The sequence below is a fragment of the Pseudomonadota bacterium genome (genome assembly GCA_037200975.1).
Taxonomy (GTDB): Bacteria; Pseudomonadota; Gammaproteobacteria; order Steroidobacterales; family Steroidobacteraceae; genus CADEED01.
In genome coordinates this window covers 4,107,918-4,165,588 of record JBBCGI010000001.1, presented here as the reverse complement: position 1 = coordinate 4,165,588, position 57,671 = coordinate 4,107,918, and the positions used below count along the sequence as shown (strand labels likewise).

Genomic DNA, 57,671 nt, shown 5'->3' with positions numbered 1-57,671 from the left:
GAACGTGCGTTCCACGCCTTCGCCGTGCGAGATCTTGCGCACCGTGAAAGAGGAGTTGAGGCCGCGATTGCTCTTGGCGATCACGATGCCTTCGTAAGCCTGTGCACGCTCGCGATCGCCTTCCTTCACCTTGACCTGCACCACGACGGTGTCACCAGGATTGAAGTCCGGCAGCTTGCGCGTCATGCGCGCCTTTTCGAGTTCTTGAATGATGTTAGCCATGTCGTTCACCTTCGCGTTCAGCGAGAAATTCATCGAGGAGTTTCGCCGCATCAGCCGGCAATCCGCCCCGCGCAATCAAATCGGGCCGGCGCATCCAGGTGCGCGCGACCGCCTGCTTCAAACGCCAGCGCTGGATATCAGCGTGGTTGCCGCCCTGCAGAACCTGCGGCACCGTCCGGCCCTCGAACTCCACCGGCCGCGTGTAATGCGGCCAATCGAGCAACCCCTGGTCGAAAGACTCCTCGACGTTCGAACGCTCGTCCCCGAGCACTCCCGGCAGCAGTCTCGCCACCGCGTCGATGATCACGAGCGCCGGGAATTCGCCACCGGACAACACGTAATCGCCTACCGACACTTCTCTATCTATACGCGATTCGATGACTCGTTCGTCGAGACCTTCGTATCGCCCCGCCACCAGGACCAGGCCCGGCAGCTTCGAAAACTCTTCCGCCAGGCGCTGCGTGAAAGGCACGCCCTGCGCCGACATATAGATGCGCGGCGAAACTGCCGGCGCCCGCCCCGCCGCGGCATCGATTGCCGCCGACATCGGCTCGGGCTTCAGAACCATTCCCGGGCCGCCGCCATAAGGCCGGTCGTCCACGGTGCGATGCACGTCGCGCGTATGTACCCGTGGGTCTTCGCAACCGACCCGAATCAACTGCCGCTCGACCGCGCGCCCGAGCACGCCCATCTTCAGCGACTGCTGGATGAGCTCCGGAAACAATGTCACGACTTCGATGTGCATGAGTCGTGTCAGAAATCCTCGGGCCAATCCACGACCACCGCGCGAGCGACTTTGTCGACACTGCGCAGGTGCTCGCGCGTCACCGGTACCAGGTACTCGCGCACACCCTTGATGATCATCACCGCGTTGCCCGGCGTGTCGATGAAATGATCGACCACCCCCAGCAACACTCCTTCGACATTCTTCACCTCGAACCCGACCAGGTCGTCGCGATAGTGTTCGCGCCCCTCGGCCGGCGGCAGCAGCTCGCGCTCCACCAGGACCATCTGCCCGGTGAGCCGGGCGGCGCCGTCGCGTTCGTCGACACCTTCCAGATGCACGATCCAGCCATTACCCTGGGGTCGCACTTCCAGCACTTTCACTTCGCCGCGGGATTGCAGGTGCCAGACGCGCCACTCGAACAACCGTTGCGGCGGCTCCGTGAAGGATTGCACCCGCAACCAGCCGCGCACCCCGTGCGCCGCTCCCAATCTGCCTACTTCAATGCGCTGGGGGTCGCTCAAACAAGCACCCTCCAACTAACAAGCTGCGATCAGGCGTTCGCTTTGCGGAACGTGGTGACCAGCTGCTTCACGCGGTCGGACTGCTGCGCGCCCTTGGACAACCAGTATTCGATGCGCGCGATGTCGAGCTTGAGCTTGGTCTCGGACTTCACCGCTTTCGGGTTGAAGAAACCGACCTGCTCCAGGCTCTTGCCACCCTGGCGCTTGCGGCTGTCGGTCACCACGACGTGATAGAACGGCGTGTTAGTGGCACCGCGGCGGGTCAGACGAATTGTCACCATGTCATTAAACCTTCGAGTTACGTAGCCCCGGGTCGGAAAAGCCCCACCCGGCCGGCCAAAAAAGAGCGCGGATTCTACGCAAATCAGTACCTTGGGGGTAGTCCTGTTTGGGGCCTGGCCTCAATTTCGTCCCGCGCCAGCGGAACCCCGGTGCAAGCCGTTGAAAACCGGCTCAGACCTCGATTCCAGCCCGTTCCCGGCGCCACTCAGCGGCCAGGGAAGCCCGGCGGCATCCCGCCGCCCTTCATGGCCTGCATCATGCGTTTCATTCGCCCCCCGGACATGCTTTTCATCATTTTCTGCATATCCAGGAACTGCTTCATGAGGCGATTGACGTCCTGGACCTGCACTCCCGCCCCGGTGGCGATGCGACGGCGGCGGGAGCCGTCGAGCAGCCCCGGATTGCGGCGCTCCTTCCGGGTCATGGAATTGATGATGGCGATCTGGCGCCGCACGTCCTTGTCGCCCTGATCCGGCGGCATCGCGGCGCCTTTCATGGCCGCCGACGGCAATTTGTCCATCAGCGCGCCGACACCGCCCATCTTTTGCAATTGCTCGAGCTGGCTCTTGAGATCCACGAGGTCGAAGCCCTTGCCCTTCGCCACCTTCTTGGCGAGCTTCTGGGCTTCCTCCACGTCGACTTGGCGTGTGACCTGCTCCACCAGCGCGACCACGTCGCCCATGCCGAGGATGCGGCCGGCCATACGCTCCGCATCGAATGGCTCGAGCGCATCGAGCTTCTCGCCCATGCCCACCATGACGATGGGTTTGCCGGTGACTTCGCGTACCGACAACGCGGCGCCGCCGCGCGCATCGCCATCGGCCTTGGTAAGGATGACGCCAGTAAGATCGAGCGCGGCCCCAAAGGCCCGCGCGGAATTCACCGCGTCCTGCCCGGCCATCGCGTCGATGACGAACAGGCGCTCGTGTGTTTCCACCGCGCGCTCGATCTCCTTCACCTCTTCCATCAATTCCGCATCGACGTGCAAACGGCCGGCGGTGTCGACGATCAACACGTCATACACACCCTTGCGCGCGGCATCGAGCGAGTCGCGTGCGATGTCGGCGGGCTTGTGTTTGACGTCGGTCGGGAAGAAGCCCGCGCCCACCTGCTCCGACAACCGCTGCAGCTGCAGCACCGCGGCCGGGCGGCGGATGTCCGTGCTGACTAACAAGACGCGTTTTTTCTGTTCGATCAACCAGCGCGCGAGTTTGCCGGCGGTGGTGGTCTTGCCGGCGCCTTGCAGGCCGGCTAACAACACCACGACCGGCGGCTGCGCGCGCAGTTCGAATCTCTGGCGCTCGCCACCCATCAACGCAACCAGCTCCTTGTGCAGGATGCCGACAAAGGCCTGGCCGGGGGTGAGGCTGCCCGTGACTTCGGCGCCCAGCGCCTTCTGCTTGACGCGCTCGATGAAGGTCTTGACCACCGGCAGCGCGACGTCGGCCTCGAGCAGGGCCATGCGCACTTCGCGCAGGGACTCGCCGACGTTTTCCTCGGTGATGCGGCCGCGCCCGCGCAGCGTGTCGACGGTGCGCGAAAGGCGTGCAGTCAGGTTTTCGAAAAGTGCCATAGGGGCGGGATTATAGAAGCCCTATGCTATGGGGCATATGCAAAACGCACCGTCCTACATCCTCGGCATCGCGTTAGTCGTGCTGCTGCTGCTCATCGCGTTTTCCTCGGGCACCGAAGTCGCGATGTTGTCCGCCAACCGGTACAAGATCCGCGCCGCCGCCAAGGCCGGCAAACGCACCGCCAAGGCGCTCGACGCGTTATTGGCGAAGCCCGACAACTGGCTGGGCGCGAACCTCGTGCTGCTCGCCCTGGCCAGCGTCGCCGCCTCTTCCATCGCCACGTTGTTAGCGCAGCGCACCCACTACGAACACGCGATCCCCGTGACGATGGGCGTGTTGTCGGTGTTCATGATCGTGTTCTGCGAGCTCGCGCCCAAGATCTACGCCTCGCTCAAGCCCGATCCGGTGGCGATGTCGTCCACCTACATCTACAAGCTGCTGGTGTTCGTCATGACGCCGATCAGCTGGTTCACCAACAAGGCGGCGTACGGGTTCCTGCGCATCTTCGGCGTGAAGCCCACGCGTGCCGATGGCAGCACCATGTCGGCGGAAGAACTGCGCTCGGTGGTCGCCGAGGCGGGCCCGATGATTCCCACGCGCCACCGGCAGATGTTGCTCTCGATCCTCGATCTGGAACACATCACCGTGAACGACATCATGATCCCGCGCCAGGACATCGCGTCGATCAACGTCGACGACAACTGGGAAGACATCCTCGATCAGCTGCGACAGACGCCGCACACGCGCCTGCCTTGCTACGAGGGCGAGCTCGACAATCTCATCGGCATCGTTCACATGAAACGTGTCGCGCAGGAGCTGGCGCGCGACACCCTCACCCGCGAGCGGCTCATCGAACTCGCCCAGGCGCGCGAGCCGTACTTCGTGCCCGAAGGCACCGCGCTCACCGTGCAGCTCAACCAGTTCCAGCGCAACCGGCGCCGCATGGCGTTCGTGGTCGACGAATACGGCGACATCCAGGGCTTCGTCACGCTCGAGGACATCCTGGAAGAGATCGTCGGCGAATTCACCACCGATCCGGCGACCGTCACACACAAACACGTGCATCGCGAAGGCCCGGGCGTGTTCATCGTCAATGCCAGCGCCACGATCCGCGCGCTCAACCGCTCGCTCGGCTGGCAGCTGCCCACCGACGGCCCGAAGACGCTGAACGGGCTGCTGGTCGAACAGCTCGAAACGCTGCCCGAAGCCGGCGCACACGTGACCGTGGGCGAATACGAGTTCGAAGTGCTGCAGATCGGCGAGAACACGATCCGCACGGTGCGCGCGCAGAGATCGGCGTCTGCCGCGGCCGCGGACTAACCGAGCGCTGCCTGTAGCGCCGCGTCGATGCGGGACAACTCGCGGACCGCCAAGCCCTCGATGGGCACGCGCGGGGCGTTCTCCCTGGCGATCAACGCGGTGGTGAAACCCTGCTTGGCGGCTTCGCGCAATCGCTCCTCTCCGTAGGCGACCGGGCGCAGTTCACCCGTGAGACCGATCTCGCCAAACGCGACGATCGACTGCGCGATGGGTTTGCCGGCCAGGCTCGACGCCAGCGCCAGCACGACCGGCAGATCGCAGGCGGTCTCGGTGACCTCGAGCCCGCCCACCAGGTTCACGAACACGTCGTGTTCCTGCAGTGACACGCCACCGTGGCGGTTCATCACGGCTAACAACATGGCGACGCGCTGCGCATCCAGGCCCTGCGCGACGCGCCGCGGCGAACCGAAGCGCATGCGATCGACCAGCGCCTGCAACTCCACCAGCAGCGGCCGGCGGCCGTCACGCGTCACGGTCACGATGCTGCCCGGCGCGGGCGCGCCCGAGCGCGCCAGGAATATCGCCGAGGGGTTGCGGACCTCGCGCAGCCCCTGCTCGTCCATGTGGAAGAACGCCAGTTCGCCCACCGAACCGAACCGGTTCTTGGTGGCGCGCACGTTGCGAAAACGGCTCGAGGCATCGCTCTCGAAGTACAAGACCGTGTCGACCAGGTGCTCGAGCACTCGCGGACCCGCGATCGCGCCGTCCTTGGTCACGTGACCCACGATGACCACGCTGGTACCGGTGCTCTTGGCGAAACGCACCAGCTGCGCCGTGCATTCCTTGAGCTGGGTGATCGCGCCGGCCGCCGTACCGAGCGATGCAATCTGCACGGTCTGGATGGAATCGACGATCAGCACGCGGGTCTGCTCGTCGCGCGCCCGGGCCATGACGCCTTCGAGATCGGTGTCCGCGATCACCCGCAGGTTCGAAGCCCCGACCGAGAGCCGCCGGGCGCGCAGACCGATCTGACCCACCGATTCTTCGGCGGACAGGTACAGCGTCGGGGTGGAGCGGGCCACATGGTTGGCGAGCTGCAGCAGCAGCGTGGACTTGCCGATGCCGGGTTCGCCACCTAGCAAGGTCACCGAACCCGGGATCAAGCCTCCGCCGAGCACCCGGTCGAGCTCGCCCATGCCGGTCGAAAGGCGCGGCAGATCAAGTGTTTCCAGCTCCCGCGGCGGCGCGGCCGGCGCGTTCGAGGCGGGCGTGGCGCCCGCCGGCCGCCGCGCGACGGCGCGCTGTTCCAGGGTGTTCCACTGCCCGCACTGGGGGCATTGCCCCTGCCATTTCAGGGTTTCGGCGCCGCATTCGGCGCAGACGAAAACGATCGCCGGCTTGGCCATTTTTCAGCAAATCCCTCTTTTCACCGGTCCGGAAAGCGTGACGAAGTTCATGGGGCTGACAGACTTTGGGCCGGCGGAGCACCTAGTGTGCAGTAGTCCGGTGCACCACGACCCGCTGTGGCTTAGCATTGCGGTCCTAGGTCGTTGATTTTCGTCGCTCACCGCTGGATGAAGTGTGACTTATTGCACCGGCACACGCCCGTGCTGCTGGTAGGTTATGGCATTCGCGGGGAAGCGGACGGAAGCAATGCTGCCGTTGAGGACTCATTTTGGTGTTGACGCCTTGTGAACGAAGAACACGCTGAACATCGATGCGTCCGTGGGGTTCGCCCGTGACTTTGAAGGGCAAGCTCACCTTTGTTGGCCAGACCGACACGGGACGCGTCCGCGAACACAACGAGGACACCATCGCATCCGACGTCGAAGTCGGCTTGCTGGTCCTTGCTGATGGCATGGGCGGCTACAACGCCGGTGAAGTTGCCAGCGGCATCGCGGTCAAGACCATCACGAACCTGGTCCGGGAAGGATTGGCGCGCGAGGATCTCGGCTCGATCGACCGCAGCACCGGCCTCACCCGCCCGTCCATCGTGCTGCGAGACGCCATCACTCGCGCAAACAAGATCATCTATCAGACCGCGCGTTCGCAGGCCGAATGCGAAGGCATGGGCACGACCGTGGTCGCCGCCCTGTTCTACGACAACAAGATCTCCATCGCGCACGTGGGTGACTCGCGCCTGTATCGCCAGCGCGGCAGCGCCATCGCCCAGGTGACCATGGACCACTCACTACTTCAGGAACTGGTGGATCGCGGCTTCTACTCACCCGAAGAAGCGCAGCGCGCCGCCAACAAGAACTACGTGACCCGCGCGCTGGGAGTCGAACCCCAGGTGGACGTCGAGGTGCAGGAACACCCGGTGGACAAGGGCGATATCTTCATCCTGTGCTCGGACGGTTTGTCCGACATGGTCGAAGATGAAGACATCCGTTTAACTATAAGCACCTTTGGTGCTAACCTAGATACGGTTGCTAAGCAGTTGATTCAGTTAGCCAACGAGAACGGCGGTCGCGACAACGTCTCGGTGGTGCTCGCGCAGGCGAACGAAGCGTTCCCGGCGAGTCGCGGAGTGATGGACAAACTTCTTGGCTGGTTCAGTTAAGGGACGAAAACAATGGCACGTCTGGTCTTAAGCCTGGATAACCAGGTCCTCGCCGAATACAACATGAACAAGGAGCGGTACACCATTGGCCGGCTCCCCGACAATGACATCCGCATCGACAATTCGGCGGTGTCGGGTCATCACTCGCTGATCATCAACATCCTCAACGATTCATTCCTCGAGGATCTGAACAGCACCAACGGCACGTACGTGAACGGCAAGCTCATCAAGAAGCATGCGATGCAGCACGGCGACGTCGTGACGGTGGGCCACCACCAGCTGCGCTTCGTCGAAGACGACGAGGCCCAGGACGAATTCGAAAAGACGATGGTCATCCAGCCGTCGTCGCGCCCCGCGGCCGAGAAGATGCAGGCGGCCAAGGACCGGGCGGAAAAAGTTTCCGCGGATGTGTCCGCCAGCGGCGTGCGCAAGAGTCTCGACGGCAAGACGCCGGTCAAGAAGGCCAAGCTGCAGGTTCTCTCGGGCTCCTTCGCGGGCCGCGAGCTGGAGCTGAACAAGGCGCTGACGACGCTCGGCCGGCCGGGTATCCAGGTCGCCGCGATCACGCGCCGGCAGGATGGCTTCTTCATCGTGCACGTCGACAGCGATACGCCTAACAATTATCCGCTGGTCAACGGCACCGCCATCGGCAGCCAGGCTCGCAAGCTCACGGACAACGACGTGATCCAGCTGGCGGGCGTGAAGATGGGCTTCTTCGAAGCCTAGGGTCAGCGCAGAAACAAAGAAGGGCCGGGTTCGCGAGAACCCGGCCCTTTTGTTTGCCCCACGTTGTGCGGGCTACTTCTTCTTCACCGCGTACAGCGTCACGGTGCCGCTGATCTCGTTGGCCACCGCCACGAGCGGCTGGCCGTTCGGGCTTTCGCGGGCGGGGATGAAGTGCACACCTTCGGGTCCCAGGTCGCCGGTGCCAGCGTCGAAATCCCGGTTGTTGAGAAAGTCGACGAAGAAGGTCTCCGACGGGTCGGTCACGTCGTACATCATGAGCCCGCCAGTGCGCTCGAGGCCGATGAACGCATAGGTGCGACCGTCGATCTCGCCCAACGCCACTCCTTCCGGCTCCGGTCCCTTGTTGTCGGAACGGTCGTCGAAGTTGGTGTTGTCGTTGCTGGCATTGAAGTGCGCCGCGTCATCGAACGCCGTGATGCGCTCGAACCCCGCGCCGCTGTCGTAGACCTGCTCGCCCGACGTGGACCAGATCGAGAATGAACGGCCGCCGAGCGTGTACAGGCGGTCGTAATCTCCATCACCATCGACATCACCCAGCGCCTTGGTCACGGTGTGGCGGCCCAGATTGGCGTTCTGCTTGAGCACGGCGCCATTCGGGAATGCCACCGGGTCCAGCGCGAGCGCGCTGACCCGCGACTCTTCGGCAAAACCCGGCCAGTCGCGTGCGTCGCCTTCGTTGGCGGTGACCAGGTAGGTACGTCCGCGAGCCTGGTAGGCCGCGATGGCGTCGGGTTGATACATGCCGAGCAGCGGCCAGTCGCGGATGCTGATCTTCGAATCGCGGTCCGAGGCGTCGAGGCCCGGTACATCGATGAGTCCGAGCGTCACGGGCTCCGGGTTGTAACCGGGCGCGAGCTTGAACAGGCCCGTGGCATTGTCCACCTGGATCTGCGCGACTCCGAAGTCGTTGTCGTTGATCACGGCAATGCGTCCATCGTCCAGGATGGTCAGACCCTCCACTTTCTGCACCGAGGCGTAGCCGGCCGCGGCGAGGTCCACGTGCAGCGTCTTGACGACGCCGCGCACGCCCACGGTGGCGAGTTCATCCACCGTCATCTGGTCCAGCGAGAGGTTGACCGTCGCGCCGTTGCGCACCACTGGGTAGATAGTGTCCAGCGCGGTGATGTCGGTGGCCGTGCCGAGCGTGAACGAATACACCTTCTTGGTGATGGCCGGCAGCTCGATGGCGGGCACGTTGTCGTCGTCCCGCTCCACCACCAGGAATTCACCGCTGCCCGACACCGTGGCGTCGCCGATCTTGTCCGCGCGCGTGTCGGTGGCATTCAGCGGCACGGGATTGTCCATCTCGTAGAGGAACTGGCGCGTGGCCAGCGTCTCGGGATCGAACTCCACCACACGCACGTTGCGCATGGCGTTCAACGCACCGTTGGTGAGAGCAACCGGGTTGCGGACCGGGCTCTGCACGAACGCGTACAACTTGCCGTCGAGCTCCGCCAGCGCCTCGACGCCGCGATTCTGGCGCCGCTGCGCGATGACGGCCGGCAGCGCTTCGATGCCGAACTCCCCGGCCACTCCCGGCGCGGGCACCGGCTTGCCGGCGGCGGCATGGGTGCCCACCGGGATGTACCGCTGCAGCAGGACGCCCTTCTTGTCGAAGTGGTAGATAGCCGGGCGGTACTCGTCGCCGAGCCAGAAGCTGCCATCGTCGCCGACCACGATCGCCTCGAAGTCGCCGCCCAGCGGATCGAGCGGCAGCACCTTGCCGAACAGATCCACCGGCACTTCATCGTTGTAGGCCTGGTTGGCGTCGCCCGAAAGCGCGGTGTTCGGCAGACCCGTCAGCGGCCTGCCATCGGGACGCTTGAATTCGATCTGCTCGGTGAGATCGAAACGGCCGTTCGAAGGATCCAGCGTGAAGCGCACGATGCGCGGGTGGTACTGCGGCAGCACGAAGGGGCGCAGGATGCCCGTGGGCTCGGCATTCGGGCCGCGGTCCGTGTGCGTGATGAACTTCAGTTTTCCGTCACGCGTGGTGCCTTCGTACGCCAGACCCGAGAAGCCGCCCAACGTCATCTTCTGGCCAGCGGCGGTCCTGCCGATGGACGGCAGGTTGTCCCACTCGTAGGTGGCGCTCACCGCGGGCGTCGCGCTGTAGTCTTTGTAGCCCAGCGGCAGCAGCTGCAGCACCTTTGCCTTGTCGATATCGATCACCGCGATGGCGTTGTTTTCCTGCAGGGTCACGTAGGCCTTGCGGGAGTCCGCCGAGGCCGCGATGTATTCAGGTTCGAAGTCCTGTGCGGCGGTGGCGCCCGGCCCATAGATCCGGATGCCTTTGGAACGCAATGCAGCTTCCTGCCCGTTGAACTGCGTGAAGCCCACGGTGCGCACGCTGCCGTTGCCGAATTTTTTCCATTCGTTGCGGTTGTGAGGCACGCGCACGATGCTGACAGTGCCTTCCGGATCCGTGAAACCCGCGCCGTAACCACTGGGCTCGGCTTCATTGGCCACGAGCACATTGCGCCCATCGGGCGTGAACGTGAGCATGTCGGGCAACGAGCCGACCTTGGCCGAACCGAGGGACTGTCCGTCGGTCGTGTAGAAGGCAACGAGACCGGGATCCGTCTTCACCACGGCCTGGATCGCAATAGCCAGGACACCGTCGTACACGTCCACGCTGTTGGGTGAACCCAAGGCGGACAGGTCGAGCCGCTTCAGCAGCGTCGGAGCTGCGGGGTTGCGCAGGCTCAGGATGTCGACGCTCGAAGCCGTCGCGTTGATGAGGAACAGACGGCGAGAATCTTTATCGTAGGCGACGATTTCCGCCGCGCCCGCGCCGAGGCCGGTCGAATACGAGCCCAGCACGTCGAGCTCGAAGGAGGCACGGCGCTGGTGCCGGAGCTTCCAGTGGTGAAAATAACCGCCGTGGTACGAAGACCCGTGGCGGCTATCGTGCGCCGCCGCGGGAGCGGCAGCGCAGATGACTGTCAATGCGGCAACAGTTGCCGCAACGAAGCGGCCGGAAACTCTCGTCATGATTTCTCCGTTCAGGATTTACCGGCGCGACGCCGGTGTTTGTTTGCCGCGATTAACCCAAGCGGCCGTTGCATTCGTGTGACAAGGCACACGTGCTGGAGCGCAGCGTTATTTTCGTGCCGCGGTTCGCAGCGACTGATCGCGGCTACGAAGGATCCGCGTTCCCGCTGGCCGCCCGCGACTTACTGTTCGAATCGTCCCGTAGTTTCACGGTCGCGCGCGTAACGCCGCGCGAGCGGAAATGGCGGTAGCCAGGATTCGCGCCGCACGATCCAGTTTTCGTAAGTCGGCTTCAGCCGGTCGGGGGCATCCAGCGATCCCAGGCTCACTTCGATTTCATCCGCCGTGCGCGCAAAGACAGAAGAGCCGCAGCGGGGACAGAAAAACCGCCCGGCGTAATCACGCGTTTCACCTTCGATCGTCACCGCGTCCTGCGGAAAGATCGCGGAGGCGTGAAACAGCGCGCCATGGTGCTTGCGGCAATCGAGGCAATGGCAGAGGCCGACCCGGTAGGGAGCCCCCGTCGCCACGATACGCACATCGCCGCACAGGCAACCGCCGGTGAATCGGTCCATTGCGCCTCCTCCGATGCAACGCTAGGTGAGCTCGAGCGGCACGCGCTGACTCACGCCGCACAGTAGTTCGTACGGAATGGTATCCGCATGGATGGCGATTTCCTCGACCGGCAGCCCCGCCCCCCAGACCACCGCGCGATTGCCCGCGGCGATTTTGCCCGCGCCGGTCACATCCACCGCGATCATGTCCATCGAGACGCGCCCGACGAGTGGATAACGCGCGGCGCCGATCAGCACGGGCGTGCCATTGTTCAAATGACGCGGCAGCCCGTCGCCATAACCGGCCGCGAGGATGGCGATGGCGCTGTCACGCTCGGCGCGCCAGGCGCCCGCGTAACCGACCGTCTCGCCGCGTTTCACCTCGCGCACCGTCAGTACCGTGGTCTCGAGCGTCATCACCGGCTTCAGGCCATGTTTCTCGGCGGTCTCACCGGCGAACGGCGATACGCCGTAGAGCGCAAGCCCCGGGCGCACCCAGTCGCCGTGCGCGCGTGGCCAGCCGAGCGTGCCGGCGGAATTGCCGATGCTGGTGGCGAGGCGCTGCTTTCCCGTGAGCTCGGCTTGTTCGAGCGTGCGCTCGAACGTGGCGAGTTGTTCGCCGGTCATGGATACGTCGCGCTCGTCGGCGCGCGCGAGATGCGTCATGACGCGCAACTCGAGCGCGGGCACGGTGAGCGCCCGCAGGCGCGTCAGCGCCGGCTCAAACGCCTCGGGCCGGAACCCCAGGCGATTCATGCCGGTATCCATCTTGATCCAGACGATGAATCGCTCGAGACCGCGATGCGCCTCCAACAGCTTGATCTGCAGCGGGTCATGTACGACCAGTTCGAAGCCATGGTGCGCGGCTTCGGCGAGTTGCTCGGCGCTGAACACGCCTTCGAGAAGGACGACAGGCGCGCGCACGCCGGCGCTGCGCAGCGCGATGCCCTCTTCGAGACGCGCCACCGCGAAACAATCCGCATCCGCCAATGCAAGGGCTGTCGAGACAAGGCCGTGGCCGTATGCATTGGCTTTCACGACCGCCATGACCTTCGCACCGGGCGCATACGCGCGAATCGTGCCGAGGTTGTGTCGCAGAGCCGCGCTGTCGATCAGCGCGCGGATCAGGCGGATCAACGCATGATTCCTTCGCCGTACGCGGGGTCGGCATAATTTTCGAAGCGGCTGAATTGACCGCGGAAAGTCAGACGGATATCGCCCGTCTCACCATTACGGTGCTTGGCGAGGTCGATGTCGGCAACGCCTTTCTTCGGCGTCTCCTTGTTGTAGACTTCTTCGCGGTAGATGAGCAGGATCATGTCTGCATCCTGCTCGATTGCCCCCGAATTGTGCGTAACGATCCCATCAGCTAACCAGTTCGCGTGTCCAGGTACGGTCAGATCGAAGGTCTCGACTTCACCGCCAGCTTCCACGGCAACGACCCGATCCCAGAACAATGGCGCTTCGGCCCAAGCCTTGAGTTCCGGCGCATCGAGTAGTTCGGCGTACTCGGCGATCACTTCTCTCGAAGGCGCAAACTTGAAGTGCGCGCTTCCGCCATACCGCGTGCCGCGTAATGCGGCCATGGCTCGCTGACTGATGCCGCCGGATTTCATGCGTTGCCGAACCGCGCCGAATATTTCTTTTGGCAGGGTGTCCACATTGGTGTTGGCCGATATGCCGGCCAACAGCGTCCTGAGGTGCGCTATCGGTGCTGCACGTGGGCCGAATCCGCCGACCCGTTCGACAAACAACTTTTGATCCCCCGATCCAGAGACATCGACGCTAAAAACGGGCCTGCCCAGCGGAGCATGCGTAACACGGGTGCGCGCAACGATGCCCAGGCGCAGCAGCAAAGCGGAAACATCTCCAGCCAATCCTTCGCTGCAAGTCGCGAAATACACGCGCGGCGATCCGCGCTGAGTCGACGGGCGTAATGAGACGCTTCCATCAGTCGCCCAGAGATGACGCAGCAAGAGTGCGATCTGCGAATTGCCCAGTTGGAAAACTGCGGATGGAAGACGCTTCTCGTGCGAACGCTGGCCGAAAAGGCCCAATTCCTTGAGCCACGCACCGACGCCACTGGCGTGCCAGCGGTTGCCATTGCCGGCAATCACCAGTTGATGCCAGTTTCCGCGACCAATATGCCGCGAGACTCGACTGCCAAATTGCCGAGCGCTCTCCGCGACGGCCGAACTGTTGAGTTCGGAACCGGTGGTGTATCGAAGGGGTTGATGCTTGAGATAACTACCGTCGCCGACGAGGTGCCCTAGCAGTACGAGCCAGTGCTCCGGCCATTCAATCGGAGACGCGACGTCCGGAACTGAACGAGCCAACGCCACCCTGTCTCCTGCACCGCAATCTCCGAGCGCCTTCCATCCGGTCCCGGTCAGCACGCGATGATCACGAGTGGCACGAATCCGGCGGCCACTGGCCAGCTTCAGGTCGAACACCGGCTTCATGCCGGTTGACCAGACGATTTCCGCCCGGGCAGGAGCGGGTTTCTGTTGTTCGTCCAACGCCCAGACTTCGGGTTGTTGCCCGACAAGCGAGGCGATAGGGACGCGGCGGCCATCGGTCAGGCAAACCAGCGTATCGCCCGCCACGCACTCGCGAAGATCCGACATCACCGGCCGCTTGTTCTCGCGCTGCTCGACACCGCGATTCAGCTGCGACAATGCGATCACCGGGCAATGAATCTCCTTGGCCAGCGCCTTCAGGCCACGCGAAATTTCCGATATCTCCGTCGCGCGGTTTTCCTTCGTGCCGGGCACCGACATGAGCTGTAGATAGTCCACGACGATCAGATCGAGCCCATGCTCGCGCTTGATGCGCCGCGCACGCGCGCGCAACTCCGTCGGCGTGAGCGCCGGCGTGTCGTCGATGAAGATCTTCGCGTCCTGCAGCTGCTTGGTCGCCCCGGTGATCCGCGGCCAGTCGTCCTCGGACAGCTTGCCGCTGCGGATATTGCCCAGGTGCACGCTGCCCACCGACGACAGCAGGCGTGTCAGCAGCTGTTCCGCGGGCATTTCGAGCGAGAAGATGGCGACTGACGCGCGCACGCCTTCTTTCAGTGCCGCGTGTTCGGCGATATTGATGGCCAGCGTCGTCTTACCCATCGAGGGGCGCCCGGCGATGATCAGCAGATCGCCGCCGCGCAGGCCGCCCGTCTTGGAATCGAAATCGATGAAGCCGGTCGGCAGGCCGCGTGGCTTGTTGGGGTTGTTGTACAGATCGTCGATCTGATCGATCAACGCCGGCAAGGCGGCTTTGGCGCTTACGTATCCCTTGCCGCGGCTCGAGCCTTCCGCGATCGCGAAGATGCGGCGCTCGGCCCTATCGACGAGATCGCGCGCGCTCTCGCCTTCTTCGCTCCACACCGAGCTCGCGATCTCACCGCCCGCGCTGACCAGGTCGCGCAGAAGCGAGCGCTCCTTGACGATCTCCGCATACGCGCGAGCATTCGCCGCGCCCGGCGTATCGCGCGTCAGCGTGCCGAGGTAGGCAAGGCCACCCGCGTCGTTGAGAACACCGAGCCGCTGCAAGTGTTCGGACACGGTAACCGGATCGCAGGGCTGCGCCTCGCTCGCCAACGCCGCGATGCTTTCGAATATGAGTTTGTGATCCGGGCGGAAAAAATGATCCGCGACGACGATGTCGCCGACGTTGTCCCAGGCGGTCCGATCGAGCATGAGCCCACCGAGCACCGCCTGTTCGGCTTCGACGGAATGGGGCGGCGCGCGCAGATCGCCCGCGCCTGAAGATTCACGACGGAACTTGGGTGTGCTGGACATTGGGTACCCCGTAAGACGGGGAATAGTTTCCCCTCTCGCGCGACCGTCGCCTAGATCAATTTCGCTTTGGCGGGCTCAAAAAGAAACGGCACCCGCAGGTGCCGTCTCGCAAGCGCTTGAAAGTGCTCTTAGTCTTCGGCAGTGATCACCACCGGCAGCTGCACGTCGATGTCCGTGTGCAGATGCAGTGTGATCGTGTGATCGCCAACCGTGCGCAGCGGCCCCGTCGGCAGACGCACTTCCGAACGCGCGACCTTGTGTCCAGCCTTCGTGGCAGCCTCGGCGATGTCCGCCGTGCCGATCGAACCGAACAGTTTGCCCTCGGTGCCGGCCTTCGCCGAGATCTGCAGCTTGAAGTCCTTGAACGCGGCCTGGCGGCTCTCGGCGTCCTGGAACTGCTCGCGTGCAACCTTCTCGAGCTCGGCGCGGCGCGCCTCGAACTTCTTGACGTTGTCCGGAGTCGCCAGCGTGGCCTTGCCCTTCGGCAGCAGGAAGTTGCGACCGTAACCCGACTTCACCTTGACGCGATCGCCGATGGTGCCGAGGTTGGCGACTTTCGTTAAAAGAATGACGTCCATGATGGCCTCAATGCTGGTCGGTGTACGGCAGCAGCGCGAGGTACCGCGCACGCTTGATCGCCGACGAGAGCTGGCGCTGGTAGAACGCTTTCGTGCCGGTGATGCGGCTCGGAACGATCTTGCCCGTCTCGGTGATGTACTGCTTGAGCGTGCCCAAGTCCTTGTAGTCGATCTGCTTCACGCCCTCGGCGGTGAAACGGCAGAACTTGCGACGGCGCGAGAACGAACGGTTGCCACCGCCGCCTGCACCACCGCCACCCGGACCACTACGACGCGGTTTATCGTCTTTCATTACGCGTTTACTCCCATGTCGTCGTCATCCGAAGCGAACGGCGAATCGTCGCGACGATCGCGGCGCGGTCCGCCTTCCTTCTCTTCCTGCGCAGCCTTCGCCATCGGCGAGGGCTCGACCACGGCTTCGTCCATGTTCACGACCAGGTGACGCAGCACCGCATCGGAGAAACGGAACGCGCCGGTCAGTTCGCCCAGCGTCTTCTGATCGCATTCCACGTTCAGCAGCACGTAGTGCGCCTTGTGGACCTTGGAGATCGGGAAAGTGAGCTGGCGACGGCCCCAGTCTTCGTGACGATGCACGGTGCCGCCATTCGCGGCGATCATGCCGCGGTAGCGCTCGACCATGGCCGGGACTTGTTCGCTCTGGTCCGGATGGACCAGGAACACGATTTCGTAATGCCTCATGAATGCTCCTTGTGGATGTGAGCTACCCGCCTGAGGGTGGCGGTGTAGCAAGGAGAACCGGTCGAAAGCCTTCGCAGGCCTCTCCCGGCTCAAAACGGGCGCGAAGAATACTCAAGGGGCGGTGCATTGGCAAGCCACGGTGGGCCGGCCGGGACTGGCGATTCAATAACTTACGTGATCAACCCGAAGCCTTCGCCTGCTTCCTGGGTGCCAGACGCTGGCGTAGCGCCTCGTACAGCAGCATCCCCGAGGCGACGGAGACATTCAGGCTCTCGACCGCGCCCTGCTGGGGCAGCCGGACCGTCAGGTCGCAGGTGTCGCGCGTGAGCTGGCGCAGACCGGTGCCCTCGGCGCCCATGACCAGCGCGATGGGGCCTGCCAGATCGGTCTCATGGGCGAGCTTGGGCGCATCGGCATCCGCGCCCACGATCCACAGACCGGCGTCCTTGAGCAGCCGCAGCGTGCGCGCGAGATTCGTGACTACGGCGATCGGCGTGGTTTCAGCCGCGCCGGCCGCCACCTTGCGCACCGTCGCGGTCATCTGCACCGCGCGATCCTTGGGGATCACCACGGCCAACGCGCCGCAGGCGTCCGCGGTGCGCAGGCAGGCGCCGAGATTGTGCGGGTCCTGCACGCCATCGAGCACCAGCACGAGCGGCGCCTTGCCCTCCGCCGCCACCAGCGCGGCTAACAACTCTTCCTCGCGCCAGGGCGGCAGCGGCGCCACCTCGGCGAACACGCCCTGGTGCGTGGCATCGCCGAACAGCTGCTTGAACACCTCGGGCTTGACCCGCTTGACCGTCTTGCCCGCATCGCCCGCGAGCTTGAGGATCTCGGACACGCGCGGATCGGTGCGCTGCTCGGCGACGGTCACCGAACTCACGCGCTCGGCGTGCCGCGTCAGCAAGGCACGCACCGCGTGCAATCCATACACCTTCTCGCTCAACGTCTATCTCCCGCGCTGGCCGCGCCGCTGCGAGCCGCGCGGTGGCGCCTTGTTAGGCGATTTGCCGGGGGCGGACCGGTGCGGCGACTTCTGCGGCTTGCGGCCCTCGTCCGCCTCGACTTCCACCAGCGCGAGATCGACCAGGCCTTCGATCGGATTCACGCTCGTGACGATGACGTGTACCCGCGCGCCCAGCGCCAGGCGGCGCTTGTGGGCGCGCCCGACCCAGGCGCGTCCGCCCGGCTCCATGATGTATTCGTCATCGCGCAGGTTGTCGATATGCAGCAGGCCGTCGGTGCCGATGGCCGTCAGTTGGACGAACGCACCGAACTCGACGACGGTCGTGATCAACCCTTCGAAGGTCTGCCCGATGCGATCGCGCAGGTATACGCACTTGAGCCAGGCGTTCACGTAGCGATCCGACTCGTCGGCGCGTTTCTCGAGCAGCGTGAGATCGGCGCCGGCCAGCGCCAGCGCGCCGCCTTCATACCGCTGCCCGAAGGGATCGGCATCCGACAACAACGCGCGCAGGCAGCGATGCACCACGAGATCCGGATAACGGCGGATCGGCGAAGTGAAGTGCGCGTACTGCGTGAGCGCCAGCCCGAAGTGGCCGATGTTCACCGGCTGGTAGATAGCCTGCTGCATCGTGCGGATGACCAGCGATTCGATGAACGGCCGGCGCTCGTCGTGCGCGAGGCGCTCGGTGATCGCGCGGAAATCGCGCGGCCGCACGTCCTCGGGCAGCTCGGCAGCCACGCCGAGCGCGGTCAGTGTTTCGAGCAACACGTCGATCTTCTTCTCTTCCGGCTTGCCGTGCACGCGGTACAACGTACCGATGCGCCGCGTCTCGAGCTCGTGCGCCACCGCGACGTTGGCGAGGATCATGCATTCCTCGATGAGCTTGTGCGCCTCGTTGCGTTCGTACATGTAGACGCGCTGGATGCGTCCAGCCGGGTCGATGTCGAATTCCGCTTCGGGGGCATCGAACTCGAGCGCGCCGCGTTTGTGCCGCGCCTTGAGCAGCGCGTGGTACACGTCGACCAATGGCAACAGCCGGTTCATCAAACTACCCGGCTGGGAACGCGCCTCCGAGGCGTCCTTGATGAGCGCCTCGAACGCCTGGGTGTAGGTCAGACGCGCCGCCGAACGCATCACCGCCGGATAAAACTTCGATTCCAGCAGGATGCCGGTCTTCGAAATGATCATGTCGGCGGCGAAACACAGCCGGTCGACGTTGGGCTGCAGCGAACAGAGCCGGTTCGACAAGGCGAACGGCAGCATCGGAATGACTCGCGAGGGGAAGTACACGCTGGTGCCGCGCTCACGAGCGCTGGCGTCGAGCGCCGTGCCGCGCCGCACGTAGTAGCTGACATCGGCGATCGCGACGATGATGCGGAAACCTTTCGGATGCGCTTCGGCGTACACCGCGTCGTCGAAATCCTTGGCATCCTCGCCGTCGATGGTGACCAGCGGCAGGGTGCGCAGGTCCACGCGCCGCGCGGATTCGGCCGGGTCGACCTCGGCGCCATACGCTTCGGCTTCGCGCACCGCTTCCGGAGAAAACTCCTGCGGCAGATTGAAGCGTGCGATCGCCGCTTCGCAGGCAAGCTCCACCGGTTTGTCGGGATCGAGCCGCTTGACGATGCGCGCCTGCGGCGAGGCGCCCTGCCCCGCGTAGCGCGTGACCGCCGCGATCACCCAGTCGCCATGGCGTGCGTCGGCCAGTTCCTCGGGCGCCACGAAGCAGCGCATGCCGATGCGACGGTCGGCCGAGGTGACGAATGCCGAACGGCCGTGCACTTCGAGCGTGCCGACGAACGACTTGGTGGCGTGTTCGATGATCTTCTCGAGCCTGCCGGAGTAGCGGCCGTCGCGGCCGCGTTCGACGGACACACGCACGCGATCGCCGTGCATGACCCCGGCCATCTGCGGCGGCGGCAGGAAGACGGACTCTTCCATCCCTTCGACGCGCACGAAGCCGAAGCCGGCGCGGTTGGCGCTCACCGTGCCTTCGGCCGTACTTCCGTGACTGGCGGACGTTTGGGATCCGGCGCGTTGCGCGGGGGGACCCGCGCGTCGCGGGTCGTCTTTCTGGTGGCGGGAGTTTTCAGACTGCCCGCGCGATTTGTCATTACGACGTTTCAATGCTTATTTTCCATTTGAGATGAGGCGCCCTCGTTCATGCGACGGGCCTCGATTGACAGCTTACAAAGCGGTGCGTACCTTTCGCCGCTCTTCGCACCCTGCCCGGGTGGCGGAATTGGTAGACGCACTAGTTTCAGGTACTAGCGAGTAACATCGTGGAGGTTCGAGTCCTCTCCCGGGCACCAATAAAAACAATGGCTTAGGGTTCTTTTGGACTCTGGCTTCGGGGATGGGTGAGGGATTCTACCCACTCTTCTTCTATATGCGTGACTGACTGCGGGCCGGCCGGGAAGGCCGCTCGACGGCAGTCGCCGGATTTTCGGCAGCCAGCAGGCCAGTCCGGCGCCGGATGACGCTGAGACCGCCGACCCGGCGCGGAAGTTCCCAGGCGCCAATCGGCGCACACCTCGCCCCCACCGGTTATCTAACTACTTCAACGTGCGCTGTAGGCTCTGGCCGACGCGGCGCGCACGTCGATGGCGCAATCGCATGCCGGGCGCTACGCTCGCGTCGACTCGACCTCCTTCCACGGTCCGAGGAGTCATTCATGCGACACGGTATGCGTCCGATCGATTCTCGCCGCGTGACATCCACGCTCGTGACGGCTCTGGCTATTTTCCTGGCTACGGGCGCGGCGCTGCCGACCGCGGCGCGGGCGGACAATTACGCACCGCCGCCGAACCAGGCCGACGCCGCGCTGCTTGCGCGCATGACTCTCGGTGAGAAGGTCAACCAGCTCATGTTGCTCAGCAAGGGCACGATGACCGGGCCGGACTCCGCCGGGCGGCCTAACAAGTCTGCCGAAGAACTGGCGCGTGAAGGCATCGGTTTCCAGATGTCGGGTTTCGAATCGGCGGCCGAGGTGAATCGCATCCAGCGCATCGCGATGCAGGAGTCGCGTCTCAGGATTCCCGTGGTGTTCGCCACCGACATCATTCACGGCTACTGGACCGTGTTTCCCGTGCCGCTGGGATTGGCCGCGACCTTCGACCCCGCCGACGCGAACGTGGTCGCGAAGATCTCCGGGCTAGAAGGCTACTCACACGGCCAGCGCTGGACCTTCGCGCCGATGGTCGATCACCCGGCCGATCCGCGCTGGGGTCGCGTCGTCGAAACCTTCGGCGAATCGCCGCTGGTGAGCAGCGACTACGCGGTCGCGACGATCCGCGGTTTTCACGGTTCGCTGGCCGGTCTGCCCGGATCTCCCGCGCCCGCCGACTTCGGCGTTGCGAGTTGCCTCAAGCACTATCTCGGCTACGGCGCGGTCCAGGGCGGCAAGGACTACGCCTACGTGGATCTCACCGAACGCACGCTGCGCGAATTCCATCTGCCACCTTATGCCGCAGGCATTGCCGCGGGCGCGCCCAGCGTCATGCCCGCCTTCACCACCGGGCCCGGCGGCGTGCCCATGTCGGCTAACAAACATATGTTGATCGACGTGCTGCGCAAGGAACTCGGCTTCGAAGGATTGCTGGTGTCCGACTACGCCGCTATTACCGAGATGCTCAAACACGGCACCGCGCGCGACGACTACGACGCCGCGATCCAGGCGATGAACAACGGCACGATGACCGTCGACATGGAAGACGGCGTGTATTACGCGCAGCTGGCGAAGGCGGTTCAGGCGGGCGCGGTCAGCCTGCAATCGCTCGATCGTGAAGTGCTGCGCGCGCTGGCGTTCAAGCGCCGCCTGGGCCTGTTCGAAAAACCTTATGTGCCCGAGGACCTGGAGAAGCGGGTCCGCCTGACGCGCGAACATCGCGCTGCCGCGCGCGAAATCGCGCGCAAGTCCATCGTGCTGCTCAAGAACGACGGAAACCTGCTGCCGCTGAGCGGCGGACGGATCCTGGTCACCGGCCCGCTGGCCGACGCGCCAGCCGACTTGTTAGGCCCGTGGCACGCGCGCGGCCGCGCGGAAGACGTCGTAAGCGTGCTCGCGGGAATCCGCGAACGCGCCGCCGCAGGCAAGCCGGCGAGCCAGGTCGCGTACGAGCCGGGAGTCGGCCTCGAAAGCGCAGGCAAGGCAGGCACGGGAGACGACGCGAAGATCGCCTCGGCCGTCGCCGCTGCGCGCAACAACGATCTCGTCATCGCCGTCGTCGGCGAACGCGAATCCATGAGCGGCGAGGCGAAGAATCGGGCCCGTCTCGACCTGCCCGGAAACCAACAAAAGCTCGTGGATGCCCTGCTCGCGACCGGCAAACCCGTGGTCGTCGTGCTGCTCACCGGCCGGCCACTGGCCGTGACTTCGTTAGTGGAAAATGCAGGTGCGCTGGTGCACGCATTTTTTCCCGGCGTCGAAGGCGGTCACGCGCTCGCCGATGTGTTGTTCGGCGATTACAACCCGGGCGGCAAGGAACCCATCACCTCGCCACGCAGCGTCGGCCAGCTGCCGATTCATCACTACGACCCGCCCAATGGCCGCCCTAACATCCCCGAGCGCGGCGACTACAAGGCGCACTGGCTCGACGAATTCGATGAACCGCTGTTCCCGTTCGGCTTCGGCCTGAGTTACACAAGCTTCACGTTCAGCGGACTCGAGATGCCGCAGAGTATCGGCCGCGACGACACGTTCACCGTCCGCGTGCGGCTCACCAACACCGGCAAACGCGATGGTGACGAGGTGGCGCAGCTCTATGTGCGCCCGCGCGTCGCGAGCGCTGTGACCGGGAAACGGCTGCTCGCGTATCGGCGCGTGCACCTCGCCGCGGGCAAGAGCGAAATCGTCGAGTTTTCGCAGCCCGCGACTTCGCTCGCGGTGCTCGATTCGCGGAATCGCTGGACGCTCGAGCCGGGCGTATTCGAAGTCGTGCTCGGCGCGAGTTCGGCGGCGGAAATCTCCGGAACATTCACAGTCGAAGACACCGCCAAAGTCGCCGCACGCACTGCGGCAATCCACTAACCACTCGCGTGTAAGACGAATCCCTCACTGAATACGTATGCGTCCGACATTACAAACTCGTAAACATCGAGCTTCACTACGGCGTTGGGTGTAACAATTCACCAACACTAAGCACGTCGCGCCTGGGAATTTGCGATCGCAGCGGTTTCGGCCACGCGACGCCGGCGTGCAGCAAACTTACGAGGGTTCACGCATGCGCAACTTTCCGCGTTCATTGATCGGAGCGGCGGTCGCCGCCGTGCTCGCCGCACCCAGCGTTTCCTGGTCACAATCCGCCGACGCCACGCTGCGCGGAAAGGCTCCCGCCGATACGGACGTCACCGCAAAGAATGTCGCCACCGGCACGACGCGCCGCACCAAGTCCGGCGGGGACGGTAGTTATACGCTCGCCGGTCTTCCGCCCGGCACCTACCGCGTCGATGCAGGCCCGGGCACCGAAACCGTCGTCACGCTGACCGTCGCGTCGACCGCAATGCTGGATCTCGGCGCGAGCAGTGGCGCGGTCGACACCGAAGCGCCACTGCAGGAAGTCACGGTGACCGGCCGGCGCCTCAACGAAGTGCGCACGTCGGAAATCGGCACTACCGTTTCGTTGCAACAGATCGAGTCGACACCTCAGCTCACGCGTAACTTCCTCGAGTTTGCGGATACCGTTCCCGGCGTCGTGTTCGAGGTCGACGGCCGAGGCCACACGTCGATCCGTGGCGGTGCCCAGAACGACAACGGCGTGAACCTGTACATCGATGGCGTCGGCCAGAAAGGTTATGTGCGTTCGGGCGTCTCCGGACAGACGCAAGATACCCAGGGCAACCCGTTCCCGCAGCTTGCGATCGGCGAATACAAGGTCATCACGTCAAACTACAAGGCGGAGTACGACCAGATCTCGAGCGCCGCGATCACCGCCCTCACGCGCTCGGGCACGAACGATTTCGAAGGCCAGGCCTTCGGCACGTACACCGCCGACAACTTCCGCGCGAAGACGCCGGGCGAGCTCGCCTCGGACACGAAGACGGAATCCGAGGTCAAGGAGTATGGCCTCGCGTTCGGCGGTCCGATCATCGAGGACAAGCTGCACTTCTTCGTCACGTACGAAGCCAAGCGTTATCAGACGCCAATCACGGTCGGACTCGAGAACATCCCGCCGCAAGCCTTCATCGACAACATTCCACAGGTCGCGCTCGATCAGCTTGGACCCGCCACCGTCGCATTCGACGAAGACCTGTTCTTCGGCAAGCTCGACTGGGCGCTTTCAGACAATGATTCATTCACCCTCTCTGCGAAAATCCGCAAAGAGACGGCCGAGGGTGACGGCATCAACAATGGAACGGCGCCGTCCGCGTCGAAGACCACGGACAGCGACGACAATCGCTTCGAGGCGAGCTGGAAGCACAGCGGCAACAACTGGCTGAACGAAGTACAGGCGACCTACGAAGACGCTTTCTTCAACCCGACGGTAGGCAACGCAAGCCGCAACGGAACTGTCTATACAGCCCTCTTTGGCGGGCAGGATCGGAACATGATCCGCATCGACGGCGCGGATCCGCGCGCCGGGCAAAATAAAGGTCAGAAGGGCTGGGCCCTCAGCAACACCATCACGTTCACGGACCTCGACTGGCTTGGCTCCCACACCGTCAAAGGGGGCGTGAAGTACAAGCAGGTGGATCTGACTGCCGCCGACTCGCTGCCCGGTCAGCCGGTGTTCTATTACGACGTCTCCGCCACCACCGCGGCGACGACTCCGTGGAAGTCGACCATCGCCCTGCCGTTCCCGCAATTCAGCTCGGAGGCCACGTCCGCCGACAAGCAGTTCGGCGTCTTCCTGCAGGACGACTGGGAATTGAACGAACACCTCACGCTGAACATCGGTGCGCGCTGGGATTACGAGAAGAATCCCTCGTACCTCGATTTCAAGACACCACAGTTCGTGATCGATTCATTGAACACGGTCGTGCCGGGCACGGGCGGTCTGACCTATGGCCAGACCCTCGGCCTGTCGTCCGATCCGAACGTCGCGATCGACATCAACGACTACCTGAGCGACGGCAGCAATCGCGAGGCGTACAAGGGCGCATTCCAGCCGCGTCTCGGCTTCTCGTACGACCTCGGCGCCGATCAGCAACACGTGATCTTCGGTGGCGCGGGTCGCGCGTATGACCGCACGTTGTACGACTACCTGCAGCTCGAGCAGACCAAATTCGCGCTGCCGGCCACGGACGTCCGCTTCAACACGGCGGATCATCCCTGCACGGTCGTTGGCGCGGGCGATGCAGGTTGCATGGCATGGGACCCGGCTTTCCTGGCCGATCCCAATGCGCTGGCGGCCCGCCTCGCGGGAAGCTTCGGCGAAGTCGACCTCATCAACAACGATCTCAAGATCCCATACTCCGACCAGTTCAGCCTGGGGATGCGCAACCGCCTCGGCGACTGGAATACCAGCGCCGCCGTGTCGCGCGTGAACAGCTACAACGGCTTCGTATTCACGCTCGGCAATCGGTATCCGAACGGGGATTTCTGGCAGGACCGCTCGCAGCCGTGGGGCAGCCCACTGCCCGGCGCCGGCTCGCTGATCATCGGCGACAGCGGCATCGAGACCCGCAGCACCCAGGTGCTGCTCTCGGCCGAGAAACCATTCACCGAAGAGTCGAAGTGGGGAACGACGGTCGCTTACACCTTCACGAACGCGAAGCAGAACCGGAACATCGACGAGCACTATTCGTTCGATCAATCGTCGATCAAGGAGTACCTCTTCATCACGTCGAACGCGACCCCGAAACATCGACTGGTGGCAACGGGTTCTTATTCGGCGCCATGGGGCCTGATGATCGCGGGCAAGCTGACCTACTCGACCGCCACGCCACACACGGTGGACGCGTCGTGCCTCGCTGGCCCCGCGACGTATCCGAACGGCTCCGCGTGCCGCCCGGTGACTTACATCGTCGGCGGCGCCGGCTACAAGGCGCTCGATCTGCAGGTGACGAAAAACTTCCAGGTCGGCGATCTGGGTTCGATGTACTTGCGCCTCGACATGATCAACGTGACCAACGAGCAGAATCTCGTCGACTACTTCGACGAGGTGGGCGAAGACGGCACGGTGATCGGCGGGCGATTCAACCCGGATGGCAACATCACCGGCCTGCCGCGCACGCTGCGCATGAGTTTTGGCGTGAAATTCTGACAGGAAAGCAAGGACGAACGCCGGGGCTGTTAGCTCCGGCGTTCGGTGCGACAATCGCGTCCGTGAACGACGGACTCACAAGCATCGTCATCGTCGGCGGCGGTTCCGCCGGTTGGATGACCGCCGCGGCCCTTTCGCACCTGGTGCCGGGCCTGCGCTCGATCCAGCTCATCGAATCCGACGAGATCGGCACCGTCGGCGTGGGTGAAGCCACCGTCCCCCATCTGCGCCTGTTCAACGAAGCGCTGCAGATCAACGAAGCCGATTTCGTGCGCGCGGTCGGCGGCACCTTCAAACTCGGCATCGAATTCGTCGACTGGGGAAGTCTCGGTTCACGCTATATCCACGGCTTCGGCACGATAGGCCACGAGTACCGCAGTCTGCCGTTCCACCAGTACTGGCTGAAGCTCAATGCCCAGGGCAAGGCGCGCGATATCGGCGAGTACTCGCTGAACACCGCAGCCGCGCCGGCCGGCAAGTTCATGTCTTCGGCCAGCGACGTGCCGCCCCAGTCGCCACTCGCGAACATCTCCTACGCCTACCACTTCGACGCGGGACTGTATGCAAACTACCTGCGGCGCATGGCTGAGGGTCGCGGCGTCAAGCGGATCGAAGGCCAGGTCGTTGATGTCACGCTGCGCGCCGCGGATGGTTTCATCGAGTCGGTGACGCTCAAGAGCGGCGCGCGCATCGCCGGTGAGCTGTTCATCGATTGCTCCGGCTTTCGCGGCCTGCTCATCGAACAGACTTTGAAGGCCGGCTACGAGGACTGGACTCACTGGTTGCCTTGCGATCGTGCGGTCGCGGTGCCCAGCGCCAAAACCGCCGCAGCCACGCCGTACACGCGCTCGACCGCGCGCGGCGCCGGCTGGCAGTGGCGCATTCCGCTGCAACACCGCACCGGCAATGGCTACGTCTATTCGAGCGCACACATCAGCGACGACGAGGCCGCAGCCACGGTGCTCGGCAATCTCGATGGCCGCGCGCTCGCCGAGCCGCGCGTGCTGAAATTCGTGACTGGCCGCCGGCGGCAAGTGTGGTCGCGCAACTGCGTGGCGATCGGTCTATCCAGTGGCTTTCTCGAGCCGCTCGAATCAACCAGCATCTATCTCATCCAGTCCGGCATCGCGCGCCTCATCGACATGTTCCCCGACCGGCACATGAACACGGCGCTTCGCGACCGGTACAACGCACAGGCGGCCTTCGAAACCGAACGCATCCGCGACTTCCTGATCCTGCACTATTGCGCCACCGAGCGGCGCGACACGAAGTTCTGGGAGTACTGCGGAACGATGGAGATACCGGCCAGCCTCGCGGACAACATCCGCCTGTTCCGCGACAGCGGGCGCTTCTACCGCAACAGCGACGAGATGTTCGCGCTGACCAGCTGGGTGCAGGTGATGCTGGGTCAACACATCGTTCCCGCCTCATGGCATCCGATGGTCGAACGCCTGGGCGATGCCGAGCTCGTGAAACTCGCCGAGGGCGTGCGAAGCGTCATCGCGAGCTGCGTCGCGGCGATGCCGATGCACGAACAATTCATCGAACGGCATTGCAAATCGGCGGTGGCGGCATGATGCGGCGCCTGGCGGCGGTCTGCATGTTCGCGCTGCTGGTGTCCTGCACGGCGCCGACGCAGCGCCTGGACCCGGTGGTCGTGCGCGCCACTCCCGTCGTGCCGCTCAAGCGCCTGGACCCGCTGTTCGAGGACATCGAAAAGCGCACCTTCAATTTTTTCTGGGAGACCGCCGAGCCCGGCACCGGTCTCGTGCCCGATCGCTGGCCCAAACCGCCGTTCTCGAGCATCGCGGCCATCGGTTTCGCGCTCAACGCCTACGCCATCGGCGCCGAGCGCGGCTACGTGACGCGCGCCGAGGCGCGTACCCGCGTGTTGACCACGCTGCGTTTTCTCGCCAAGGCGCCGCAGGGCAGCGACCCGTCCGAGACGGCCGGTTACCAGGGGTTCTTCTACCACTTCGTCAACTTCACCACCGGCAAGCGCTACGGCAATTCCGAGCTATCTACCGTCGACACCGCGCTGCTGATGGCAGGCGTGTTGTTCATGCGCGGGTATTTCGATGGCGACCAGGCCGAGGAAGCCGAAATCCGCAAGCTGGCGGAGGATCTCTATCAACGCGTGAACTGGCCCTGGGCCATCGAACATGCGATCGACATCCGCATGGCCTGGAGCCCCGAGGGTCAGTTCGGCAGCCACGACTGGCGCGGCTACAACGAAGCCATGCTCGTCTACGTACTGGCGCTCGGCAGCCCGAGTTTCCCGGTGGCGACGCGCACCTGGGACGCGTGGACCTCCGACTACTATCTCGCCTGGGGCACGCTCGAAGGACAGACCCACCTCACTTTCGGTCCCCTGTTCGGCCACCAGTTCAGCGCCGTGTGGATCGACTATCGCGGCATCAAGGACGAATTCATCTGGCCGCAGGGCATCGACTACTTCGAGAACAGCCGGCGCGCGACGCTCGCGCAGCGTGCGTACGCGATCCGCAATCCGCTCGACTGGAAGGGTTACGGGCCCAACATCTGGGGCATCACGGCCTGTGACGGGCCTGGCTACATGAAATTGCCCTACCTGGGCCAGACGCGGCAGTTCTATTCCTACGTTGCGCGCGGCGTCGGCCTCACCGAGGTGATCGACGATGGCACCATCGCGCCGACCGCCGCGATCGCCTCACTACCCTTCGCACCCGAAATCGTCGAGCCGGCAGTGCGGGCGATGCACGACCAATACGGCCGGCATCTGTACGGCAAGTACGGCTTCCTCGACTCCTTCAACCCGAGTTTCGACTACGACGCACCGCTGCAGCACGGCAAACGCGTCCGCGGCGTCGGCTGGTTTGCCACCGATTATCTCGGCATCGACCAGGGCGCGATCATCTCCATGATCGAGAACCATCGCAGCGAGCTGATCTGGTCGGTGATGAAACGCGACCCGTACATCCGCCGCGGCCTCGAACGCGCGGGCTTCGAAGGCGGCTGGCTCAGCCGGCCTTGAGCTTGAACTGCGGCGTTTTGCCGCCCACCGATTCGAGCGTGTCGACGAAGCTCGAGTGCCAGGCGGAAATCGAATTGCGCACCAGCACCTCGAGCATCGCCTGGTGCCGGTCGCGCCGCTCCGACAGCGGCATGTTGAAGGCCTGCTGGATCGCGTGCGCCATGCCGCGTGAATCGTAGGGATTCACCATCACCGCGGCGGTCATCTCGCGCGCCGCACCCGCCATGGTCGAAAGGATCAGCACACCCGGGTCCGCGGGATCCTGCGCGGCGACGAATTCCTTCGCGACCAGGTTCATGCCATCCCGCACCGGCGTCACGATGCCGATCAGCGCGGCGCGCATGAAGCCCATCAGCACATCATGCGGGAAATTGCGGTTCAGATAACGGATCGGAGTCCAGTCCGTGTCGGCAAAACGGCCGTTGGTGCGGCCCGTGGTCTGCTCGAGCTCGCGCCGGATTTCCGCGTAGGCGCGCACGTCGGCGCGCGACAGCGGCGCGATCTGCAGGAAACTCACGCGGTTCTGGTTTTCCGGATGGGTCTCGAGGAACCGCTCGTAGGCCTTGAAACGTTCGACCAGGCCCTTGCTGTAGTCGAGCCGGTCGACGCCGATCATGAGCCGCCGGCCTAACAACCCGGCGATCATGCGTTTGACGGAGTCGGTCTGCTGCGATTCGATGGCTTCGCGCTGGATCGCATCGACGTCGACGCCGATCGGGTACACGCCGGTCTGCACGCACCGTCCACCGAGCGTGACGGTGAAACCCGGCGTCAGCGCCTGCGCGCCCCACACGGACGCGACGGCGCCGCGGAACGCGTCACGATCCGTCTCGGTCTGGAAGCCGAGCACGTCGTACGCCAGCATCGCCTGCAACAGCTCCGCATACACCGGCAACACGCGCAACACTTCGACGTTCGGAAACGGAATGTGCAGGAACAGCCCCATCGGCTGCGTGGCGCCTGCCTCGCGCAGCCGTTGCGCGAGCGGCAACAAGTGATAGTCGTGGACCCAGATCAGGTCGTCCGGCTCGAGCAGCGGCAACAGCTCGCGCGCGTAGCGCTGGTTCATGCGCTGGTAGGCCTCGTACTGCGCGTCGTGATACTTGAAGCCGTCGATGAAATAGTGGAACAGCGGCCACAACGTGCCATTGCAGAAGCCGAGGTAGAAGTCTTTGTATTCGGCCTGGTCGAGATCGATAGACGCGAAGGTCACTCCGTCCTTGCGCACGATCGATGGTTCGCCGGAGGCCACGTCGGCCGTCTCGCCGTCCCAGCCGAACCACAGGCCGCGCCGCGCCTGCATGGCGGCCAGCAGTCCGACCGCAAGGCCGCCCGGCGCCGCGCCACGTTTCGGCACGCTGATGCGATTCGACACCGCGACCAGCCGGCTCATACGATTTCCTCCCAGCTGCGCGACAGGCGCAACGCACTGCCGATGACGCCGACCATGCTGTAGGTCTGCGGAAAATTTCCCCACAGTTCGCCGGTCGCCGGTGTGATGTCTTCGGACAGCAGGCCGAGCGGATTGCGCAGCTCGAGCAGGCGCGAGAACCGTGCGCGCGCTTCGTCGACGCGGCCGGAGGCGGCCAGCGCGTTCACGTACCAGAACGCGCAGATCGTGAAGGCGTTCTCGGGCTTGCCGAAGTCATCGGCATGTTTGTAGCGGAACAGCAGGTCGCCCTCGCACAGCTCTGCCTCGATGCGTTCGAGCGTCTTGAGGAAACGCGGATCGGTCGCGGGCAGCAGTCCGAGCTCCGGCAGCAACAGTGTCGTGGCGTCGAGATCGCGGTTGCCGAAGGCGGACGTGAACGCCTGCAGGTCCTCGTTCCAGGCGCCTTCGAGGATCTCGGCGCGCATGCGGTCGGCGTGTGCGCTCCACTCGCGCGCCGCGATGAGGTCGCCCACACGCCGCGCGATACGCGCCAGCCGGTCGCAACCGGCCCACGAGATCGCGGCCGAGAAGGTATGGCGCTGCAGCTTGCCGCGGAATTCCCACGGACCGGCGTCCGGTTGTTCGAAAGTGGCGACGGCGCGTTTGCCCAGCCGATACAACCGCTCGAGCAGCGTCTGGTCGCCCGAGCGCACCAGACGCTCGTCGAAGAACAGCTGCGTGGCGGCGAGGATCACCGAGCCGTATACATCGTGCTGCACCTGTTCGGCGGCCAGATTGCCGAAGCGCACCGGCCCCATGCCGCGATAACCGGACAGCGAGGTCGCTATCTTCTCCTCCGCGTGCGGATCGCCCGTGATGCCGTACAGCGGCTGCAGCTGATCGGCCGTCGACGAGGCGATGATGTGATCGATGTAGTGCAGATACGCTTCCATCGTGCGCGTGGCGCCCAGACGATTGAGCGTCTGCACCACGAAGTAGCTGTCGCGCAGCCAGCAATAACGATAATCCCAGTTGCGCGTGCTGTTCGCGGCTTCTGGAATCGAGGTAGTTAGTGCGGCGAGGACGGCGCCGGTGTCCTCGTAGGTGCACAGCTTGAGCGTGATCGCGGCGCGGATCACCGCATCCTGCCAGTCGGCCGGCACCGCCAGTGTGCGTACCCATTCCTGCCAGTAGCTCAAGGTCGCACCGAGGAATTCGCGCGCCAGCGCCGCCGGCGATTCCTGCAGCGTTTCATCCGGACCGACTATGAAATGCAGCGGCTGCTCCAGCACCACCGGCCGGTTTTCGAGCAGCGACGCGAGCGAGGCGTCCGTGGTGACGCGATAGTGCAGACCATCGGCCGCGTAGCGGATGTGATGGCTGCCCGTGATTCCGGCGTCGCAGCGTTCGCCGAAACCGGCGGTGGGACGCAGCCGCAGGCGCAGTGTCGGCCGCCCGGCGAGCGGCTCCACGCTGCGCACGAACATCATCGGCCTGAACACGCGGCCGCGGCTGCGAAACCGCGGAGCGAAATCGAGGATACGCACCGCGCCGCCGTGCGCATCGTACAGACGGGTTTCGATGATCGCGGAGTTGCGCAGGTAATTCTGTTCGGAGCGCGTGAGATCGATCATGTCGATCGCGAACACGCCCTGGTCCGAATCGCCACCCTCCTTCTGCAGCAGCGCAGAGAACACCGGGTCACCGTCAGGCCGCGGCAGACACGCCCATACCATGCGCGCCTGTTCGTCGATCAGCGCGGCCACCTGGCAATTGCCGATGACACCGTAGTTCATCGCAGCTCCGCCAGATGGTCGAGCCAGCGATGCACGGCCGCCGGACCCGGCAGCCACCATTCGGATGTGACACGCGGACCCACCGCGATCGCGAGCCCACCCTCGCGCCGCACGGCGTCGAAGCCGCCGTAATCGGTTTGATCGTCGCCGATGAAAATGGGAGTACGCCCGGCGAACGGCGCTTCGCGCATGAACGCACCCACGGCGCTGTCCTTGCTGTACACCGCGGGCTTCACCTCGATGACGCAATGCCCGTCCAGCAGTCCATAGGCCGGCACCAGCGGCGCCGCCAGCAGCGCCACCTCCGCGCGCAACTGGTGTTCGAGCTCGCGCGCGCCCTGGAAATGCAGCGCGAGACCCGCGCCCTTGTCCTCGAGCATCAGACCGCGATGGCGCGAGACCAGCTCCCGCAGCCCGTCGCGTACCTCGTGGAGCTGGGCGTGGACGATGTCCGCCACGTAGGTGTCGCCGTTGGCGCTGCGCCGTTCGCCGCCGTGTAAACCGGCGCATGGCAGGTGCAGCACGCCGAACAGGCGATCGAGATCGGCGATCGTGCGGCCGCTCACCAGGGCGAGCGCGCCGCCGGCCGCTTCGCGCAGCCGCGTCAGCAGCGCGAGCAGATCGGGCCCGACCACCACCGCCTGCGGAGTGGCGGCCAATTCCAGCAGCGTGCCATCCACGTCGAGAAACAGACACCAGGAACTGACTGGAAGCGGCACGGCGTGCACCGCTGCCGCCTCGTGCGCCGCAAGTTGCATCATCCGGGGAGTATAAGAACCCGCGGCGGCCTTGGCCGCGCCAATTTCAGTAGTTAGGCGTGAGATTTTTTGCGCAAGCGGCGCAGCACCCGGCTACGCGTAAGACTTTGCCTACGTCGCCGCGATCTCCGCCCGGGTCAATCGAACGGATGTCGCAAGACGATGGTCTGATCGCGATCCGGCCCGGTGGAAATGATGTCGATGGGCACGCCCGCCAGTTCCTGCAGGCGTTCGAGATACGCCCGCGCCGCCTGCGGCAGCGCCTGGTAAGACGTCACGCCGATCGTGGATTCCTTCCAGCCCGGCATCTCTTCATATACCGGCTCCACGTCCGCGAACGCATCGGCATACATCGGCGGCTCTTTCGATACGACGCCGCCGGATTTGTAACCCACGCAGATCTGCAGCGAGTCGAGCCCGTCGAGCACGTCGAGCTTCGTCAAACAAAGGCCCGATACGCTGGAGTGGATGATCGAGCGGCGCAGCGCCACCGCATCGAACCAGCCGCAACGGCGCTTGCGCCCCGTGACCGCGCCGAACTCATGGCCGACCCGCGACAGGTGCTCGCCGTATCCGTCGAACAGTTCGGTCGGAAACGGCCCGCCGCCCACGCGCGTGGTGTACGCCTTCACGATGCCGAGCACGTAGTCGAACGAGCGCGGGCCTATGCCGGTGCCCGTGGCGGCAAATCCGCCGGTGGTGTTCGACGACGTGACGAACGGGTACGTACCGTGATCGACGTCGAGCATGGCGCCCTGCGCGCCTTCGAACATCACGTCTGCCTTCTGCGCGCGCAGCGCCGCCAGCGTGCCGGTGATGTCGCTGACCAGCGGCTTCACGCGCTCGGCGTACGACAGTTGCTCGTCCAGCGTCTTCTGGAAATCGACGGCCGGCTGCTTGAAGTAGTGCTGCAGCACGAAGTTGTGGAAGTCGAGGATCTCGCCCAGTTTGGCCGCGAATTTCTCGCGTTGGAACAGGTCCTGCACGCGGACCGCGCGGCGCGCCACCTTGTCTTCGTAAGCCGGGCCGATGCCGCGGCCGGTGGTGCCGATGGCGTTGGCGCCGCGCGCCGCTTCGCGCGCCTTGTCGAGCGAGACATGCGACGGCAGGATCAGCGGGCAGTTGGGCGAGACGCGCAGGCGCGCAAAGACATCTACACCCGTGTCGATCAATGTCTGCGCTTCGCGGAACAGCGCCTCCAGCGACAGCACGACGCCGTTGCCGATCAGGCACAACACGTTCTTGTGCAGGATCCCCGACGGGATCAGCGACAGCACCGTCTTCTTGCCGCCGATCACCAGCGTGTGGCCCGCGTTGTGGCCACCCTGGAAACGCGCCACCGCGGCGGCGCGTTCCGTGAGCAGGTCCACGACCTTGCCCTTGCCCTCGTCACCCCACTGGGTGCCGATGATGATGACGAACTTGCCCATGGTTAATGTATGCCGCGTTTCACGACTAGATAGGTACGGGGGTGGCTCGCGTCAGCGCCGCGCGGGCGTCGGACTCTTCATGTACCGGAAGAACTCGCTGTCGGGCGAGACCACCAGCACGTCGCGATCCTTGCCGAAGGAATTCCGGTACGCCTGCAGGCTGCGGTAAAAGGAATAGAACTCGGGATTGGCGTTGTAAGCCGTGGCGTAGATGGTCGCGGCGGTCGAATCGCCCTCGCCGCGGATTCCGGCCGCATCGGACTGCGCCTTGGCGATGATCTCGATGCTGCGACGCTCGGCTTCGGACTTGATGATCTGCGCCTCGCGTTCACCCTCGCCGCGCTGCGTGTTCGCGATGCCCTCGAAGCTCTGCTTCATGCTTTCGTACACGCGCGAGGCGACGTCTTCCTGCAGGTCGATGCGCTGCACGCGCACGTCGATGAGCTGGATGCCGAGCTTCTGCAGCGCGGTGCGCGACACTTCCTGGAAATCGCCGGTGATCTTCTGGCGGTCCGAGGTGACGATCTCCTTGAGCGTGCGCCCGGCGACGGCGTTCTTGATGCCGTCCTGGATGTTGTCGCCCACGAGGATGGCGGCCTGGCCTTCATCGCCCTGGGTCGCCTGGTAGAAGGTCGCCGGGTCGAAGATCTGCCACTTGATGTAGTAGTCGACGGTCAGGCCCTGGCTTTCGCTGGTCAGGAACTGCTCGCCGTCGAACTTGCGAGTGAGCACGCGCCGGTCGAACTTCACCACGTCTTCGACGAACGGAATCTTGAAATGCAGGCCGGGCTTGTAATCCGACTCGACGATGGCGGACAGGCGCACGCGCAAGGCGAGCTCCTGTTCACGCACCATGAACGTGGAAGTGCCGAGCAGCAGTACCGCCGCCAGGACCAGGATCAATACCGGCAGGATGCGCGCGCCCATCAGCGTTCCACCCGCTGGCGCGAGTCGGCGTTGGCCGCGGGCTCGGGTTCGACGGTGACCGAGGGCCGCACGGTGACGGCCGCGTCGGATTGGTTGCGCTCCATCAGCTTGTCCAGCGGCAGATAGAGCATGTTGCCGTTGCTCGACTTGGAATCGACCACGACCTTGCGGGTGCGGCTCAGCACGTTTTCGATGGTTTCGATGTACATGCGTTCCCGCGTGACATTGGGCGCCTTTTCATACGCGGAGCGCAGCTGGCTGAAACGCGACGCCTCGCCGGTGGCGATCTGCACGACCTGCGATTTGTACGCCTGCGCTTCTTGGACTTCCTTGGCGGCACGGCCTTCGGCCTGCGGAATGATGCCGTTGGCGATGGCCTGCGCCGCCTTGATGGCGCGCTCGCGATCTGCTTTCGCTTTCACCGAATCGCGCTGCGCCTGCTGCACGGCCTCGGGCACCTGCACGTCGGTGATGTTGACCTTGCGCACCTCGATGCCGGCGCCGTACTGATCGAGCGTGCGCTGCATGATGTCGCGGGTGTCCTCGGCGATCTTGAGACGGCCGGCCTCGAGGATGGCCTGCTGGTCGCTGCGGCCGACCACTTCGCGGATGGCGCTCTCGCTGACTTCCGCCAATGTGTCCTTCGGCTCGCGCACGCGGAATAGATAGTCCTCGGCGTCCTTGACCCGGTACTGCACGGCAACCTGCAGCTCGACCATGTTGGGCTCGGCGGTCAACACGCGCGATTTGTAAGACGTAGTGGAGACACCCTGGGTATCGACCTTGGTGACGGTTTCGATGGGCCACGGCAGGCGCCAGTTCCAGCCGTCACCGACGGTTTCGACGTGGCGGCCGAACCGCTGCACCACGCCCTGCGTGCCGGTCTTCACCTGGTAGAACCCGGTGAACATCCAGCCGGCGACGATGAACGCCAGGATGATCAACAGGGGCGTCGACGACCCGCCGCCGCCTCCACCACCACCGCCAAACAGGGATTCGATGCGCTTCTGCCAGTCCTTGAAGGCCTGATCGAGATCGCCACCGCCCGAAGAAGGCTTTTTGCCCCAGGGGTTGTTGTTCGAGTTTCCGGGTTGATTCCAGGCCATATTCAGGAGCTTCGCAAGGCGGGCGACGATTGTAGGTAGGCACCTGCGGCCGTACAAGTTGAGTCGTCCGCGAGTGTCAGGACCTCGACACCGGGCTCCTGCGCCCATTTGAGCAGCTCGACCTCGGAGAGTTCAGTGTCGATTTCGAAAGCCCCGTCCTCGGCGATGCGCTCCGCCAGCACGAGATTCGCGGCATACAGCCGCGCCCGGACCTCGCCGCCCGATACCGGCAGGCGCAGCGTCGCGCGGCGCGCCACGCGCGCCAGGCGTTCGGTGACGCAATCGCGCAGCAAATCGAGTCCCTGGGCCTTCGCGGCCGAGATCCAGACGTGGCTCACGCGGCCGTTTTCGTCGCGGTCGGCATGCGGCTGCGATTCGATGCGGTCGATCTTGTTGAATACGAGGATTTGCGGCAGATCGCCGGCGCCGATGTCGGCGAGTACGCGGTTGACTTCGTCGATGTGTTCTTCGCGCCGTGGGTCGCTCACGTCGACCACGTGCAGCAGCAGCGTGGCTTCGCGCGCCTCGGTGAGCGTCGACTTGAACGCCGCCACCAGTTCGTGCGGCAATTCGCGGATGAAACCCACCGTATCGGCCACCACGACCTTGGTGTTGCCCGGCAAAACAATGCTGCGCACCGTGGGGTCGAGCGTCGCGAACAGCTGGTCCGCGATGTAAGCGTCGGCGCCCGTGAGCGCCCGAAACAGCGTCGATTTGCCGGCGTTCGTGTATCCGACCAGCGCCAGCGACGGAATCGGGATCTGCGCGCGCTGCTGCCGCCCGGTCTCGCGCTGTTGATTGAGCTTTTCGAGTCGCGCGGTCAGCGTCTTGACGCGTTTGCCGAGCAGCCGGCGATCGGTTTCGAGCTGGGTTTCACCAGGGCCGCGATTGCCGATGCCGCCGCCGCGCTGGCGCTCGAGGTGGGTCCAGCCGCGCACCAGCCGCGTGGCGATGTGTTTGAGCTGCGCGAGCTCGACTTCGAGCTTGCCTTCGTGGCTGCGCGCGCGCTGCGCGAAGATGTCTAGGATGAGCCCGGAACGGTCGAGCACGCGGCGCTCGATGAGCTTCTCGAGATTGCGTTCCTGCGAAGGCGACAGCGGGTGATCGAACAACACCACGTCGGCATTCTGTTCGGTGACGATGTTCTTGATTTCGTCGGCCTTGCCGCTGCCGACGAACAGGCGTGGATCGGGGCGATCGCGCCGCCCCGAAACTTTCGCGACCGGGATCGCGCCCGCGGACAACGCGAGCTGCTCGAATTCCAGAAGGTCTTCGGGATCGGCCGGCGCGCCTATGCCTAAGCGCACGAGCACGGCCCGCTCACCTGCGCGTGGTCGCTCGAACAAGATGAATTCTCGAGAAAACGGTGAGCGAGCGAGCCAACGCCGGGAAGATCACTCGCCGGCAACCGCCTCGATCGTCGTTCCGTCTTCGTTGGTGATGCGCACGTTGCGCGCCGGGACAACTGTCGAAATCGCGTGTTTGTAAACCATCTGGCTCACGCTGTTCTTGAGTAGTACGACGAACTGATCAAACGAATCGATCTGGCCTTGCAGCTTGATTCCATTCACCAGATAGATCGACACCGGGATACGTTCCTTGCGCAAAGTATTCAGAAACGGGTCCTGCAGTGACTGGCCCTTGGCCATGACGTTCTCCTTATTTTTCGAGCAAGCGGACGCGCCGGAATATAACACGGGGGTCCCGACCGGCAACGCGCGCGCATGTCACCCAAAAGAGGGAGTCAGGGATTCACGTACGCCTACAAAGCTTTGCGCGTCATGGGGATCGAACGCCTGGATGTTTGGCATGGTGCGCAACCAGGTCAGCTGCCTTTTCGCGAGCTGGCGCGTGGCGGCCATGGCCCGGTCCACGGCAACTTCCAGCGAGTAGCTGCCCGCCAGATGCGACCACAGCTGACGGTAACCGACCGCCCGGATCGCAGGCTTCTCGTCGCTCAGATCGCCGCGCTGGTAGAGGGCGCGCACCTCATCCAGCAGTCCCGCGCCCATCATGCTTTCGAAGCGCTGCGCGAGGGCTGCGTGCAGACGCGCGCGATCGTCCGGAACGAGCGCGACGCAGATGAAATCGCGCGCCAGCGTCGGAGTGGTCACCGTCTGCAGCTCCGAGATGGGCCGGCCGCCCACCGCATGTACTTCGAGCGCGCGCTGGATGCGCTGCGCGTCGTTGGGATGGATACGCGCCGCGGCCGCCGCATCGACCGCGGCCAGCCGCTGGTGCATGGCCGGCCAGCCGATCCGCAGCGCGTCGGCGTCGAGCGTGGCGCGCAGCTGCGCACTGCCCTGCGGCAGCGTCGCGATTCCACCGATCAGCGCACGCAGGTACAACATCGTGCCGCCGACCAGCAGCGGCACGCGCCCGCGAGATTCGATGTCTGCTATGGCGTCGGCGGCATCGCGCACGAACCGTCCGGCCGAATAACTATCCGCGGGGTCTACCAGGTCGATCAGGTGGTGCGGCACCGCGGCGCGCACCGCCGCGTCCGGCTTCGCGCTGCCGATGTCGAGGCCGCGATACACCTGCGCCGAATCCACGCTGACAATCTCGAGCGGGAACTCACGCGCCAGGCGCAGCGCGATATCCGTTTTGCCCGTGCCGGTGGGGCCGGTGAGGACCGCGAGTGGTTTGGTGCCGGGGTGCAATGGCAGCTGCGGACGCGGTTCAGCGGCCGCGCAGGAACATGCGGTCCAGTTCCTGCAATGTCACCTGCGTCCAGGTCGGCCGGCCGTGGTTGCACTGGTCGGCACGCGGCGTCTGCTCCATCTGCCGCAGCAGCGCATTCATCTCGGCGAGCGTGAGCCGCCGGTGCGCGTGGATGGCCGAGCGGCAGGCGATCGTGCCTAACAACCGGTCGGTGGCGCCGTCGAGGTGATGCGAGGCGCCGTCGGAGGTGACGTCGCCCACCACGTCGCGCACCAGCGCGGCAATGTCTTCGCGCGGCAGCAACGCCGGCACCGAACGCACCACCAGCGTCTGCGGGCCGAGCCGTTCGAGATCGAAACCTGCCGCCAGCCACTCGTCGCGATTCGCGAGCAATACGTCGAGTTCGTCGACCTTGAGCTCGACGGAGATGGGCGCGAGCAGCAGCTGTGTCGCCGCCCCGCCCTGCTGCGCTTTCATCTTTTCGTACAACACCCGCTCGTGCGCGGCGTGCATGTCCACCAGCACCAGGCCGTGTTCGTTCTGCGCGAGGATGTAGATGCCGTGGATCTGCGCCAGCGCTTCGCCGAGCGGGGCAGCGCCCGGCTCGGCCGCGGCGGCGGGCAGGTCATACGGAATCTCGCCCTCCTTGAGCTCGCTGCCACCGCCGCGCAGCATCTCGGCCACCGCCCAGACGCCCGGCAACGCACCGTCCGCGGCGCGTAATGGCAGGCCCTGCGAGTAGTGGCCATTCGCAGCGATTGCCGGCGGCACCACGCTCACACCGGGCTTCGTGCCGGCGAGTTTGCGTTCCACGGCACGAAACACGAAGTCGTGGATCTGGCGGCTGTCGCGGAACCGGACTTCGAGTTTCTGCGGATGTGCATTGACGTCGACCAGCCCGGGATCGAGCTCGAGATACAACACGTAGGCCGGTTGCCGCCCGCCATACAACACGTCGCGATAACCCAGACGGACCGCGTTCATCAACAGCCGGTCGCGCACCGCGCGCCCGTTGACGAAAAAGAACTGCATGTCGCCGGTTGCGCGCGCGGCCGAGGGCGCGCCTATCCACCCGCTGATACGTACCGGACCGGCGGAGTGGTCGAGCTCGAGCGATCGTTCGAGGAATTCCCGGCCGACGACCCGGCCGATGCGATCCGCCGCGCTGCCATCCTTGAGCGCCGGCGCGTCCAACAAGGTCCGCGAACCGCTGCGCAGCCGGAACGCCACGTCGCTGCGCGACAGCGCCAGGCGCTCGACCAGCCGCACGATGTGACCCTGCTCGGTGACTTCGCTGCGCAGGAATTTGCGACGCGCCGGCAGATTGAAGAACAGATCGCGCACTTCGATGGTCGTACCCGGCGGATGCGCCGCCGGGATCGGATCGCTCACGGCACCGGCCTCGGCGCTGACGCTGGCGGCGCGCTCTGCATCGACGTGGCGCGAAGTGATCTCGAAGCGCGAGACCGACGCGATCGACGGCAGCGCTTCGCCGCGAAATCCCAGCGTCATGATTTGCGCGAGGTCGTCCGAGGTCGAAATCTTGCTGGTCGCATGCCGCGACAGCGCAAGCCTGAGCTCCTGCGCCGGAATGCCGAAACCGTCGTCGCGCACGCGCGTGAGGCGCACGCCGCCCGCTTCGATCTCGACTTCGATGCTCTGCGCGCCGGCGTCGAGACTGTTCTCCACCAGCTCCTTGACGATCGAAGCCGGGCGTTCGATGACCTCGCCGGCGGCGATCTGGTCGATGAGGTGATTGTCGAGAACGCGGATGGTCATGGCGGGCCTGTTCAGGCCGCGCAGTTTACCGCGCGAAAATGGGGTCTGACCCCATTTACGTATCCCTATCGCAGCTCGAGCGAACTGCCCGCGCCGCCACTGCGCCGCGCCGCCGCGAGCCGCGTGCCGTCGGGCGCATTGCCCTGAAAGTACTGCTCTATTCCGGCGAAGATGGCATTCGCCAGCTTCGCGCGATGCGCGGGCAGGGAGAGCTTGCGCTCGTCTTCGCGGTTCGAAATGAAGGCGGTTTCGACCAGCATGGATGGCACGTCGGGCGATTTGAGCACCACGAATCCGGCCTGTTGCACGCGCGGCTTGCGCACTTCGCCGATGCGGTCGAGCGCCTTGAGGACATTGTCGGCGGCGACCATGCTCGCCGAGATGCTGGCCGTCTGCGACAGATCCATCAGCACGTTCGCGAGCACCGGATCCTTGTCATCGAGCGTGACGCCACCTTTCAAGTCGGCGGCGTTTTCACGCTCCGCCAGCCAGCGCGCCGCTTCGCTCGATGCGCCGCGATCCGACAACACGTAAACCGACGAGCCGGAGACATCCGGGTTCGCGATCGCATCGGCGTGGATGGACACGAACAGGTCGGCCTTTGCGCGGCGCGCGCGTTTGCTGCGCTCCTGCAGCGTGATGAAGTAATCGCCGTCACGCGTCAGCACGGCTTTCATGCCCGGCTCCGCGTCGATGCGCGCGGCCAGTGCCTTGGCGATCTCGAGCACCACGTCCTTCTCGCGCGTGCGGCGCCCGGATGCACCCGGATCGACGCCGCCATGGCCGGCATCCACCGCGATCACGATGTCGCGGCCGGATTCGGTGGGGGCATGCGCGGGGCGGATCGCAACCGGGGCTAGCGGCGCTGCGGGTGTCACTGAGACCGCCCGTGCGGCGCCCGGCGTGGCGATGTCGAGAATCAGGCGGTGCCCCGCATCTGCGGCGGGTGCGGCCGACGAGGTGTCGATGGTCACGGGCCCTTTCACTTCGAATACCAGGCGCAGGCCGTTATGTGGCAGCTTGCCCGAGCGCAGCGCGGTGACGGCGCCTGCTGCTTCGGGAAGCCTGACGCGCAGCGTCGACTTCGCGACGTCCAGCACGACGCGCGATGGGTTGTCTAACAAGAATGCCTTGCTGCTGACGGGGCCGGACAGATCGAGCACGACGCGCGTGCCCGATTCCGTAGCCGCCACGCGCACCGCGCGGACCTCAGCGGCGACGGCGCTCCCGGAAACTCCCGCAAGGATTGCGAGCAGTGCCAGGCGGGCGGTTAGCTTCTTCCCCAAGAAAACCCTTCTCCATCATGGAGTTCAACAACTGACCTGCGGCGCAATTTACTTATTCGGCGCAAGGAATTCAATCCTCTCGATACGGTGGCTGTCCTTCGCGATCGAAAACTCGAATCGCAGGTCGGGAGAGGGAAGCCTTCCGGCACCCCGCTCCGGCCACTCGATGAACCAGAGAAATCCGGGGCGGTGATAGTCGGGCAGGCCCAGGTGCTCCAGTTCGTCGGGGTCATTGAGGCGGTAGAGATCCAGATGCACCACACGTACGCCGGGCGGATCGTAGGTTTCGAGCAGCGTGTAACTCGGGCTCTTGATGTGCCCGGTGACCCCCAGTTCCCGCAACACACCGCGCGTGAAGGTCGACTTGCCCGCACCGAGCTCCCCGCGCAGCTCGATCACGCGGCACGGGGTGCCCGGCGGCGGCGCGCGCCCCAGGAGCCTCGCCCCGAGCGCTTCGGTCTCCTCACCGCTGCTCGTGTGCCAGACGTTGCCGGTCACGGATTGACCCAGCCTCGCAGCTCGGCCAACACGTCACTCGCAACCAGCCCGCGCTGTCCACCCTGCGCCGCCGAATCGCCCGCCAGCGCATGGACCAGCACGCCGACCCGCGCCGCGCCGGCACTATCCGGGATCTGCGCGCGCAGCCCGGCGATGACGCCGGTCAGCAGATCCCCCATGCCGGCGGTCGCCATGCCGGGATTGCCGCGTTCGCAGATGAAGACTTCGGTGGTATCTCCCGTGGCGCTCGCCACCAGCGTGCCGGCGCCTTTCAGCACCGCGACCGCGCCATAACGCGCCACCAATTCGCGCACGGCGCCCAGCCGGTCGCGCTGCACGTCGGGAATCTGCACCCCCAGCAACCGCGCGGCCTCGCCCGGATGCGGGGTCATGATCCAGTGGGCCGGTAGTTTGACGGGATTCGACGCCAGCAGGTTCAACGCGTCGGCGTCGACGATGACCGGCGTCGCGGAAGAGGCCAGCGTCTGCGCCCACAGGCGTTGCGCCCACTCGCCCTGCCCGAGGCCGGGGCCGATGGCCAGCACGTCGGCGGCGCGCATCGGTTCCTGCAGGCTGCTCGTGTGCGAGGTGGGTAGATAGATCAGCTCGGGGTTGGCGGCGGTGACCGCAACCAGGTTTTCCACCGCGCCGGCGACGCTCACGAGCCCGGCACCGACGCGCAGCGCCGCCGTGCCCGCCAGGCGCAGCGTGCCCGGCATGCCACCGCCGCCACCGACGACCAGCACGCGTCCGCTCGTGCCCTTGTGCGCCTCGCGAGGGCGGCGCGGCAGGCTGGCGGCGATCTCGGCCTCGTCGATGCGGCGCATCAGCGGCGCGAACTGCGGCAGTGCCGGGGCGACCACGCCGAGGTCATCCAGCAGCACCACACCCGAATATTCCGGGCCCGCGCCGAGGAACAGCCCCGCTTTGAAGCCCACGAAGCTCAAGGTGATATCCGCGCGCACCGCGGCTTCGTCCACCACGCCCGTGTCCGCATCGACACCCGAAGGAATATCGAGCGCCAGCACCGGGCGTTTCGCCGCATTGATCGCGCGGATCACGGCGAGCGAGTCCGGACGCGGCGCGCCCTCGAGGCCGATGCCTAACAACCCGTCGACGATCACGTCGCTGCCCGACAACGCGTCGGCGGCGAACGGATGCGCCCGTCCGCCCGCGGCCAGCCACTCTTCCTGCGCGCGCCGCGCATCCCCGGCGAGTTTGTCGGGCGGCGCGGCCGCGAGGACCAGCGCGTCGAGGCCGGCCGCCTGCGCGAGCCGCGCGAGGACATAACCGTCGCCGCCATTGTTGCCGGCGCCGCAGACCACGGCGATGCGTTTGGCCTCGGGCCAGCGTCCGCGCAGCAACTTGAGAGCACCCTCGGCTGCGCGCGTCATCAAAGTGAAGCTGGGAACGCGCCGCTTCTCGATCTCGAAGGCATCGAGCGCGCGCGCCTGCGCTGCGGTGTAAATGGCGGTCGGGCGGTCCATGGGCGCGAATTATACTGGCCGCGTCGCATGAACCTCGCTTCACCCCCAAGTGCCGCCGAAACTCCGTCCGCAGAGAAACTGGCGGCCCTGAAGACGTCCTTGTCCGCGCTTGCCCGCGCGCGCGGGTTCGACGCACTCGGCGTGAGCGACATAGCCCTCGACCTCGACGCCGCCCATCTCGAGGCCTGGCTCGGCACAGGACGGCACGGTGAAATGGGCTACATGTCCCGCCACGGTACGCGGCGCACGCGGCCGGCCGAGCTCGTCCCGGGTACCGTGCGCGTCCTCTCGGCGCGCATGAACTACTGGCCGGGAGACGCGCGCGATGCCCTCGATGTATTGGCCGACACGGCATCGGGCTACGTGTCCCGTTACGCGCTCGGCCGCGACTATCACAAGGTGTTGCGCCAGGCGCTGCAGGGCCTGGCCGACGACGTGATCGAGCAGGTTGGCGACATGGGATATCGCGTGTTCGTCGACTCGGGCCCGGTGCTCGAGAAGGCGCTGGCGCGCAAGGCCGGCCTCGGGTGGATAGGCAAACACACCAATCTCATCGCGCGCGATGCGGGCTCGTATTTCTTCATCGGCGAGATCCTGACCGACCTGCCGCTGCCGGTGGACGAACCGGCCAGCGCGCACTGCGGCACGTGTTCGGCCTGTATTCCCGCCTGCCCCACCGGCGCCATCACCGCGCCCCAGCAGCTCGATGCGCGGCGCTGCATCTCCTACCTCACCATCGAACTGCATGGCGCGATACCGGTCGAGCTGCGGCGGATGATGGGAAATCGCATCTACGGCTGCGACGATTGCCAGCTGGTGTGCCCGTGGAACAAGTTCGCGCGCGCCGCCGCGCATCCGGATTTCAAGACGCGCCACCGGCTCGATGCGTCGCGGCTCAGCGAGTTGTTTGCGTGGAGCGAGGAAGAATTCCTGGCGCGCACCGAGGGTTCGGCGATCCGCCGTATCGGTTACGAACGCTGGCTGCGAAACATCGCGGTGGCGCTCGGAAACGCGCCGGCCAACGAAGAGACCACCGCGGCGCTGCGCGCGCGGCGCGACGATACGTCCGCGCTGGTGCGCGAACATGTCGAATGGGCGTTGGCGGAACAGGCGCGCCGCGGCGCGGCCTGACGCGGCAGGCGATCAGCCCGCGGAGAATTGCACGTTGTCGATGAGGCGCGCCTTGCCCAGCCGCGCCGCGGTCAACACCACGTAATCCTTCGTATCCGGCTGCGCGGGCGCGAGCGAGTTCGCATCCCGCACCTTGAAGTAGTCGGTGCGGAATCCGGCGTCGTTGAGCGCAGCGATACCCGCGGTTTCGATATGCGCGAAATCGCGCACGCCGGCCTTCAACGCCGCCACCGCCTGCTGCAGCTGCCGGTAGATAGCTGGCGCAATCCGGCGCTGCGTTTCGTCCAGGTACTGGTTGCGCGAGCTCATCGCCAGGCCGTCGGCCTCGCGCACCGTCGGCGCGCCGACGATCTCGACCCGCAGGCACAGGTCCGCGACCATGCGGCGGATCACGGTGAGCTGCTGGAAATCCTTCTCGCCGAAGATCGCGACGTCCGGATCGACGATGTGGAACAGCTTGGCGACGACGGTCGCCACGCCTTCGAAATGACCCGGGCGAAACTCGCCGCACAGGATGTCGGAGATGCCGGGCACTTCCACGCGCGTGGCCTGGGCAGCGCCGTTCGGATACATCTCGCCCACTTCCGGCATGAACATGAGGTCGCAACCCGCGGCCGCGAGCATCTGCGCGTCGTTCGTCGGGGTGCGCGGATAGTGCGCGAAATCCTCGTTGGGCCCGAACTGCATCGGGTTCACGAAAATACTCGCCACGAATCGTTGCCCGAGTTTGCGCGCCGCCTCGATGAGGCTCACGTGACCGGCGTGCAGGTTGCCCATGGTGGGCACGAACACGACGCGCTCATTCGCCGCGTGCCAGCGGGCGACGTGTTCGCGCACCGCGGCGATCGTCGTGACGGTGATCAAGCGTGAAACTCGTGCTCGGGCGCGGGGTAGGTTTTCTGCTTCACGGCGTGTACGTAGCGTTGCAGCGCGTCGAGATTGGAAGTCGCACCTTCCATGAAATTCTTGACGAAGCGCGGCTTGCGACCCGAGGTGATGTCGAGCACGTCGTACAACACGAGGATCTGTCCGTCGGTGTCCGGGCCGGCGCCGATGCCGATCACCGGCACGTGCAGCGATTGGGTGATCGTCGCGCCGAGCGCGGACGGAATACATTCCAGCAGCACGATGTCGGCGCCGGCGGATTCGAGCGCCTTCGCCTGGTCGATCATGCGCTGCGCCGCCGCGTCGTCGCGGCCCTGCACGCGGAAGCCGCCGGTCTTGTGCACCGACTGCGGTTTGAGCCCGAGGTGCGCACACACGGCGATGTCGTGCCGGGCGAGGAACTCGACGATTTCCAGCTGCCCCAATCCGCTTTCGAGCTTCACCATCTCGGCGCCGCCCTCCTGCATGAGACGCACGGAATTCGCCAGCGCGATGTCGGCGGTCGGATAACTCGCGAACGGCAGGTCGGCCACCAGGAACGGACGATGTAATCCGCGCGCCACGGCTTTGCAGTGATACACGATGTCGTCCATGGTCACGGGCACGGTGGTGTCGTGACCCTGCAGCACCATGCCCAACGAGTCTCCGACCAGCACGAGGTCCGCGTCGGCGTTGTCGCAGAGCACAGCGAAGCTCGCGTCGTAGCAGGTGATGCTGGCGATCTTCTCGCCTTCGCGTTTCATGCGGTCGAGCGTGCCGAGCGTGACCGGCGGCCGCGTGGAATCGCGCTGCTCGAGATGTGTGTACATCAGCTAGTAACCCTCGTCCCCCCGCAGGGCGTCAGATAGTACCGTGGCGCAGGGGGTTGTAATACATGCGGCCCTTCTTCATGCGCCGGATGGCGCCCACCAACTCATCGAAGTCCGCCTGGTTCTGCACGGGATCTATGCTCGCCGCGTTCACAATCAAGAGCGGCGCGCGGTCGTACTCGTGGAAGAAACGCGCATACGCATCGTTCAGGCGCGTGAGGTACGCGGCATCGATCCCCGATTCATAGGAGATGCCGCGTTTGGCGATCCGCTGCAACAGCGTCTCGACCGGCGCCTGCAGGTACACGACGAGATCCGGCTTGGGCGGATCCACGGCGAGGCGCGACGCCACCTGGTCGTACAACGCCATTTCGGCCTGGTCGAGCGTCAGCCCGGCGAACAGGCGGTCCTTCTCGAATAGATAGTCGGCGACGCGCCGCGGCGCGAACATGTCCTGCTGCTTGAGTGTCCCGAGCTGCTGCGCGCGTTGAAACAGGAAAAACAGCTGCGCGGGCAACGCGCCGGACTTCGGGTTCTTGTAGAAGCGCTCGAGGAACGGATTCTGCGCGTCCTGCTCGAGCACCAGTTCGGCTTCGAGCGTTGCGGCGAGCCGGCGCGCCAGCGAGGTCTTGCCGACGCCGATCGGACCCTCGACGACGATGTACCGCTGCGCCGGAGCGTCCGGCGCGATGGCGCGCGGCAATGCCCCGCTGGCCACGGCCGTGCCCGTCGAAGTCTCGGTGTCCGGGGTATTCACAATCGCGTGATGCCGCGATCGGCGACACGCGCGCGCAGATCCGCCACGCGGCCGGCGCCCGGGACCTCGAGATCGGGCGCGATATCGGCCAGTGGATAGAGCACGAAGTCGCGTTCCGCAATGCCGGGATGCGGCAGTGTCAGCGCCGGCGTCGAGCGCGTCTCGCGCCCGACCACCAGCAGGTCGAGATCGATGAGCCGCGGTCCCCAGCGCTCGCGCGGCGGTTCGCGCCCGAGCTCGCGTTCGAGCGAGCGCAGCGCGGTCAGCAGATCGTCCGGGCTGGTCTGCGTCAGCAGTCCCGCCACCGCGTTGACGAACGCGGGCTGCACGACCGCGCCGAACGGCGGCGTGCGATACAGCGGCGAGCTGACTACCAGGCGCGTGCCCGGCAGTTTCCCGAGCGCCTGCAGCGCGCGCCGCACCTGCGCCTCTGGGCCGTCGAGATTGCTGCCCACTCCGACGTAGGCTGGCAACCAGCGCGGGTTCGCGTCGAGGCAGTCGACCGCGGCGTTCATGAGGCCGCGGGCGCCCGTCCTCGTCCACCGCGACGCCGGCGGCGCGGGCCCCGGCGGCTGGCGCCACCGCCAACGTCACCCGCCTGGCGCGCCGGTCCCCCGAGCGAATCGGCCATGCGGTCGCGATCCGCCTGCGAGACTTCCTGGATCTTCGTCCACCAGTCGGCGAGTTCGCGCGACGCCAGGCCCATGTCCGCGCGCAGCAGCAGCAGGTCGAAGCCGGCGCGGAAACGCGGCTGTTCCAGCATGCGCAATGCACGCCTTCCGCGCGGCTGTTCCAGGCGCGGCTGGGCGGCGAACATCTCGCGCACACCGAGCGAGAAACGTTTCGGAATCGAGATGCGGCCCTGCGCGGCACGCGCCGCGCGATCCACCGCATCGACAATGGTGCCGATGTCGTGCCACTTTTCCTGCGGCTGCTTTTCGATGATCTCGGCGATCGGTCCATACAGCAGCAACGCGAACAGGAAGGTCGGGGTGACGGGTTTGCCCGCCGCCACGCGTTGGTCGGTGTTGATCAGGCCCTGCTGCAGCAGGCGCGCCACCGCGCCGTTCGGGTGGCGGTCCAGATATCCCGCGACCGACGGCAGCAACTCGCCCAGCAGCCCGTGCCGGCGCAGCACCGTCAGGCTCATGGCGCCGTGGCCGGTCAGGAACAGCTTGAGCGTTTCGTCGAACAGGCGCGCCGGCGGCACGCTGCCTAACAACTCGCGCAGCTGCGGGATGGCGCTGCCGGTTTCGCCGTCGAGCGTGAAGCCGAGCTTCGCCTCGAAGCGCGCGGCGCGCAGCATGCGCACCGGGTCTTCGCGATACCGCGTGTGCGGATCGCCGATCAGCTTCAGCTGGCGCGCGGAAATGTCCTCGACGCCGCCGCAGTAGTCCCAGATCGAGAAGTCCGCGATGTTGTAGTACAGCGAGTTCGCCGTGAAATCGCGGCGCCAGACGTCGTCGTCGATGCTGCCGTAGGCGTTGTCGCGCAGGATGCGGCCGTGTTCGTCGGTGACGCGGTCTTCGTCTGCGTCGTCATCGCCGGCACCCGCATGGCGCGAGCGATCACGCTCGCGGCCGGGCCTGGAACCATGAAAACCGGTCTGGTGCGGGCCGGCCTCGGCCAGCACCACGCTTTCGTCGGTCTCGTCCTCGTCGACATCGTCCAGCAGTTCGTCGTCGACGTCGTCGTCGAGATCGGCGGCCGGCGGTTCGGGCACTTCATCGCCCAGCTCCGGCGCGCTCATGGCGCGGAAGGTCGCGACCTCGATGATCTCGCGGCCGAAGAACACATGCGCCAGCCGGAAGCGCCGGCCGATGAGCCGGCAGTTGCGGAAGGTGCGCTTCACTTCTTCCGGCAACGCGCTGGTGGCGATGTCGAAATCCTTCGGCGTGATTCCGATCAGCAGGTCGCGTACGCACCCGCCCACGAGAAAGGCCTCGTAGCCGGCTTCGCGCAGGCGATACAGCACACGCAAGGCGTTCGGCGAGATCGCGGCGCGCGATATGGAATGTTCGGCACGGGGGATGATGCGTGCGGCGGGCCGTGGGTCCGCGTCAGGTCGCAAATCGTCGTTCAAGAGTTGAAGGTTCCGCTTGGCAGGGGAAAAGCGGCGCATATACTACCGCGCTCGATTCTGGACCCGCCCAATAAGACGCTCCCTTCGTCTAGAGGCCCAGGACATGGCCCTCTCAAGGCCGTAACACCGGTTCGAATCCGGTAGGGAGCGCCAATCAAATCAAAGGCTTGTAGTGCCGTCGATCAAATCCCTGCTGGGTTGCGCACTGTTGGTCCTGAATTTTGGCGCCATCGCCCACGCGAGTGCCGGCGCGCTGGATGGGAATGGCTGTCACTACGACCGCGCCAACGGCAACCGCTACCACTGCCACCGGGACGTGCCGCCGAACCCCGACCGGAACGCGCCGGTGAAGAAATCGCGCGAAAACATCTGCCACGACCGCAGCTCGCCTAACTACCGCCAGCTCAAGTACTTCGTCTCGTACCGATCGATGGCCGCCTGCGTGACCAGCGGCGGCACCGAGGCGCTGCCGACCAGCGGCGGGTTGTCCGGACACTGAGGCGCAGTTCCCGAATTGGAAGCATTTTTCGTTTCGGCCGGCGTCGTCGCGCTGGCCGAGATCGGCGACAAGACCCAACTACTCGCACTGCTGCTGGCGACGCGTTTTCGCGCGCCGCTGCCCATCGTGCTCGGCATCTTCGTCGCCACCATCGCCAACCACGCATTCGCCGGCGCGGTCGGCAACTGGGTGGTCACCCTGCTCGGCGCGCAAGCGTTGCGATGGATACTCGGGATTTCGTTCCTCGCCATGGCCGCCTGGACGCTGGTTCCGGATTCGCCACCCGATGAAGTCACTGGTCCGCCGCGGTACGGCGTGTTCGTCACGACTGCGATCGCCTTTTTCCTCGTGGAGATGGGCGACAAGACGCAGATCGCCACCGTCGCGCTGGCGGCGCAGTTTCACAATCTCGCGGCGGTGGTCATCGGCACCACGCTCGGCATGATGCTGGCGAACGTACCCGTGGTGTACCTGGGCGACGCGCTGATCAAGCGCGTGTCGCTCAAGGCGGTTCGCATCGTGGCCGCGCTGGTTTTTGCGTCGCTTGGCGTCTACGCGCTGGTCTTCGCCCAATAGTCGTCCGCGCCGCCGGCCCGCCCTGTAGGCGTGCCCCTACCGTGTAACGAAGCCCTGGGCCGACAGTGGAGCGCGATGCCTCGCCCCACAATTCGGGCACCCGCATGAGTTCATTTGTCTCGAGGGGCGCCGTGCTCGCCAGCGCGCGCCTTCTCAATCAGGCGCTGGCGCTCTTGAGTCCTCTGCTGCTGGTGCGCCTGCTGGACATCGTCGAGTACGGCCGCTACCGGCAGTTCATGGCTATCGCCATGCTGGTCACCTCTCTCGGCGGCTTCGCACTCTCCGCCAATCTCACCTATCTGCTGGCGCGCACCCCGGCGCGCGCCGCCTCGGACATCACCAAGACCTCGCTGTTGATGCTGGCTGTCTCGGTGGTCAGTGCGCTGGTCATCGTGGCGTTCAAGCCGTGGATCGTGCCGGAAGAAATCGCCGACAGCTGGCTGCCGCTGGCGTTGTACGTGTTCATGTTCCTCAATCTCGAGGTGATCGTCGCGTACTGGCTGGCGCAGCGGCAGTCGGCGCAGGTCATGGTGTACACGTTGGTGGTGACCGCGTGGCGGCTGGCGACCTTGCTCGGCGCCGCGCTGTATTTCCGCGACGTCGAGATGATCTTCGTCACGATCGTGGTCGCCGAAGCCCTCAAGAACCTGGCTATCTACCTGTGGCTGCGCGCACATCGCCTGCTGGTGTTCCGCTGGGAACACGCGGTGCTGCGCGAACAGGTGCGGCTGGTCGCCCCGCTCGGCCTGGGGTCGGTGCTCAACAAGGCGAATGAATTCGGCCGCGTCGTCGTCAGCATGCAGATGGGCCCGGTGGCCACGGCCATCTACACCACCGCCGCCTACCAGGTGCCGCTGGTGAACATCGTGCAGACCTCGTTGTCGGACGTGATCTTCCCCGACATGGTCAAACGCGCGCAGAAAGATCCGCTGGAAGGCCTGCGGCTGTGGAAACGTGCGCAGCTGATGGTGTTCGCCGTGATCTGCCCGTCCTGGGTGCTGCTCACCTACTTCGCCGAACCGCTGGTGCGGCTGCTGTTCACGGACGCATACGTCGCCGCGACGCCCTACTTCCAGGTGTTCCTGCTGCTCATGCTGCGTCAGTGCTTCCAGTTCTCGACGCTGCTGCGCAGTGTCGAGGACAACGCCTCGTTCGCGACTTCGAGCGCCGTCTCGCTCGGCATCAACATCGCCTTGATCGTCGCGCTTTTGCCGAAGTTCGGCCTGTGGGGTCCAACCATCGGCCTGGTCGCCGGGCAGATGTGGAGCGGCTTTTATCTCGGCCGCCGCGTGATGCAGCGTTACCAGGTGCCGGTCGGCGGGATCTATCAGTGGCGCAAGTTCTGGCTGTCGATCCTGGCGTCCGCGCTGGCGCTCGGCGCCATGCACGCCGCCATCGAATATCTGCCGCGCACCGCGCTCAGCGCGGCGGCCGGCGTGCTGCTGTTCGGCGTCGTCTACACGGTCGCGGCGCGTTTCATATTGAGCGAGGAATACGGCTACGTGTTGCGCGCCCTGACCCGCCGGCGGCAGACGACATGAGCGCGCGCCGCACCGTCCTCATCGTGTCTTACTACTTCGCGCCGAGCCCGGCCGTCGGCGCCAAACGTTTCAGTTTCCTCACACGCGAGTTCGAGCGCCTCGGCTACGACGTGCACGTGATCACGCACGAGATGCGCGACTGGAAATACGTCAAGGCGGACGACTCGCTGCCGCTCGCCACCAACGTGCATCGCTGCGATTCGATCCGCCTGCCATTCCAGGGCCGGGGCTTTTTCGCGCGCGCCGCCAATGCGCTGCTGCGCCGGCTGCTCGCTCCGGTGGGGTGGGAATACTTCTGGGCGGCCGCCGCCACCCGCAAGGCGCTGCAAGTGGCGCGCGGGCTGCCGCCAGGAATCGTCATTGCCACCTCGCCGGCACACGCCGCCGTTTTGGCCGGCGCGGACATCGCGCGAGCGCTGGGCTGGCCGTTGATCCTCGACTACCGCGATCCATGGAGCGCGTACGAATGGCCGCGCTGGCGGCGCGGCAAGGTCACGCAGTGGTTCGCGCAGCGCTTCGAGCACCGCGTCGTTCGCCAGAGCGCCGCGCGCGTGCTGAATACGCCCGCGATGCGCGAATGGTTCGAGAGATTCTTTCCGCATTCCCTGAGCGCGCGCAATTTCGTGATTCCGAATGGCTTCGATGCCGCGCCCGCCGCGCGCGGTCCGGATGCGACCGGCCCCATCGAGATCGTGCACGCTGGTGAGATCTTCGCTGGCAGAACGCTGGTGCCGGTCCTGCGCGCCATGCAACACGTGGCGGCGCGGCATCCCGGGCGCCAGCTGCGCCTGACTACCTACGGCGCGCTGCCGCCGGCGGAACTGCAGCGCATCCGCGCGGCCTCGCTCGAAGATCTGCTCGAGGTCCGCCCGCGCATCCCCTTCGTGGAATTGTTCGCGGCCCTGCAGCGCGCGCACCTGCTGCTGGCGATCGTCAGCGATCACATGCTGTATTCGACGCCGTACAAGGTCTACGACTACATGGCCACCGGCCGGCCCATCCTCGGGCTCGCGCCCAAAGGCGCCGCGTTGTTCGACCTGCTGGCCGACAGCGGCGCCGGCCTGTGCCTCGAGCCGGGCGACGAAAGCGGTATCGAAGCCGCGCTCGAAAGACTCGTCACGGGCGACGTGTCGCCAGTACGCGCGCGGATCGACCGCTTCCGCTGGTCGAATCTCGCCCTTCAGTACCGCATGGTCATCGAAACGGTTGCGGGGGCCGCCGCGCCGGCACAGGCCGCCGACGACGGAGCCCCGGGCCGCAACGCGCTCGACGCCTGACTAGCTACCTTCTCAGCCCGCCGCCGATGGCCGCGGCGCCCGATACCAGCCCGCGTACAACGCCGGCAGGAAGATCAGCGTGAGCACCGTGGCGATGAACAACCCACCCATCATCGCGACCGCCATCGGCCCCCAGAACACGTCGCTGACGATCGGGATGAGACCCAGGATCGCCGCCGCCGCGGTCAGCAGGATCGGCCGCAGGCGGTGCATCGTCGCATCGATGATGGCCGCGCCTCGTTCCATGCCGGCATCCTCGTTCTCCTTGATCTGCGCCATCAGCACCACCGAGTTGCGGATGACCATGCCGACCAGCGCGAACACGCCCAACAAGGCCACGAAACCGAACGGCCGGTTGCTGATCAGCAAGGCCAGCGCGACGCCGATGATGGCCAGCGGCGCGGTCAACATGACCAGCAACAGCTTCTGTGTGCTGTGCAATTGCAGCATCAGGATGAACAGCATGATCAGGAACATCACCGGCACGACCGCCATGATCGACGCCGAACCCTTCGAGCTCTCGCCCGCGGCGCCGCCGACGTCGATCCGGTAGCCGGTCGGTAGTTTGGCGATCAGCTCCGCGATGGGTTTGTCGAGCTGCTCGTTGACGGTCGCGGGCTGCAGCCCGTCGACGATCTTCGACTGGACGGTGATGGTCGGCAGGCGATTGCGCCGCCAGATGATGGTTTCCTCGAGCCCGTACTCGAACGTCGCGATCTGCGTCAGCGGCACGGAGTTGCCGCCGGGCAGGCCGACCTCGAGGTCGCGCAGGCGGCCGACATCGCTGCGGTCGCGCGCCTCGGCGCGCCCCTGCACGTCGATGAGATAGATGTCGTCGCGCAGCTGCGTGACGGTGCGGCCGGACAAGGCCGCATTCAGCACGCGCGACACCTGCTCGGAGCTGATCCCCAGCTGGCGCGCCTTGTCCTGGTCCACCTTGATGCGCATCGACTTGGTCATCTCGTTCCAGTCGAAGTTGACCACGCGCGTGTTCGGATTCGCGCGCAACGTCGCCGCGACGGTCTCCGAAATCGCCCGCACGCCGGCGATATCCGGACCGCTGACGCGGTATTGCAGCGGCCAGTCGACTGGCGGCCCCAGGGCGAGCGGTTCGACGCGCGCCATGATCGTGCCGTAGTCCTCGTTCAACACCTTCTCGAGCCGCGCCCGCACCTGGTCGCGCACTTCATAACTCTTCGTGACCACGACAGCCTGCGCGAAGTTGGCATTCTCGAGCTGCTGGTTGAGCGGTAGATAGAAATGCACCGCGCCCGAGCCGATGTAGAAGCTGTGGTAGGCAATGTCGGGATCGGCCAGCAGTACTTTCTCGAAACGTTTGACCGCGGCATCGGTGGCCTCGATCGACGAGTTCTGCGCCAGGCGCAGGTCGACCATCAATTCGGGCCGGCTGGAGGAAGGAAAGAACTGCTGCTGCACGAAACCGAACAGGATCACCGCGACCACGAACGCCCCGGCGGTTCCCAGCATGACCCAGCCGCGATTCACCAGCGCTTTGGTCAGAACCTTGCGAAACCGCGCCGTCATGGGTGTTTCGGCATGCGCGTGATGTTCGCCGGCAGGTTGTTCCTTGAGCAGCGCGACGCCGATGTAGGGCGTGAAGATGACCGCGACCACCCACGACACCAGCAACGCGATCGCGACGACCGCAAACAAGGTGAAGCAGTATTCGCCCGAGCTGCTCTTGGCGAATCCCACCGGCAGGAAGCCGGCCACCGACACGAGTGTCCCGGTCAGCATGGGAAACGCCGTCGACGTGTAGGCGAAGGTGGCGGCGCGGAATTTGTCCCAGCCCTCCTCCATCTTCTTCACCATCATCTCGACCGCGATCATCGCGTCGTCGACCAGCAGGCCGAGCGCGATGATGAGCGCGCCCAGTGAGATGCGCTGCAGGCTGATCCCGAACAGCTGCATGAACACGAACACGATGGCCAGCACCAGCGGAATGCTGACCGCGACCACGAGTCCGGCGCGCAACCCCAGGCTCACCAGGCTCACGATCAGCACGATGCCGATGGCTTCGAACAGGCCGCGCGTGAAATGCCCGACGGATTCCTCGACCACCTCGGACTGGTTCGCCACGCGATGCACGTCGATGCCCACCGGCAGCCCGGCTTCGATGCGGGCCACTTCCTTCTCGAGCGCCGCACCCAGGTTGAGCACGTTGCCGCCCTTCGCCATCGAGACGCCGATGCCGATGGCCGGCTCGCCGTTGTAGCGGAACATGGGCGCGGGCGGATCCTTGTAGCCGCGCGTGATGCGCGCAAAGTCCTTGAGCCGCACCTGCCGGTCGCCGACGCGAATCGCGACGTTCTCCATCGCGGCCACCGAATCGAGCGCGCCGCTGACGCGCACCATGATGCGTTCACCCGGCGTTTCGATCGTGCCCGAGGCGATCACGGCGTTCTGGCTGGCCAGCGTCGCGGCGACGAGCTCCGGATCGATCCCGAGGCCCGCCATCTGCCGCAGCGAGAAATCGATGTACACGACTTCATCCTGCACGCCGATCAGGTCGACCTTGCCCACGTTGCTCACGCGCAGCAGCTCGGCGCGGATGAACTCCGCCTGGTCACGCAGCTCGCGATAGGTGAAGCCGTCGCTGGTGAGCGCATAGACGACGCCATACACGTCGCCGAAGTCGTCGTTGAAGAACGGCCCGAGAGTGCCCTGCGGCAGCTGCCCGCGGATGTCCCCTAACTTCTTGCGCACCTGGTACCACTGCTCGGGCACGGCTTCCGGCGGCGTGCTGTCCCGCAGCGTGACCATCAGCGTGGATTCGCCGGGCCGCGTGTAGCTCGATACGAAATCGAGGTATTGCAGCGATTCGAGCGGCTTCTCCAGCCGGTCGGTCACTTGTTTGGCCATCTGCTCCGCGTCGGCGCCCGGCCATAACGCGCGCACCACCATCACCTTGATGGTGAACGGCGGGTCTTCATCGCGCCCCAGGTCGTTGTAGGCGCGGAAGCCCGCGAACAATGCGACCACCATGAGGAAGCCGATCAGCGGCTTGTGCGTCAGCGCCCAGGCGGAAAGATTGAAGCCGCCATGGTCCTGCGGCGTCGACGTGCTCACGACGTCTTCTCGGCCAACAACTTCACGGTCTCGCCCGGCGAGAGGCGATGCACGCCGGCCGTGACCACGCGTTCGCCGGTGCGGATGCCATCCGAGAGGTACACGCGATCCGTGTCGTAGCGTTCCACACTGACGGCGCGCAGTTCGAGCGTGTTATCCGCCTTCACCACCCACACCGCGGGTTTGCCGTCCTTCTGAAAGATCGCGGTCGAAGGCAGCGCGATATTCGGCGCGCCGCCGACGCGCGGCAGCGTGACACTGACGGTCATGCCGAGCCGCAGTGTGGCGGGAGGGTTCACGATCGTCGTGCGCACCTGGTAGGTGCGCGTCACCGGGTCCGCGCTCGGCGAAATCTCGCGCACGCGCCCGGCCCAGGCGGCGGCTTCACCCTGCAGCGGATTGATCACCACCGCCGAAGCCGCGCGCAGTTCGCCGACGCGTCCATCGGGAACGTCGAACACCGCTTCGAGCTCACTCGGCCGCGCGATGCTGATGGCGCGCTGGCCCGCGGCCACCACCGTGCCCTGCTCGACCAGGACGCGCGTGACCACGCCGTCCTGGTCGGCGCGCAACGTCGTGTATCCGAGGCGCTGCTGCGCGAGCCGCAGCTCCGCCGTCGCCTGGCTGAGTTTCGCCTCGGCCGAGCGCACCGCGGTCTGTTGCGCCTGGTACTGCGCGCGGGTAGTGAGGCCGCGTTCGAGCAGGTCCCGAAAGCGCGCTTCCTCGCTGCGCGAGCGATCGAGATCGGATTGCGCCGCCGGCACCGCACCGCGCGCGGCGTCCACACCGAGCTGCTGATCGGTCTGATCGAGCTGCGCCAGCACCTGCCCTTTCTTCACCGTGGCGCCCACGTCCACCGCGCGGCTCACCAGTTTGCCCGGGACCTGGAAGCTCAGATCCGTTTCGTAACGCGAGCGGATCTCCGCGGTGTAGGTGGCGCTCTCGGCGCTCGCTCCCCCGGTGACCACCTCCGAGCGCACGGGGCGCACCAGGACTTCGGCTTCCTTCTTGCCCCCGCAGGCGGCCAGCGTGGCGGCGAACGCCATTAATAAGAGTGTATTGACGGATCGCATGTCGGGCCTCACTCCCTAGGGATGATCGCGAAACCAGGTTTCGACCTGGGCATACCAGGCTTCGCGCGAAGCCGGATCGAGCAGGATCTGGAAATCGCCCATGGATCGCAGCACGTTCACGAAGTCGACCATGAAGCCGTACTTCGCA

General features: G+C 65.4%; 48 protein-coding genes and 2 tRNA genes (2 of these 50 cut by a window edge). 14 read left to right on the top strand and 36 right to left on the bottom strand.

Annotated elements, in window-relative coordinates:
- The 5 genes from rplS to ffh all read right to left on the bottom strand — a co-directional run.
- On the bottom strand, nt 1-222 hold the 5' portion of the coding sequence (gene rplS, locus WDO72_18605; GenBank protein ID MEJ0087687.1) for a 50S ribosomal protein L19. 123 nt of this gene lie to the left of the window's left edge; the window shows 222 of its 345 coding nt (coding positions 1-222); its start codon is at nt 220-222; its stop codon lies beyond the left edge, outside the window.
- On the bottom strand, nt 215-967 hold the full coding sequence (trmD, locus tag WDO72_18600) for a tRNA (guanosine(37)-N1)-methyltransferase TrmD (GenBank protein MEJ0087686.1): 753 nt from the start codon (nt 965-967) through the stop codon (nt 215-217). The genes rplS and trmD overlap by 8 nt, the downstream gene beginning before the upstream one ends.
- Nucleotides 968-975: 8 nt before the next feature.
- On the bottom strand, nt 976-1,470 hold the full coding sequence (rimM, locus tag WDO72_18595; protein MEJ0087685.1) for a ribosome maturation factor RimM: 495 nt from the start codon (nt 1,468-1,470) through the stop codon (nt 976-978).
- A gap of 29 nt (nt 1,471-1,499) precedes the next feature.
- Nucleotides 1,500-1,751: a 30S ribosomal protein S16 gene (gene rpsP / locus WDO72_18590; protein ID MEJ0087684.1), complete on the bottom strand. Its 252-nt coding sequence runs from the start codon at nt 1,749-1,751 to the stop codon at nt 1,500-1,502.
- A gap of 206 nt (nt 1,752-1,957) precedes the next feature.
- Nucleotides 1,958-3,325: a signal recognition particle protein gene (ffh, locus tag WDO72_18585; GenBank protein ID MEJ0087683.1), complete on the bottom strand. Its 1,368-nt coding sequence runs from the start codon at nt 3,323-3,325 to the stop codon at nt 1,958-1,960.
- A gap of 37 nt (nt 3,326-3,362) precedes the next feature.
- Between ffh and WDO72_18580 the strand changes: the two genes are divergently transcribed.
- Complete coding sequence (locus WDO72_18580; protein ID MEJ0087682.1) at nt 3,363-4,646, top strand: CNNM domain-containing protein; 1,284 nt, start codon at nt 3,363-3,365, stop codon at nt 4,644-4,646.
- Here WDO72_18580 and radA read toward each other — a convergent pair.
- Nucleotides 4,643-5,992: a DNA repair protein RadA gene (gene radA, locus WDO72_18575; protein ID MEJ0087681.1), complete on the bottom strand. Its 1,350-nt coding sequence runs from the start codon at nt 5,990-5,992 to the stop codon at nt 4,643-4,645. The genes WDO72_18580 and radA overlap by 4 nt on opposite strands.
- A gap of 332 nt (nt 5,993-6,324) precedes the next feature.
- On the opposite strand from radA, the gene WDO72_18570 reads away from it, so the two are divergent.
- Nucleotides 6,325-7,149: a Stp1/IreP family PP2C-type Ser/Thr phosphatase gene (locus WDO72_18570; protein MEJ0087680.1), complete on the top strand. Its 825-nt coding sequence runs from the start codon at nt 6,325-6,327 to the stop codon at nt 7,147-7,149.
- A gap of 12 nt (nt 7,150-7,161) precedes the next feature.
- Complete coding sequence (locus WDO72_18565) at nt 7,162-7,875, top strand: FHA domain-containing protein (GenBank protein MEJ0087679.1); 714 nt, start codon at nt 7,162-7,164, stop codon at nt 7,873-7,875.
- Nucleotides 7,876-7,947: 72 nt separating this feature from the next.
- Here WDO72_18565 and WDO72_18560 read toward each other — a convergent pair whose 3' ends face one another.
- The 9 genes from WDO72_18560 to rnr all read right to left on the bottom strand — a co-directional run bounded on the left by WDO72_18560 (nt 7,948) and on the right by rnr (nt 19,609).
- The gene (locus WDO72_18560) at nt 7,948-10,890 is read right to left on the bottom strand and encodes a choice-of-anchor I family protein (GenBank protein ID MEJ0087678.1); all 2,943 of its coding nucleotides are present in this window, start codon (nt 10,888-10,890) and stop codon (nt 7,948-7,950) included.
- 182 nt (nt 10,891-11,072) lie between these two features.
- Nucleotides 11,073-11,465: a GFA family protein gene (locus tag WDO72_18555; GenBank protein MEJ0087677.1), complete on the bottom strand. Its 393-nt coding sequence runs from the start codon at nt 11,463-11,465 to the stop codon at nt 11,073-11,075.
- A 21-nt stretch (nt 11,466-11,486) separates the two neighbouring features.
- Nucleotides 11,487-12,581 (bottom strand): alanine racemase, encoded by a 1,095-nt coding sequence (gene alr / locus WDO72_18550; protein ID MEJ0087676.1) that lies wholly within the window; start codon nt 12,579-12,581, stop codon nt 11,487-11,489.
- Nucleotides 12,578-15,238, bottom strand: a complete 2,661-nt coding sequence (locus WDO72_18545) for a replicative DNA helicase (protein MEJ0087675.1) — start codon at nt 15,236-15,238, stop codon at nt 12,578-12,580. Before WDO72_18545 ends, alr begins: the two co-directional genes overlap by 4 nt.
- A gap of 128 nt (nt 15,239-15,366) precedes the next feature.
- On the bottom strand, nt 15,367-15,816 hold the full coding sequence (rplI, locus tag WDO72_18540; protein ID MEJ0087674.1) for a 50S ribosomal protein L9: 450 nt from the start codon (nt 15,814-15,816) through the stop codon (nt 15,367-15,369).
- Between the two features lie 7 nt (nt 15,817-15,823).
- The gene (rpsR, locus tag WDO72_18535) at nt 15,824-16,108 is read right to left on the bottom strand and encodes a 30S ribosomal protein S18 (GenBank protein MEJ0087673.1); all 285 of its coding nucleotides are present in this window, start codon (nt 16,106-16,108) and stop codon (nt 15,824-15,826) included.
- On the bottom strand, nt 16,108-16,515 hold the full coding sequence (gene rpsF, locus WDO72_18530) for a 30S ribosomal protein S6 (protein MEJ0087672.1): 408 nt from the start codon (nt 16,513-16,515) through the stop codon (nt 16,108-16,110). The genes rpsR and rpsF overlap by 1 nt, the downstream gene beginning before the upstream one ends.
- 178 nt (nt 16,516-16,693) lie before the next feature.
- Nucleotides 16,694-17,461, bottom strand: coding sequence for a 23S rRNA (guanosine(2251)-2'-O)-methyltransferase RlmB (rlmB, locus tag WDO72_18525; protein MEJ0087671.1), 768 nt, complete (start codon nt 17,459-17,461; stop codon nt 16,694-16,696).
- 3 nt (nt 17,462-17,464) lie between these two features.
- Nucleotides 17,465-19,609, bottom strand: coding sequence for a ribonuclease R (gene rnr, locus WDO72_18520; protein MEJ0087670.1), 2,145 nt, complete (start codon nt 19,607-19,609; stop codon nt 17,465-17,467).
- A 100-nt stretch (nt 19,610-19,709) separates the two neighbouring features.
- Here rnr and WDO72_18515 point away from each other — a divergent pair.
- The 5 genes from WDO72_18515 to WDO72_18495 all read left to right on the top strand — a co-directional run bounded on the left by WDO72_18515 (nt 19,710) and on the right by WDO72_18495 (nt 28,699).
- Nucleotides 19,710-19,794 (top strand) — tRNA-Leu (locus tag WDO72_18515).
- Nucleotides 19,795-20,156: 362 nt separating this feature from the next.
- Entirely contained in the window at nt 20,157-22,511 is a 2,355-nt protein-coding gene (locus tag WDO72_18510; protein MEJ0087669.1) for a glycoside hydrolase family 3 N-terminal domain-containing protein, read from the top strand.
- Nucleotides 22,512-22,704: 193 nt separating this feature from the next.
- Entirely contained in the window at nt 22,705-25,686 is a 2,982-nt protein-coding gene (locus tag WDO72_18505; GenBank protein ID MEJ0087668.1) for a TonB-dependent receptor, read from the top strand.
- A 62-nt stretch (nt 25,687-25,748) separates the two neighbouring features.
- Complete coding sequence (locus WDO72_18500; protein ID MEJ0087667.1) at nt 25,749-27,263, top strand: tryptophan halogenase family protein; 1,515 nt, start codon at nt 25,749-25,751, stop codon at nt 27,261-27,263.
- Nucleotides 27,260-28,699 (top strand): glucoamylase family protein, encoded by a 1,440-nt coding sequence (locus WDO72_18495; protein MEJ0087666.1) that lies wholly within the window; start codon nt 27,260-27,262, stop codon nt 28,697-28,699. The genes WDO72_18500 and WDO72_18495 overlap by 4 nt, the downstream gene beginning before the upstream one ends.
- Here the strand turns inward: WDO72_18495 and WDO72_18490 are convergent.
- The 13 genes from WDO72_18490 to WDO72_18430 form a co-directional block, all read right to left on the bottom strand.
- Nucleotides 28,686-30,092: a trehalose-6-phosphate synthase gene (locus WDO72_18490; protein MEJ0087665.1), complete on the bottom strand. Its 1,407-nt coding sequence runs from the start codon at nt 30,090-30,092 to the stop codon at nt 28,686-28,688. The two genes, WDO72_18495 and WDO72_18490, sit on opposite strands and share 14 nt — an antisense overlap.
- Entirely contained in the window at nt 30,089-31,867 is a 1,779-nt protein-coding gene (locus tag WDO72_18485; protein MEJ0087664.1) for a glycoside hydrolase family 15 protein, read from the bottom strand. Before WDO72_18485 ends, WDO72_18490 begins: the two co-directional genes overlap by 4 nt.
- On the bottom strand, nt 31,864-32,628 hold the full coding sequence (gene otsB / locus WDO72_18480) for a trehalose-phosphatase (GenBank protein ID MEJ0087663.1): 765 nt from the start codon (nt 32,626-32,628) through the stop codon (nt 31,864-31,866). Before otsB ends, WDO72_18485 begins: the two co-directional genes overlap by 4 nt.
- A gap of 134 nt (nt 32,629-32,762) precedes the next feature.
- Nucleotides 32,763-34,055 carry an adenylosuccinate synthase gene (locus WDO72_18475; protein MEJ0087662.1) on the bottom strand — a complete coding sequence of 431 codons (1,293 nt, stop codon included), beginning with the start codon at nt 34,053-34,055 and terminating at the stop codon, nt 32,763-32,765.
- A gap of 51 nt (nt 34,056-34,106) precedes the next feature.
- Nucleotides 34,107-34,982 carry a protease modulator HflC gene (gene hflC, locus WDO72_18470; protein ID MEJ0087661.1) on the bottom strand — a complete coding sequence of 292 codons (876 nt, stop codon included), beginning with the start codon at nt 34,980-34,982 and terminating at the stop codon, nt 34,107-34,109.
- Nucleotides 34,982-36,088, bottom strand: a complete 1,107-nt coding sequence (gene hflK / locus WDO72_18465) for an FtsH protease activity modulator HflK (protein ID MEJ0087660.1) — start codon at nt 36,086-36,088, stop codon at nt 34,982-34,984. Before hflK ends, hflC begins: the two co-directional genes overlap by 1 nt.
- 2 nt (nt 36,089-36,090) lie before the next feature.
- Nucleotides 36,091-37,434, bottom strand: a complete 1,344-nt coding sequence (gene hflX / locus WDO72_18460) for a ribosome rescue GTPase HflX (protein ID MEJ0087659.1) — start codon at nt 37,432-37,434, stop codon at nt 36,091-36,093.
- 48 nt (nt 37,435-37,482) lie between these two features.
- Nucleotides 37,483-37,737: an RNA chaperone Hfq gene (hfq, locus tag WDO72_18455; protein MEJ0087658.1), complete on the bottom strand. Its 255-nt coding sequence runs from the start codon at nt 37,735-37,737 to the stop codon at nt 37,483-37,485.
- A gap of 78 nt (nt 37,738-37,815) precedes the next feature.
- On the bottom strand, nt 37,816-38,751 hold the full coding sequence (gene miaA, locus WDO72_18450) for a tRNA (adenosine(37)-N6)-dimethylallyltransferase MiaA (GenBank protein ID MEJ0087657.1): 936 nt from the start codon (nt 38,749-38,751) through the stop codon (nt 37,816-37,818).
- Between the two features lie 19 nt (nt 38,752-38,770).
- Complete coding sequence (mutL, locus tag WDO72_18445; GenBank protein ID MEJ0087656.1) at nt 38,771-40,531, bottom strand: DNA mismatch repair endonuclease MutL; 1,761 nt, start codon at nt 40,529-40,531, stop codon at nt 38,771-38,773.
- 65 nt (nt 40,532-40,596) lie between these two features.
- The gene (locus tag WDO72_18440) at nt 40,597-41,817 is read right to left on the bottom strand and encodes an N-acetylmuramoyl-L-alanine amidase (protein MEJ0087655.1); all 1,221 of its coding nucleotides are present in this window, start codon (nt 41,815-41,817) and stop codon (nt 40,597-40,599) included.
- Nucleotides 41,818-41,865: 48 nt separating this feature from the next.
- Nucleotides 41,866-42,315 (bottom strand): tRNA (adenosine(37)-N6)-threonylcarbamoyltransferase complex ATPase subunit type 1 TsaE, encoded by a 450-nt coding sequence (gene tsaE / locus WDO72_18435; GenBank protein ID MEJ0087654.1) that lies wholly within the window; start codon nt 42,313-42,315, stop codon nt 41,866-41,868.
- Complete coding sequence (locus WDO72_18430) at nt 42,312-43,802, bottom strand: NAD(P)H-hydrate dehydratase (GenBank protein MEJ0087653.1); 1,491 nt, start codon at nt 43,800-43,802, stop codon at nt 42,312-42,314. Before WDO72_18430 ends, tsaE begins: the two co-directional genes overlap by 4 nt.
- A gap of 99 nt (nt 43,803-43,901) precedes the next feature.
- Between WDO72_18430 and queG the strand changes: the two genes are divergently transcribed.
- Entirely contained in the window at nt 43,902-44,933 is a 1,032-nt protein-coding gene (gene queG / locus WDO72_18425; protein MEJ0087652.1) for a tRNA epoxyqueuosine(34) reductase QueG, read from the top strand.
- 12 nt (nt 44,934-44,945) lie between these two features.
- On the opposite strand, the gene panC is transcribed toward queG, so the two are convergent.
- From panC to WDO72_18400, 5 genes are all read right to left on the bottom strand, one after another.
- Nucleotides 44,946-45,797, bottom strand: a complete 852-nt coding sequence (gene panC / locus WDO72_18420; protein MEJ0087651.1) for a pantoate--beta-alanine ligase — start codon at nt 45,795-45,797, stop codon at nt 44,946-44,948.
- On the bottom strand, nt 45,794-46,627 hold the full coding sequence (gene panB, locus WDO72_18415) for a 3-methyl-2-oxobutanoate hydroxymethyltransferase (protein ID MEJ0087650.1): 834 nt from the start codon (nt 46,625-46,627) through the stop codon (nt 45,794-45,796). Before panB ends, panC begins: the two co-directional genes overlap by 4 nt.
- A gap of 31 nt (nt 46,628-46,658) precedes the next feature.
- Nucleotides 46,659-47,318 (bottom strand): deoxynucleoside kinase, encoded by a 660-nt coding sequence (locus WDO72_18410; GenBank protein ID MEJ0087649.1) that lies wholly within the window; start codon nt 47,316-47,318, stop codon nt 46,659-46,661.
- Nucleotides 47,319-47,380: 62 nt separating this feature from the next.
- Nucleotides 47,381-47,899, bottom strand: a complete 519-nt coding sequence (gene folK, locus WDO72_18405; protein MEJ0087648.1) for a 2-amino-4-hydroxy-6-hydroxymethyldihydropteridine diphosphokinase — start codon at nt 47,897-47,899, stop codon at nt 47,381-47,383.
- Complete coding sequence (locus WDO72_18400) at nt 47,896-49,467, bottom strand: polynucleotide adenylyltransferase PcnB (protein ID MEJ0087647.1); 1,572 nt, start codon at nt 49,465-49,467, stop codon at nt 47,896-47,898. The genes folK and WDO72_18400 overlap by 4 nt, the downstream gene beginning before the upstream one ends.
- A gap of 77 nt (nt 49,468-49,544) precedes the next feature.
- On the opposite strand from WDO72_18400, the gene WDO72_18395 reads away from it, so the two are divergent.
- The 5 genes from WDO72_18395 to WDO72_18375 all read left to right on the top strand — a co-directional run bounded on the left by WDO72_18395 (nt 49,545) and on the right by WDO72_18375 (nt 53,360).
- Nucleotides 49,545-49,620, top strand: a tRNA-Glu gene (locus WDO72_18395).
- 55 nt (nt 49,621-49,675) lie between these two features.
- The gene (locus tag WDO72_18390) at nt 49,676-49,966 is read left to right on the top strand and encodes a hypothetical protein (protein MEJ0087646.1); all 291 of its coding nucleotides are present in this window, start codon (nt 49,676-49,678) and stop codon (nt 49,964-49,966) included.
- Nucleotides 49,967-49,981: 15 nt separating this feature from the next.
- Nucleotides 49,982-50,542 (top strand): TMEM165/GDT1 family protein, encoded by a 561-nt coding sequence (locus WDO72_18385; protein ID MEJ0087645.1) that lies wholly within the window; start codon nt 49,982-49,984, stop codon nt 50,540-50,542.
- 104 nt (nt 50,543-50,646) lie between these two features.
- A complete protein-coding gene (locus WDO72_18380) occupies nt 50,647-52,083 on the top strand; it encodes an oligosaccharide flippase family protein (protein MEJ0087644.1) in 1,437 nt (478 codons plus the stop codon).
- Nucleotides 52,080-53,360: a glycosyltransferase gene (locus WDO72_18375; GenBank protein ID MEJ0087643.1), complete on the top strand. Its 1,281-nt coding sequence runs from the start codon at nt 52,080-52,082 to the stop codon at nt 53,358-53,360. Before WDO72_18380 ends, WDO72_18375 begins: the two co-directional genes overlap by 4 nt.
- 12 nt (nt 53,361-53,372) lie before the next feature.
- Here the strand turns inward: WDO72_18375 and WDO72_18370 are convergent, their stop codons facing one another.
- The 3 genes in view from WDO72_18370 to WDO72_18360 are tightly spaced (at most 42 nt apart) and all read right to left on the bottom strand, a layout consistent with a single transcriptional unit that may run on beyond the window.
- Nucleotides 53,373-56,450 (bottom strand): efflux RND transporter permease subunit, encoded by a 3,078-nt coding sequence (locus WDO72_18370; GenBank protein ID MEJ0087642.1) that lies wholly within the window; start codon nt 56,448-56,450, stop codon nt 53,373-53,375.
- Nucleotides 56,447-57,496 carry an efflux RND transporter periplasmic adaptor subunit gene (locus WDO72_18365; protein MEJ0087641.1) on the bottom strand — a complete coding sequence of 350 codons (1,050 nt, stop codon included), beginning with the start codon at nt 57,494-57,496 and terminating at the stop codon, nt 56,447-56,449. Before WDO72_18365 ends, WDO72_18370 begins: the two co-directional genes overlap by 4 nt.
- A 42-nt stretch (nt 57,497-57,538) precedes the next feature.
- A protein-coding gene (locus WDO72_18360; protein ID MEJ0087640.1) for a TolC family protein crosses the window boundary here: on the bottom strand, nt 57,539-57,671 show its end. Its footprint extends 2,213 nt past the window's final position; the window shows 133 of its 2,346 coding nt (coding positions 2,214-2,346); its start codon lies beyond the right edge, outside the window — the gene reads right to left on this strand; the stop codon is at nt 57,539-57,541.

Excerpts from the sequence above, each read along its gene's own strand:
- trmD (MEJ0087686.1), bottom strand. The coding sequence starts at position 967 with ATGCACATCGAAGTCGTGACATTGTTTCCGGAGCTCATCCAGCAGTCG.
- rpsP (MEJ0087684.1), bottom strand. The coding sequence starts at position 1,751 with ATGGTGACAATTCGTCTGACCCGCCGCGGTGCCACTAACACGCCGTTC.
- ffh (MEJ0087683.1), bottom strand. The coding sequence starts at position 3,325 with ATGGCACTTTTCGAAAACCTGACTGCACGCCTTTCGCGCACCGTCGAC.
- WDO72_18580 (MEJ0087682.1), top strand. The coding sequence starts at position 3,363 with ATGCAAAACGCACCGTCCTACATCCTCGGCATCGCGTTAGTCGTGCTG.
- radA (MEJ0087681.1), bottom strand. The coding sequence starts at position 5,992 with ATGGCCAAGCCGGCGATCGTTTTCGTCTGCGCCGAATGCGGCGCCGAA.
- WDO72_18565 (MEJ0087679.1), top strand. The coding sequence starts at position 7,162 with ATGGCACGTCTGGTCTTAAGCCTGGATAACCAGGTCCTCGCCGAATAC.
- WDO72_18560 (MEJ0087678.1), bottom strand. The coding sequence starts at position 10,890 with ATGACGAGAGTTTCCGGCCGCTTCGTTGCGGCAACTGTTGCCGCATTG.
- WDO72_18555 (MEJ0087677.1), bottom strand. The coding sequence starts at position 11,465 with ATGGACCGATTCACCGGCGGTTGCCTGTGCGGCGATGTGCGTATCGTG.
- WDO72_18545 (MEJ0087675.1), bottom strand. The coding sequence starts at position 15,238 with ATGTCCAGCACACCCAAGTTCCGTCGTGAATCTTCAGGCGCGGGCGAT.
- rplI (MEJ0087674.1), bottom strand. The coding sequence starts at position 15,816 with ATGGACGTCATTCTTTTAACGAAAGTCGCCAACCTCGGCACCATCGGC.
- rpsR (MEJ0087673.1), bottom strand. The coding sequence starts at position 16,108 with ATGAAAGACGATAAACCGCGTCGTAGTGGTCCGGGTGGCGGTGGTGCA.
- rpsF (MEJ0087672.1), bottom strand. The coding sequence starts at position 16,515 with ATGAGGCATTACGAAATCGTGTTCCTGGTCCATCCGGACCAGAGCGAA.
- WDO72_18510 (MEJ0087669.1), top strand. The coding sequence starts at position 20,157 with ATGCGACACGGTATGCGTCCGATCGATTCTCGCCGCGTGACATCCACG.
- WDO72_18505 (MEJ0087668.1), top strand. The coding sequence starts at position 22,705 with ATGCGCAACTTTCCGCGTTCATTGATCGGAGCGGCGGTCGCCGCCGTG.
- WDO72_18495 (MEJ0087666.1), top strand. The coding sequence starts at position 27,260 with ATGATGCGGCGCCTGGCGGCGGTCTGCATGTTCGCGCTGCTGGTGTCC.
- WDO72_18490 (MEJ0087665.1), bottom strand. The coding sequence starts at position 30,092 with ATGAGCCGGCTGGTCGCGGTGTCGAATCGCATCAGCGTGCCGAAACGT.
- WDO72_18485 (MEJ0087664.1), bottom strand. The coding sequence starts at position 31,867 with ATGAACTACGGTGTCATCGGCAATTGCCAGGTGGCCGCGCTGATCGAC.
- otsB (MEJ0087663.1), bottom strand. The coding sequence starts at position 32,628 with ATGATGCAACTTGCGGCGCACGAGGCGGCAGCGGTGCACGCCGTGCCG.
- WDO72_18475 (MEJ0087662.1), bottom strand. The coding sequence starts at position 34,055 with ATGGGCAAGTTCGTCATCATCATCGGCACCCAGTGGGGTGACGAGGGC.
- hflC (MEJ0087661.1), bottom strand. The coding sequence starts at position 34,982 with ATGGGCGCGCGCATCCTGCCGGTATTGATCCTGGTCCTGGCGGCGGTA.
- hflK (MEJ0087660.1), bottom strand. The coding sequence starts at position 36,088 with ATGGCCTGGAATCAACCCGGAAACTCGAACAACAACCCCTGGGGCAAA.
- hfq (MEJ0087658.1), bottom strand. The coding sequence starts at position 37,737 with ATGGCCAAGGGCCAGTCACTGCAGGACCCGTTTCTGAATACTTTGCGC.
- mutL (MEJ0087656.1), bottom strand. The coding sequence starts at position 40,531 with ATGACCATCCGCGTTCTCGACAATCACCTCATCGACCAGATCGCCGCC.
- WDO72_18430 (MEJ0087653.1), bottom strand. The coding sequence starts at position 43,802 with ATGGACCGCCCGACCGCCATTTACACCGCAGCGCAGGCGCGCGCGCTC.
- panB (MEJ0087650.1), bottom strand. The coding sequence starts at position 46,627 with ATGTACACACATCTCGAGCAGCGCGATTCCACGCGGCCGCCGGTCACG.
- folK (MEJ0087648.1), bottom strand. The coding sequence starts at position 47,899 with ATGAACGCCGCGGTCGACTGCCTCGACGCGAACCCGCGCTGGTTGCCA.
- WDO72_18380 (MEJ0087644.1), top strand. The coding sequence starts at position 50,647 with ATGAGTTCATTTGTCTCGAGGGGCGCCGTGCTCGCCAGCGCGCGCCTT.
- WDO72_18375 (MEJ0087643.1), top strand. The coding sequence starts at position 52,080 with ATGAGCGCGCGCCGCACCGTCCTCATCGTGTCTTACTACTTCGCGCCG.
- WDO72_18365 (MEJ0087641.1), bottom strand. The coding sequence starts at position 57,496 with ATGGCGTTCGCCGCCACGCTGGCCGCCTGCGGGGGCAAGAAGGAAGCC.